General features: G+C 37.2%; 46 protein-coding genes and 3 pseudogenes (1 of these 49 running past the window's edge). 41 read left to right on the top strand and 8 right to left on the bottom strand.

Features of this window, described 5'->3' with window-relative positions; genetic code table 11:
• The 15 genes and pseudogenes from GXK58_RS21100 to GXK58_RS21035 form a co-directional block, all read left to right on the top strand.
• Positions 1-361 carry the end of a response regulator transcription factor gene (locus GXK58_RS21100; RefSeq protein ID WP_160725149.1) on the top strand. It extends 1,196 nt beyond the left edge of the window, so only the last 361 of its 1,557 coding nucleotides appear in the window; its start codon lies off the left edge, out of view; its stop codon occupies positions 359-361.
• A gap of 67 nt (positions 362-428) precedes the next feature.
• Positions 429-1,730 (top strand): ABC transporter substrate-binding protein, encoded by a 1,302-nt coding sequence (locus tag GXK58_RS21095; protein WP_160725148.1) that lies wholly within the window; start codon positions 429-431, stop codon positions 1,728-1,730.
• Between the two features lie 134 nt (positions 1,731-1,864).
• Entirely contained in the window at positions 1,865-2,512 is a 648-nt protein-coding gene (locus GXK58_RS21090) for a bifunctional 4-hydroxy-2-oxoglutarate aldolase/2-dehydro-3-deoxy-phosphogluconate aldolase (protein WP_202171422.1), read from the top strand.
• 3 nt (positions 2,513-2,515) lie between these two features.
• Positions 2,516-3,529, top strand: a complete 1,014-nt coding sequence (locus tag GXK58_RS21085) for a sugar kinase (protein WP_160725147.1) — start codon at positions 2,516-2,518, stop codon at positions 3,527-3,529.
• A 97-nt stretch (positions 3,530-3,626) separates the two neighbouring features.
• Entirely contained in the window at positions 3,627-4,457 is an 831-nt protein-coding gene (kduI, locus tag GXK58_RS21080; RefSeq protein WP_160725146.1) for a 5-dehydro-4-deoxy-D-glucuronate isomerase, read from the top strand.
• A gap of 66 nt (positions 4,458-4,523) precedes the next feature.
• Positions 4,524-5,306, top strand: a complete 783-nt coding sequence (gene kduD / locus GXK58_RS21075; protein WP_160725145.1) for a 2-dehydro-3-deoxy-D-gluconate 5-dehydrogenase KduD — start codon at positions 4,524-4,526, stop codon at positions 5,304-5,306.
• Positions 5,307-5,384: 78 nt separating this feature from the next.
• On the top strand, positions 5,385-6,227 hold the full coding sequence (locus GXK58_RS21070; RefSeq protein ID WP_160725204.1) for a sugar phosphate isomerase/epimerase family protein: 843 nt from the start codon (positions 5,385-5,387) through the stop codon (positions 6,225-6,227).
• A gap of 264 nt (positions 6,228-6,491) precedes the next feature.
• Positions 6,492-7,535 carry a beta-galactosidase BglB gene (gene bglB / locus GXK58_RS21065; protein WP_160725203.1) on the top strand — a complete coding sequence of 348 codons (1,044 nt, stop codon included), beginning with the start codon at positions 6,492-6,494 and terminating at the stop codon, positions 7,533-7,535.
• A gap of 65 nt (positions 7,536-7,600) precedes the next feature.
• The gene (locus tag GXK58_RS21060) at positions 7,601-9,142 is read left to right on the top strand and encodes an MFS transporter (RefSeq protein WP_160725144.1); all 1,542 of its coding nucleotides are present in this window, start codon (positions 7,601-7,603) and stop codon (positions 9,140-9,142) included.
• A gap of 492 nt (positions 9,143-9,634) precedes the next feature.
• On the top strand, positions 9,635-9,826 hold the full coding sequence (locus GXK58_RS21055) for a hypothetical protein (protein ID WP_160725143.1): 192 nt from the start codon (positions 9,635-9,637) through the stop codon (positions 9,824-9,826).
• 385 nt (positions 9,827-10,211) lie between these two features.
• Positions 10,212-10,352: a MerR family DNA-binding transcriptional regulator gene (locus tag GXK58_RS27110; protein ID WP_202171421.1), complete on the top strand. Its 141-nt coding sequence runs from the start codon at positions 10,212-10,214 to the stop codon at positions 10,350-10,352.
• Positions 10,353-10,366: 14 nt separating this feature from the next.
• Positions 10,367-10,818, top strand: a pseudogene (locus GXK58_RS27770) (IS607 family transposase).
• Positions 10,751-12,151, top strand: a complete 1,401-nt coding sequence (locus tag GXK58_RS21045) for an RNA-guided endonuclease InsQ/TnpB family protein (RefSeq protein ID WP_202171419.1) — start codon at positions 10,751-10,753, stop codon at positions 12,149-12,151. Before GXK58_RS27770 ends, GXK58_RS21045 begins: the two are co-directional and overlap by 68 nt.
• A gap of 186 nt (positions 12,152-12,337) precedes the next feature.
• Positions 12,338-12,661 (top strand): CD3324 family protein, encoded by a 324-nt coding sequence (locus tag GXK58_RS21040; RefSeq protein ID WP_337248206.1) that lies wholly within the window; start codon positions 12,338-12,340, stop codon positions 12,659-12,661.
• Between the two features lie 142 nt (positions 12,662-12,803).
• Entirely contained in the window at positions 12,804-13,454 is a 651-nt protein-coding gene (locus GXK58_RS21035; RefSeq protein ID WP_160725201.1) for a FusB/FusC family EF-G-binding protein, read from the top strand.
• A 169-nt stretch (positions 13,455-13,623) separates the two neighbouring features.
• On the opposite strand, the gene GXK58_RS21030 is transcribed toward GXK58_RS21035, so the two are convergent.
• Positions 13,624-14,091: a phage tail protein gene (locus GXK58_RS21030; RefSeq protein WP_160725141.1), complete on the bottom strand. Its 468-nt coding sequence runs from the start codon at positions 14,089-14,091 to the stop codon at positions 13,624-13,626.
• A gap of 339 nt (positions 14,092-14,430) precedes the next feature.
• Between GXK58_RS21030 and GXK58_RS21025 the strand changes: the two genes are divergently transcribed.
• The 9 genes and pseudogenes from GXK58_RS21025 (at position 14,431) to GXK58_RS20985 (ending at position 30,892) form a co-directional block, all read left to right on the top strand.
• Positions 14,431-15,903 carry an ATP-binding protein gene (locus tag GXK58_RS21025; RefSeq protein ID WP_160725140.1) on the top strand — a complete coding sequence of 491 codons (1,473 nt, stop codon included), beginning with the start codon at positions 14,431-14,433 and terminating at the stop codon, positions 15,901-15,903.
• Positions 15,896-18,532: a Z1 domain-containing protein gene (locus GXK58_RS21020; RefSeq protein WP_160725139.1), complete on the top strand. Its 2,637-nt coding sequence runs from the start codon at positions 15,896-15,898 to the stop codon at positions 18,530-18,532. The genes GXK58_RS21025 and GXK58_RS21020 overlap by 8 nt, the downstream gene beginning before the upstream one ends.
• Positions 18,533-18,553: 21 nt before the next feature.
• The gene (locus GXK58_RS21015) at positions 18,554-19,582 is read left to right on the top strand and encodes a PD-(D/E)XK motif protein (RefSeq protein ID WP_160725138.1); all 1,029 of its coding nucleotides are present in this window, start codon (positions 18,554-18,556) and stop codon (positions 19,580-19,582) included.
• Entirely contained in the window at positions 19,579-21,396 is a 1,818-nt protein-coding gene (locus GXK58_RS21010) for an AIPR family protein (RefSeq protein WP_160725137.1), read from the top strand. Before GXK58_RS21015 ends, GXK58_RS21010 begins: the two co-directional genes overlap by 4 nt.
• Before the next feature lie 296 nt (positions 21,397-21,692).
• Positions 21,693-23,426, top strand: a complete 1,734-nt coding sequence (locus tag GXK58_RS21005) for a DNA cytosine methyltransferase (protein WP_160725136.1) — start codon at positions 21,693-21,695, stop codon at positions 23,424-23,426.
• A 357-nt stretch (positions 23,427-23,783) separates the two neighbouring features.
• Positions 23,784-25,214: an ATP-binding protein gene (locus GXK58_RS21000; protein ID WP_160725135.1), complete on the top strand. Its 1,431-nt coding sequence runs from the start codon at positions 23,784-23,786 to the stop codon at positions 25,212-25,214.
• Positions 25,198-27,921 carry a Z1 domain-containing protein gene (locus GXK58_RS20995; protein WP_160725200.1) on the top strand — a complete coding sequence of 908 codons (2,724 nt, stop codon included), beginning with the start codon at positions 25,198-25,200 and terminating at the stop codon, positions 27,919-27,921. Before GXK58_RS21000 ends, GXK58_RS20995 begins: the two co-directional genes overlap by 17 nt.
• A pseudogene (locus GXK58_RS20990) lies at positions 27,875-28,836 on the top strand (PD-(D/E)XK motif protein). The gene GXK58_RS20995 and the pseudogene GXK58_RS20990 overlap by 47 nt, the downstream one beginning before the upstream one ends.
• 16 nt (positions 28,837-28,852) lie before the next feature.
• The gene (locus tag GXK58_RS20985) at positions 28,853-30,892 is read left to right on the top strand and encodes an AIPR family protein (protein ID WP_160725134.1); all 2,040 of its coding nucleotides are present in this window, start codon (positions 28,853-28,855) and stop codon (positions 30,890-30,892) included.
• Positions 30,893-30,983: 91 nt separating this feature from the next.
• On the opposite strand, the gene GXK58_RS20980 is transcribed toward GXK58_RS20985, so the two are convergent.
• Together GXK58_RS20980 and lspA are read right to left on the bottom strand one after the other, a co-directional pair.
• Complete coding sequence (locus tag GXK58_RS20980; RefSeq protein ID WP_160725133.1) at positions 30,984-31,415, bottom strand: very short patch repair endonuclease; 432 nt, start codon at positions 31,413-31,415, stop codon at positions 30,984-30,986.
• A gap of 346 nt (positions 31,416-31,761) precedes the next feature.
• On the bottom strand, positions 31,762-32,199 hold the full coding sequence (gene lspA / locus GXK58_RS20975) for a signal peptidase II (RefSeq protein WP_160725132.1): 438 nt from the start codon (positions 32,197-32,199) through the stop codon (positions 31,762-31,764).
• Between the two features lie 181 nt (positions 32,200-32,380).
• On the opposite strand from lspA, the gene GXK58_RS20970 reads away from it, so the two are divergent.
• The 8 genes from GXK58_RS20970 (at position 32,381) to GXK58_RS20935 (ending at position 41,650) form a co-directional block, all read left to right on the top strand.
• Positions 32,381-34,075, top strand: a complete 1,695-nt coding sequence (locus GXK58_RS20970) for a sigma-54-dependent Fis family transcriptional regulator (RefSeq protein ID WP_160725131.1) — start codon at positions 32,381-32,383, stop codon at positions 34,073-34,075.
• Positions 34,076-34,232: 157 nt separating this feature from the next.
• Complete coding sequence (locus GXK58_RS20965; RefSeq protein ID WP_160725130.1) at positions 34,233-35,195, top strand: 2-keto-3-deoxygluconate permease; 963 nt, start codon at positions 34,233-34,235, stop codon at positions 35,193-35,195.
• Between the two features lie 40 nt (positions 35,196-35,235).
• On the top strand, positions 35,236-36,531 hold the full coding sequence (locus tag GXK58_RS20960; RefSeq protein ID WP_237389735.1) for a four-carbon acid sugar kinase family protein: 1,296 nt from the start codon (positions 35,236-35,238) through the stop codon (positions 36,529-36,531).
• Between the two features lies 1 nt (position 36,532).
• The gene (pdxA, locus tag GXK58_RS20955) at positions 36,533-37,540 is read left to right on the top strand and encodes a 4-hydroxythreonine-4-phosphate dehydrogenase PdxA (protein ID WP_160725129.1); all 1,008 of its coding nucleotides are present in this window, start codon (positions 36,533-36,535) and stop codon (positions 37,538-37,540) included.
• 379 nt (positions 37,541-37,919) lie between these two features.
• The gene (locus GXK58_RS20950) at positions 37,920-38,309 is read left to right on the top strand and encodes a GntR family transcriptional regulator (protein WP_160725128.1); all 390 of its coding nucleotides are present in this window, start codon (positions 37,920-37,922) and stop codon (positions 38,307-38,309) included.
• Positions 38,302-39,204 carry an ABC transporter ATP-binding protein gene (locus tag GXK58_RS20945; RefSeq protein WP_160725127.1) on the top strand — a complete coding sequence of 301 codons (903 nt, stop codon included), beginning with the start codon at positions 38,302-38,304 and terminating at the stop codon, positions 39,202-39,204. The genes GXK58_RS20950 and GXK58_RS20945 overlap by 8 nt, the downstream gene beginning before the upstream one ends.
• Positions 39,179-41,131 (top strand): DUF6449 domain-containing protein, encoded by a 1,953-nt coding sequence (locus tag GXK58_RS20940; protein ID WP_160725126.1) that lies wholly within the window; start codon positions 39,179-39,181, stop codon positions 41,129-41,131. Before GXK58_RS20945 ends, GXK58_RS20940 begins: the two co-directional genes overlap by 26 nt.
• Positions 41,132-41,143: 12 nt before the next feature.
• A complete protein-coding gene (locus tag GXK58_RS20935; RefSeq protein WP_160725125.1) occupies positions 41,144-41,650 on the top strand; it encodes an RNA polymerase sigma factor in 507 nt (168 codons plus the stop codon).
• 157 nt (positions 41,651-41,807) lie between these two features.
• Here the strand turns inward: GXK58_RS20935 and GXK58_RS20930 are convergent, their stop codons facing one another.
• Positions 41,808-43,250, bottom strand: coding sequence for a L,D-transpeptidase family protein (locus tag GXK58_RS20930; protein WP_160725124.1), 1,443 nt, complete (start codon positions 43,248-43,250; stop codon positions 41,808-41,810).
• A 312-nt stretch (positions 43,251-43,562) separates the two neighbouring features.
• Between GXK58_RS20930 and GXK58_RS20925 the strand changes: the two genes are divergently transcribed.
• The 5 genes from GXK58_RS20925 (at position 43,563) to GXK58_RS20905 (ending at position 49,025) form a co-directional block, all read left to right on the top strand.
• Positions 43,563-45,155, top strand: coding sequence for a DUF7830 domain-containing protein (locus GXK58_RS20925; RefSeq protein ID WP_160725123.1), 1,593 nt, complete (start codon positions 43,563-43,565; stop codon positions 45,153-45,155).
• A gap of 334 nt (positions 45,156-45,489) precedes the next feature.
• Entirely contained in the window at positions 45,490-46,068 is a 579-nt protein-coding gene (locus GXK58_RS20920; RefSeq protein WP_160725122.1) for a biotin transporter BioY, read from the top strand.
• A 44-nt stretch (positions 46,069-46,112) separates the two neighbouring features.
• Complete coding sequence (locus GXK58_RS20915; protein ID WP_237389734.1) at positions 46,113-47,582, top strand: AMP-binding protein; 1,470 nt, start codon at positions 46,113-46,115, stop codon at positions 47,580-47,582.
• Positions 47,578-48,672, top strand: a complete 1,095-nt coding sequence (locus GXK58_RS20910) for an acetyl-CoA C-acyltransferase (protein ID WP_160725197.1) — start codon at positions 47,578-47,580, stop codon at positions 48,670-48,672. Before GXK58_RS20915 ends, GXK58_RS20910 begins: the two co-directional genes overlap by 5 nt.
• A complete protein-coding gene (locus tag GXK58_RS20905) occupies positions 48,669-49,025 on the top strand; it encodes a MaoC family dehydratase N-terminal domain-containing protein (RefSeq protein WP_160725121.1) in 357 nt (118 codons plus the stop codon). Before GXK58_RS20910 ends, GXK58_RS20905 begins: the two co-directional genes overlap by 4 nt.
• Before the next feature lie 471 nt (positions 49,026-49,496).
• Here the strand turns inward: GXK58_RS20905 and GXK58_RS20900 are convergent, their stop codons facing one another.
• The 3 genes from GXK58_RS20900 to GXK58_RS20890 form a co-directional block, all read right to left on the bottom strand.
• On the bottom strand, positions 49,497-50,123 hold the full coding sequence (locus GXK58_RS20900) for a hypothetical protein (protein ID WP_098932598.1): 627 nt from the start codon (positions 50,121-50,123) through the stop codon (positions 49,497-49,499).
• 512 nt (positions 50,124-50,635) lie between these two features.
• Positions 50,636-51,130 (bottom strand): MFS transporter, encoded by a 495-nt coding sequence (locus GXK58_RS27365; RefSeq protein WP_237389732.1) that lies wholly within the window; start codon positions 51,128-51,130, stop codon positions 50,636-50,638.
• An 81-nt stretch (positions 51,131-51,211) separates the two neighbouring features.
• Entirely contained in the window at positions 51,212-51,790 is a 579-nt protein-coding gene (locus tag GXK58_RS20890; protein ID WP_160725120.1) for a DUF2087 domain-containing protein, read from the bottom strand.
• Positions 51,791-52,075: 285 nt separating this feature from the next.
• On the opposite strand from GXK58_RS20890, the gene GXK58_RS20885 reads away from it, so the two are divergent.
• The 4 genes from GXK58_RS20885 to GXK58_RS20870 all read left to right on the top strand — a co-directional run bounded on the left by GXK58_RS20885 (position 52,076) and on the right by GXK58_RS20870 (position 56,744).
• Positions 52,076-52,849: a TerC family protein gene (locus GXK58_RS20885; RefSeq protein ID WP_160725119.1), complete on the top strand. Its 774-nt coding sequence runs from the start codon at positions 52,076-52,078 to the stop codon at positions 52,847-52,849.
• Positions 52,850-53,039: 190 nt separating this feature from the next.
• On the top strand, positions 53,040-53,774 hold the full coding sequence (locus GXK58_RS20880; RefSeq protein ID WP_160725118.1) for an urease accessory protein UreH domain-containing protein: 735 nt from the start codon (positions 53,040-53,042) through the stop codon (positions 53,772-53,774).
• Between the two features lie 265 nt (positions 53,775-54,039).
• Positions 54,040-54,246, top strand: a complete 207-nt coding sequence (gene copZ, locus GXK58_RS20875) for a copper chaperone CopZ (protein WP_160725117.1) — start codon at positions 54,040-54,042, stop codon at positions 54,244-54,246.
• A gap of 83 nt (positions 54,247-54,329) precedes the next feature.
• On the top strand, positions 54,330-56,744 hold the full coding sequence (locus tag GXK58_RS20870) for a heavy metal translocating P-type ATPase (RefSeq protein ID WP_160725116.1): 2,415 nt from the start codon (positions 54,330-54,332) through the stop codon (positions 56,742-56,744).
• 328 nt (positions 56,745-57,072) lie between these two features.
• Here the strand turns inward: GXK58_RS20870 and GXK58_RS20865 are convergent.
• Positions 57,073-57,671 (bottom strand): annotated as a pseudogene (locus GXK58_RS20865) (RNA-guided endonuclease TnpB family protein); the annotation flags it as partial.

Here is a 57,671-nt window from a genome sequence, read left to right as displayed (position 1 = left end):
GAATGAATACTATAACCATTTTAAGTCCAAACAATCTTCTGTTATTAGTAAAGTGATAGAGGTTGTAAAATCGAATCTTCGTAATCCCGATTTGTCTCTTAAAATGGTGGCCAATGAGTATCTATTTATGAATCCAGATTATCTGGGAAAGTTGTTTAAAGAGGAAACTGGCCAAAGATTCTCGGTTTATCTTACGAAAATTAGAATCGAGAAGGCCTTAGAGTACATCTTGACAATGGACGATATCAAAGTAGGAACTTTAGCAGATATGATCGGATTTGGCAACAACCCGCAATATTTTAGTCAAGTTTTTAAAAAGTATACAGGCTATAAACCATCCGAATACCGTAAAGTGACATGAAATCATATATTTTTTCGATAATAGAGAATGAATGGAGATAGGTTCATTCCCTAAAGGGGGATAAAAGTTGAGAAAGTTTGGCTTACCATTTTTATGTTTTATCTTGTTCCTTTTAGCCGCCGGCTGCGGATCAAGCAGTGAAGATCCTTCTTTAAGTAACGGACAAAATGGAAATAAAAAAGTGACCCTTCGTGTATCCTGGTGGGGAGAGCAGCAAAGGCATGATGATACGATGAAGGTTATTGAATTGTATGAAAAAAAACATCCAAATGTGAGAATTGAAGCTGAATTTGGCAATTGGGATGATTATTGGAAGAAGCTTGCCCCCATGGCTGCTGCCAGCAGACTTCCAGACGTGATACAAATGGATGCGTCATACTTATTTCAATATGGTGAAAAAGGCCAATTGGAGGATTTAACCCATTTTATGGATGACGGTACGATTGATACGCAGTCGATTGATAAAAATGCGGTTTCCGGCGGAATGATTGGTAATAAATTATATGGCTTCACTCTTGGCTCAAATGTTCTTTCTGTGATTACAAATGACAAAATGATCAAGGAAGCTGGGGTTGTTTTAAACGATGAAACTTGGACTTGGGATGATTTTGAAAAGATAGCCATTGATATTCATCAGGCAACCGGAAAATACGGCACAAATGGAATGTATCCTGCGGATGTATTTTTCCCCTACTATTTAAGGACAAAAGGCGAGCGGTTTTATAATAAAGATGGTACAGGTCTTGGCTATTCCGATGATCGGTTATTTATAGATTACTTTGATAGGGAGCTAAGATTAGTAGACAAAAACGCCTTTCCTGCTCCGGATGTCCAATCACAAATAAAAGGAAATGAAGCAGAATTTATTGGCAAAGGTAATGCGGCAATGACTTGGAACTGGTCCAATCAATATTTGGGGCTTGCTCAATCGGCAAAGAGTGCCCTATCCATCAAGCTTCCTCCTGAACACGAAAATGAAAAGGCTTTATTCCTAAGACCAAGTATGTTTTTTTCCATCTCTAAGAATTCAAAGCAAAAACTGGAAGCTGCCAAGTTCATCAACTTTTTTGTAAACAATGTGGAGGCTAATAAGCTGATAAAAGGGGATCGTGGTGTTCCGGTTTCTTCAAAGGTTCTTAAACAAATTAAACCTGAATTGACCGAGGAAGAAACCAAAATCTTTAATTACGTTGAAAAGGCATCTAATTACGTAAGTAAAGAGGATTCTCGTGTTCCATTGGGAAATGCAGAAATTATGGAGTTATTAAAAGATATCTCCGAACAGATTTTGTTTAAGAAAATTACACCGGAAGCTGGGGCTAAGATGTTTAGGGAAAAGGCACAAACGATTTTACAAAAGAATCAGTAATATATAAATAACTATGTTTTTTGAACGATAAACTCTGTTTTTTTCATTGTTCAAAATAGCTTGGGATTTTACAATTAACGTATAAGAATTGTAAGCGTTGGCAATTAAAAGTGTGCTTTTGTAAGGAGGACATAATGAAAAAGTTGAATGTGATAAATAAAGTCAGTGATTCCGGGGTTGTTGCTGTTGTCAGAGCAGATTCGATAGAAGAAGCAAAGAAAATTTCTGAAGCCTGTATTGAAGGAGGGATTACTGGAATTGAAGTAACCTTTACCATCCAGGACGCCGATCAGGTTATTAAAGAGTTAGTGTCCAATTATCAAAACCATAAGGATGTTGTGATTGGAGCTGGAACGGTTCTTGATGTAACAACGGCGAGAATAGCTATTTTAGCAGGAGCTGAATTTATTGTCAGTCCATGTTTTGACGAGGAAACGGCGAAATTATGTAATCTTTATCAAATTCCTTATATGCCGGGCTGCATAACCTTGACAGAAATGAAACGTGCACTGGAGTTTGGCGTTGATATTGTGAAACTCTTCCCAGGTAATGCGTTTGGCCCAGATTACGTGAAGGCAGTTAAAGGACCACTTCCACAAATCAATATCATGCCGACTGGCGGTGTAGATCTGGACAATGTTGATCAATGGATTCGGAATGGATGTGTGGCTGTAGGGATTGGAGGCAACTTAACCGCTCCGTCAAAAACAGGTGATTACGGAAAAATTACCGAGTATGCAAGAGAATATGTACAAAGAGTCAAAGCCGCAAGAGAGGTTTAAGCTATGAAAAAGGTTATTACTCTAGGAGAAATCTTGCTTCGATTTTCTACCAAAGCAGGGGAGAGACTTCTCCAATCAGATCAGATACATATGAACTATGGTGGTGCTGAGGCAAACGTTAGTGTGTCCTTATCTCATTTTGGCTATAACGTCTACTTTGTCAGCAAGGTTCCGCCAAATCCACTCGGAATAGCAGCTGAACGACACTTGAAAACTAATGGTGTCCATACTGAACTTTTACACCATGGGGGAGAACGGCTAGGAACCTATTATGTCGAGTCAGGCGTAGGGGGTAGAAGTCCCCAAGTAACCTATGACAGGAAAAATTCTAGTTTTTCTCAGATGAGGATTGATGAGATCGATTTCGATGAAGTTTTCCAAGATGCTGAACTTTTCCACGTCTCGGGGATTACACCGGCATTATCACCAAGTCTCAAAGAGGTTACCTTGACAGCCTTGCAAATAGCTAAGAAAAAAGGTGTCAAAACCAGCTTTGATTTTAACTATCGTACGAAGCTTTGGAGTCAGAGTGAGGCAGCTGAAACCTTTCAATTACTTCTGCCGTATGCTGACATCTGCTTCTGTGGAGAACTTGACGCCATTCATTTGCTTGGGATTGAGAAGGCAAAAGATGAATTGGATGAAACTACTAAACTTAAATATTATTACGAAAAAATCAACCAGAAATACCCGAATATCCAATACTTTAGTTCAACTTTTAGAAATGTGATTTCAGCATCAACTAACACGTTGCAAGGAAACTTTTATAAAGACGGAACACTTTATCAGTCCAAGGTTTATCGAGTGGACCATATTGTCGACCGTGTAGGCGGCGGTGATGCCTTCGCAGCAGGGATATTGTATGGAGTACTTGAAAGCTCAACACCTGAAGAAGCCATTTCTTTTGCCACCGCAGCGTCTGTACTAAAGCATACGGTAGCTGGGGATTGCAACCTTTTTTCAGCGGAAGAAGTCAAGCAGTTTGCTGATTCGACGCCAGGTAAAATTGTTCGTTGACCATTGATTCGGAAGCACTTGTCAAAACGATTTACCCCAGGGCCAGGAAAAAAAGTTTACTAACTAGATATAGACATGAAAGAGAGGAAGACTCACTATGGAAACTCGTTATGCCAATCATCCAGAAGAAATCAAACGATATAATACTGAAGAACTCAGAAAGCACTTTTTGGTAGAAACCCTTTTCGAACCAGGAAAGGTTCATCTTACATATACACATGTGGACCGCATGATTTTTGGAGGAGTTACTCCAGCGGATGAAGATTTAACAATCAAATTGGATAAAGAATTAGGTGTTAATTATTTCCTTGAACGCCGTGAACTAGGAATCATTAATATAGGCGGTTCAGGTGCTGTCGTCCTTGATGGCGTTGAATATGACATGGAGCGTCGTGATGGCTTATATGTAGGCAAGGGGACAGAGCAAGTATTGTTCCGTTCAAAGGACCCAAAAGATCCGGCTAAATTTTATATCAATTCAACTCCAGCCCATCATACATATCCAACGGTAAAAATTGATATTAACAAGATAAAACCGCTGGAAGCCGGAGAACCAGGTACTCTAAATGAGAGAAAAATCTATCAATATGTGCATCCGAATGTTTGCGAGTCCTGCCAGCTTCAAATGGGATTAACGATGTTATCCCCTGGCAGTGTGTGGAACACCATGCCATGCCATACTCATGAACGAAGAATGGAAGTTTATCTATACTTCGATATGGAACCAGATACCCGTGTGTTCCATTTTATGGGACAGCCGAATGAAACAAGACATTTAGTGATGAAAAATGAACAGGCTGCCATTTCTCCTAGCTGGTCGATTCATACGGGTACAGCCACAAGCAACTATACCTTTATTTGGGGAATGTGCGGCGAAAACATTACGTATGATGACATGGACCATGTCAAAATGGATGAATTAAGATAATAGAACTTTAGTATCGAAGTCAGCAAGATTATTTATTAATAGAACTGATGTATAGGAGGTTATCAAATGACAGCTCAATTAAGTGATTTCTCATTAGATGTATTTTCATTAGCAGGAAAGGTTGCCATCGTTACAGGGGGAAATACCGGATTAGGACAAGCTTATGCCGCAGCCTTTGCTAAAGCAGGGGCAGACCTTTTTATCGTAACGCATAATAACGATTGGGATGAGACTAGGGAATTAATTGAAAAAGAAGGACGCCGTGTAGAATTTTTTCAAGCAGATTTAACCAATCGTGAAGTGCTAAAAGATGTTGTGGCTGCCTGCCAAAATGCATACGGAAAAATTGATATTTTGGTGAACAATGCCGGAACCATCCGTCGTGCGCCACTTCTTGAGTATAAGCCAGAGGATTGGGATGCTGTTATGGATATTAACCTAAACTCTGTCTACTTCTTGAGCCAAGAGGTAGCAAAGGTCATGGTCGAACAAAAGAGTGGAAAGATTATTAATATTGCTTCCATGCTTTCTTTCCAAGGCGGCAAATTCGTACCGCCTTACACAGCGAGCAAACATGCTGTTGCCGGAGTAACAAAAGCATTTGCCAATGAATTAGCGCAATACGGAGTACAAATCAATGCGATTGCTCCAGGATATGTGGAAACAGCGAATACAGCACCAATCCGGGCGGATGAAGGGCGCAAAGAAGAAATTACAGCACGTATTCCTGCAGGCCGTTGGGCAACACCAGCCGATTTAATGGGCATCGTTGTTTTCTTAGCCAGCAGCGCATCTGACTATATGAATGGCCATATCCTAGCTGTTGACGGCGGATGGCTTGCACGGTAATTATAATTTAATAGCCGGATCACATAAAAAATGTGATTCGGCTTTTTTAACATGAAACTAGGAGGATTTGTCATGAGTATAAATATAAATTTAGGAATTCGCTTCCATGATATTGAACAGCTTCCATTGAGTGAGGCCGTGAATGTTGTATCCGAAAAAGGATTTACATCCGTTCAATTCGCCACAAGCCAATCGTTAAAAAATGTAAATGTGAAATTAGGCAATTTAAGCCCGGGGTTAGCGCACCATATTGGAAGTACTTTCCTTAAGAAGGAGCTGCAAATTGCAGTCCTAGGCTGTTATATAAATATGATTCATCCTGACCTGGACCAAAGGAGAAGAGAATTGGACCGGTTCAAGGAGCATATCCTGTTTGCCCGGGATTTTGGCTGCAGTATTGTTGGGACGGAAACAGGGAATGTCAACGCAGAGATTATCTATACGGAAGAGAACTTCGGAGAAGAACCGTTTCTTCAAGTGGTTGAAAGTGTGAAGGAGCTTGTCGAAGAGGCTGAAAAATTTGGTGTCATTGTAGGGATTGAAGGTGGAATCAATCATCCAATCAATACACCCAAACGAATGAAAAGGCTTCTCGATAGTATCCATTCAAACAACCTCCAAGTTATCTTTGATCCGGTAAATTATTTATCTATCGATAATTATAAAAAACAAGAAAGTGTAATACAGGAATCAATGGAGCTCTTTGGCGACAGAATCGTCATTATGCATGCAAAGGATTTTATTATTGAAGATAATTGGATAAAGTTTGTGCCTGTCGGGAAAGGGCTATTAAACTACGATGCTTTATTTAAATTAATAAAAGAAAAGAAACCATATTTAAATATCTTATTTGAAGACACAAGGGAACCGTATATTGACGAGAGCATCACTTATATAACAAGGAAATTCCAAGAGGCATAAACTATTATCCATAACTAAACCAGCCATAGTGCTGGTTTTTGTTTTGATTTAATGCCTTCTTCACCGACTGTTCAAAAACTTCAATGTTTTTTGAACCTAGACCTCTGTTTTTTGAATTGTCCCAAGAAACCGTATTCATTAAAATAAACCTATAAGATTTGATAGCGCTGACAAATATAAAAACAAAGATTATTCGGAGGGATACCTGTGATAAAGGATCATGTTATCGAGAAAAAAGAAATCACTCATTTTATTAATTTATTAATGAATAACCTCACAGAAATCAAAGATCAATCTGGTGAATTTCTACTCAATTTTGATGGGTTAATCGTTGACGATAAGAGCTGGCATGTTTGGAACTGGCCTCAAGGTGTCGGGCTATATGGAATCTATAAATATTGGAAATTGACCAATGACCAAAAAGCAATGGATATAATCACTCAATGGTTCGATGCAAGATTTGAAGAAGGCGTGCCGCCTAAAAATGTCAATACGATGGCACCAATGTTAACGTTGGCTTTTCTTTACGAGGAAACCAAAAACCAGACTTACCTTCCTTATTTAGAGGATTGGGCTGAATGGGTTATGTATGACATGCCTCGCACAAAAGAAGATGGCCTGCAGCATATGACCTATGGGCCAGAAAACAAAAACCAGCTATGGGATGACACCTTAATGATGACCGTGCTGCCGTTAGCGAAAATTGGGAAACTATTAAATAAGCCAGAATACTTGGAAGAAGCCAAAAAGCAGTTTCTCATCCACATAAAATATTTAACTGACAAAAAGACTGGCTTGTGGTTCCATGGCTGGACATTCGAAGAGAATCACAATTATGCCGAAGCACTTTGGGCAAGAGGAAATTGCTGGATTACCATTGCGATTCCTGAAATTATCGAGATATTAGATCTGAAAAAAGGAGATTTTCTTCGGGAATTTCTTATTGATGCATTAAACAGGCAAATCGAAGCGCTTGCCAAATACCAAGATGAAAGCGGATTATGGCATACCTTAATTAACGACCCGTCCTCTTATTTAGAAGCATCAGCTACAGCTGGATTCGCTTATGGAATTTTAAAATCAGTTCATAAGAGATATGTCAGCCAGGACTATAAAGAAACAGCCCACAAGGCCATCCGCGGGCTTATCGAAGAAATAGATGAAACTGGAGCCCTGCAAAAGGTATCCGTAGGAACAGGAATGGGAGATACACATGATTTCTATAAGGAAATTAGAATCACAACCATGCCGTATGGGCAATCGCTTGCTGTCCTTTGCTTGTCCGAATTTCTTCATTCTTATATCTAAAAAAATTTAAGTTAGATAGTTTCGAATAGCAGATGCTGACGATTATTAAATTGGAGGAAAATAAAATGGGCAGACAACCAAAGTTTATTAATTATTTGTCATACGGTCTAGGCGACTTTGTAGGAGCGGGTGCTTTTGCTCTTACAGCCGCATGGTTACTCTATTTCTTGACCACCTTTTGCGGCCTAACGGCTGTAGAAGCAGGATCCATTTTTGCCATCGCACGTGTTGTTGATGCCATTGCTGCACCAACAATGGGCTATATCACAGATAATTTCCATAAGACAAAATTAGGACGCCGGTTTGGCAGGAGAAAATTCTTTATCTTAGCTGCCATTCCTCTTGTATTAGTTTATACGGCGATTTGGGTTAATGGATTTGGTTATTGGTATTATTTATTAACCTATATCCTATTTGAATTAGTTTACTCAATGATTTTAATCCCTTATGATACATTAGCTGCTGAAATGAGTAACGATTATAAAATCCGCTCGAAATTTACAGGGGCAAGGATGTTTGTAGCCCAAACATCAGCAGTCTTTGCAGCATTTATTCCTGGCCGGCTTGTCGAAGCGTTGGGTAAGGATAATCCCCTATCATTCTTGTATTCAGGTATGATTTTTACAGCAATATTTATGATTGTGCTAGCGTTAATCTATAAAAATACTTGGGAACGGCCACTTGAAGAAATACCTGTTGAAGAAGTAATCAATAAGAGAACCTTTTTACAAAACGTTCATAAAATTTATGCTGATTTGTTTTCAACACTTAGAGTTAAAACCTTCCGCCATCATCTTGGTATGTATTTAGGCGGCTATTTAAGCCAGGATGTTTTCAATGCAGTCTTTACTTACTTTGTCGTCTTTGCTCTAATGAAAAGTGCGGTATTTGCTTCAAACATGTTAGCCTTTATGTATGTCATGCAGATTATTGGTGTTTGGATTGCTATGACCATAACAATCAAATTGAATCCTGCACCAGCCTTCCGAACAGCTATTTCGTTCTTTATTGCTGGAATTGTTGGATTCATCTTACTCCAATATACAGGTTCAACGGGCAGCACATTATTGTTATTCGTGATGATCGGTATTTGTGGTTTAGGAAGAGGCGGATTGAACTACATCCCTTGGAACAACTATGCATTCATTCCAGATGTTGATGAAGCTTTGACAAGCCAAAGACGTGAAGGTGTCTTTGCTGGGGTTATGAGTTTAATCCGAAAAGGAACACAAGCTCTTGCCGTATTTTTAGTTGGTGTAGCATTACAGGAAGCCGGCTTTGTTTCCGGAAGTACAGAGCAGCCGGAATCAGCACTTACAGCCATTATTTCCATTCTCTTGTTTGGAACACTGATCTTCTTAATCGGCGGCTTAATTGTTTCCTACCGTTATAAGTTAACGAAGGAAAACCACGTTGTATTAATAAATGAAATCCAACGTTTGAAAAACGGCGGCTCAAAAATGAATGCCTCAAAAGAAGCACGCCAGGTCTTTGAACAATTAACTGGATGGGAATATGAAAAATCTTGGGGTAATAACAATGTGGGGTATACAAATCTTATAAAAAGTAAAGCGAAGAAGGAAAATAAAAGTTATAAAGCAGTTTAGGATCTTCTGCTAGAGAAAAGGATAAAAATGACTATTATGATATAGGTAGCATTTAGAGAAGTAAACGGCATCTATATAAAATTGTGATATTAAACTCAATTTTGAAATGATCAAATAGACCTTCCTTTCGTGGAGGTCTATTTTCTTTTAATGTGATTTTTTTAATACGGTGAACCCTACCATAAGTAAATGTTACTGTTCATTGTTATTTTCGTGTAGGTATGAGAAATTATAGGCGGAGAATTTCCGGCTAATGTATAGAGAGGAAGCATAAGAAGCAGATATAAGCGGAGATATTCCGTTTAACTACTCTAAAAAAGATAAAATCCAAAGATTTGGTTCATATAAACGGAAAATCCTTTATTGTTAAGGAAATACGGTTATTTCCCAATTTAAACGGAATTTTGCCGTTTATTTTTTCAAACAAAATGAAATCAGCTTTCAGTCTTTGTATAATGAAAGTATCAAATTTAGCTAAAATGGGAGAACCGTATGAATCTAGATGAGATAATTATCAATATAGATTTTGAGGATAGAGCGGGATTAGGATATGAGATATTCGAAGTTTGTGAGAAAAATGGGATTGATAAGATCAGCATGGAGGTCACTCCCGATCAGGGAATGGCTATCAAAATACCGGGCCATTTTCACCTACAGCAACGCCCCCCTCACTTATACCATTAAGTATCGTCCGTATATCCCTTTACCTTGCTCCAGTTTGGTTAGGTATTCTAATTTTGGCCTATAAAATCAAGAACCGTGGCAAAGGAAAGAACAAAAGCGAATATCTTAAGGAAGCTAAGTAGTCATCCTTGGAACCAACGGGTTCTTACGTTCGCAAGCATATCGCTGGTTTTTATAGGACAAGTATAACAATAGCGACTGTCACTACCTGCATTTTGTCGAACCCTACAAGAAAAGGCAAAAGCGATTCAAACAAACAGAATTTCCATTATAATAAAATTATATAAAGGGGCAATTTAACAGTTTAATTAAGTTTATTCAAAACTATTTAAATGCAACTACTAAAACTATCTATTATGGTATAATATGTAATAGGAGGGTTTATATGTATACTATAAAAGAAGCTTCTGAAATACTGGGTGTCGCACAATCTACCTTACGGAGATGGGAAAAGGAAGAAAGAATCAAATCTTATAAAACAAAAGGCGGACATAGAAGAACCGAATCGAGGATTTATACCAAGTAAAACCTGATTTATCAATGGATCAAAAAATGACTATTGGCTATTGTCGTGTTTCAGCTTCCGATCAAAAGGAAGATTTGAAACGACAAGTGGGAAATGTGAGCCAGTATTGTATCGCAAAGGGATATTCCTTTCGAATCATTGAAGATCTAGGCAGCGGTCTTAACTATAAGAAAAAAGGGTATGTGAACTCATTCAGTTAATTCAAACCAATCAAGTTGAACGTATAGTCATCAACTACAAAGATCGCCTCCTTCGTTTTGGATATGAGTTATTAGAACAAATATGTCATTTCCATAATGTAAAGATTGAAATTATTAATTATACGGAAGACAAAACCTATGAACAAGAGTTAGTGGAGGATATTTTATCAATTATAACAGCATTCAGCAGTCGGCTTTATGGAAGTCGATGTCATCGACCAAAGAATATTGAAAAGGAAATCAAAGGGCTGCTTACAGAGAAATGATACAAGAATCCTATTTTCAAAGAAGGTGAACCGAATGATTTACAATCGCAAAATCACTCTTCATCTGACAGAGGAACAAAAATGGGCGTTCGATGGTCAAAGCAAAAAATGCAATTGGTTATACAATCATCTCCTTGATCTATGTCAAAAAGACTACCAGTCTGGTAATCAAAAACAATTGATAAAGGGCAGGAATCTGCGAGATCAAGTTCCCATTATCAAAGAGGATCATCCCTTCTTAAAGACTGTTCATTCATCCCCCTTAAAAAATACAGCTCTTCGATTAAAAGACGCCTATAATGGTTTTTTTAACCACCATCGAGGTTTTCCGAAATTTCGTTCCTGGAAAAAGAAGTGGTTTTCTCTTTATTATGACGAACCGAATAAAGGGTTTAAACTGATTGATTCCATTACCCTTCGAGTGTCGTTCGGTAAAAATGAAGATAATAGACAGATCAAGCACGAAGTTAAAATGAAGGAGCCATTTCAGTTAAACAATGAAAAAGTGAAAACATTACGGATTACCAAAGACCATCAACAGTATTACGCAGTTTTCACATTGGAACGACTATTTGTAGCTCCTAAGAAACAACAAAAGACATGGATTGCCTTTGATCCTAATCATAAAAACTTAATGATGGGTATTGACCAAGATGGGCGAACCTTTGAATTTAGGAATCTGTCTCAATTAAGGTTTTGGGATCTAGTCATTGATCATCTAAAATCGAAACGGGATCGTTGTGAAAAGAAATCACGATACATGAAAACAGACCATTCAGCGTATTGGAAGCCTAGCCGAAAATGGGACCGCTATAATAAGGCACTGGAAAGGGCATATCACAAAAGGCGAGAACAGATTAAGCAAGTGTTATATGCCATCGCCCATTGGACTGCGAAGCGGTATGATGAAGTGATCATTGGCGATTATGTGCCGACTCCAGATTTGTCTATCTATCAAACGATGCACCGTTCCATGTTGAATCAGACACCGGTGGGAAAGTTAAGGCACACCTTAGAGGTACAACAGAAATCAGGGAAGTACTATCAAGAAGTAGAGGAAATAAATACAACAAAGGCTTGTTGTATTTGCGGCCATTTAGAAAAGAAAAAACCAGATATCCGAATTTTTACATGCAAGCAATGTGGAAACACGATAAACCGCGATATCAACAGTTCTGTTAATATAGCGAAAAAAGGAAATAAATCGTTGCCTGGCTCGGGCTATATGGATTTGAAAGAACCCATGTATACTGTGTTGTGGCGGTTTCGACAATCAAAGCTAATTCAACAATCTACCACACAGATGAATGAAAACAAGGTCGTGAAGATCTAACCCTGAATATAGTTAAAACTGCAACTTTGAGCAGATTTAAGTAAAAAAGGGAGAGCGGGTGCTTACAGATGGAGAATCACAATCGATTGTCTGGTACTTCTTCAACTCATGCAAAGCCTATTATTGGAAAGGCGATACTTTGCATGGGGCGAAACCTATAATTTTGTCGCTGAATAAGCTTTTCTAATATTTTGGCTTTGCACCTTATTTTTTTCAAAATTAAATAAGGAGCTGGCAAAGTTGAAGTATATTAATGCAAATGAAATTTTACCTGAAAACCTGATCGTGGAAATCCAAAAGTATATCCAGGGAGAAACCTTATATATTCCTAAGCCGGAAAAAGAGCGTCGGAAATGGGGAACTTCAAGTGGAGGAAGACAGCTGCTTGACCGCCGTAATGCCGCCATTAGAAATTCCTTTATCAGTGGGAGCAGTATCCATCAACTGGCTGAAGAATATTACCTTTCAACTGAAACGATTAAGAAGATAGTCTATTCACATAAAAAGTAGGGGAAAAGCACTGGTGAAATCCATCATCAGTGCTTTTTTATGTAAAAAACGTTTCTAACTCATTTTATCCATTTTAGAAGCTTGCCGTCTTTATTAAAATAAGTGTAAAGAGCAGGCAGCAACATGATTGGAGATAGAGATGATGACTGAAAAATTCATAAAAAATGAACAGCTTAATTTTATAAAAAAACAAATAGCTTTAATTAAGGACAGCCAAAAAAAGAATGTGCCCCCACATGTTTTAACAGCAGTGATTGACTTAGCCCAGGCCAAAATCTTGGACCTCTTTCCAAATGCAGCATTGGAACAACAAGAAATGCTGGATCTTTCCATACTTAAAACAGATAAGGAATATGATCAATATATCCGGCGTCTTTCGGACTTTTTGCTGCCTTTTCCCCAAATCACTGAGCAGCAACTCAAAAAGATGTTTCCTAAACAAAAAAAACTAAAGCTGCCTGATTTAGCAAATATAGATTGCAGCCAGTTAACCTATTTAAGCTGGAACGACCTAAGATCGAATAAAAAATTTATCGTTTATGAGCTTGAAGGAAAACTGGTCGGTATTGAATGTGAATTTACACCGACTAGTAAAAAAAATCTTTGTTCCTTCTGTAATTGTTTTGGAGAGGTTTCCTATTTCTCCACCGTAACAAAAGCGAAAAAGCCCAAAAATCCGGATTATTACAAAGCCATCGGCAATCTTATTTGCGCCGACAGCAGCGAATGTAATAAAAAAATAACCAATGTCGAATATTTAACAACTTTTCTAGAAGACTCGCTAGGGGTATGAAAGCTCAAATAGTGAACTGTATCCATAAATAGAGGCAGTTTTTAATGAAAAAAAGAATGTGTTACCAATAATTCATGGTACACATTCTCTTCTTTCATATGGGACATATAAATATTCGTTAGCGAGGTAAATCGTCATTCTGCTCAAATAGGTAGAAGTACCGTATTACCTAATACTCTCCTTTAATAACAAAAAACGAGCCCCGGATAGTTCCAGCTAGTTTGGACTTTTGCCTAGCAAACTTAAACTTCCCTTCTAGCTCCTTTGGTACCTCCATCCCCTCAGAAAGCTTAAAGCCAACAGCTCGCTTCGGCTTAGGGCCATCAACCGTATACAGGACGTTGACCTCAAGTCCATCCTCATAAAAGACGTAGGTCCAATTGATATTTTCCACTCGAAAACGCGACGTTTCTAAAGGTTTGGCAGCAAACTCAATATCACGTTCTTCTTTCAAAATTTGTTTCACATAATCTAGGGTCTCCTGGCTTTCACTAGCTGGTACGACCGTAAATTCATGTTTGTACTTGTTCATAAAGTATCGGGCTTCATTAGCACGTAAACCAGCAAGCGCTTCGGCTACAGGTGAAGACTCTAAACCAACCGTGGATACATTCTTAAAATCAACGGTATAAGCCATTTTCACCCCTCCTTAAATTAATTCTCTCATCTATCAAATATTATACCAAAAATAATATAGGATAAAATATTGTTACATCTCAATTTACATCTCCACATAAGATTTCATGTACAAGTATGCACAATAGGGTGAATAGGCATTCGTTTAATAGAATCTAGAAACTTTAGTAAAATCCATATTGGTGGCTAAGAAACAACGGAAAGTGATTCTCAAATAATTATTTACTCCTTTAACCCATATCAATCTAAAAAAGTTTGGTAATAGATATCCATTTCTTCCTCATATTTCGTAATTTGTTATAATTAATATAGGACGATTGTAAGGAATGGAGTATTAATAATGGATGTAATAAAAACAGAACCATCAGCGGCACCAGTAATATATGCACTAAGATCTATCGGCTACAACCCAAGCACTGCCGTAGCAGACCTAGTTGATAACAGTCTGGATGCAAAGGCATCTGTGATCAATATAAACTTTGACTACAATGAATCAGACGGCATGATAACCATTACCGACAACGGAACCGGCATGAACGATGAGATGCTGCAAACAGCCATGAACATTGGGTCAAAGGATCCCCGTGCTAAAAGAGGGGCTAATGAGTTAGGAAGATTCGGAATGGGATTAAAAACAGCGTCCTTCTCGCTGGGTAAAAGGTTGAGCGTTCTAACAAAATTTGAAGGAGTTTATCATGGACGATGCTGGGATTTAGATCATGTTTCGGAATGTAACGAATGGCAGCTATTTACTTCTATTCCCGAAGAGGTTAAGCAGAAAATGGGAACAATTGAGGGGAATAGCGGCACGATTGTCTGCATTGACAAATTGGATCGTTTTATGGGATTCGGAGGAAAGCGTACACTAAAGGAAACAAGCTTTTTTAATAAGGTTTCACGGATAAATAAGCATTTAGAATTTGTTTTTCATTCCATTTTAGAAAAAAGCAATGTTCAAATGTTTATTAATGGAAAAGAAATAATCCCATGGGACCCTTTTATGAGGTACCATGAGCATACAATTGAGGGCGAAATGCAGGTTCTGAGAATTAACGAAAACAGAATAAAAGTTCAATATTTTATTCTGCCCCATGCTTCCCATTTAGCTGAACCTGAGTATAAAAAGGCAGGCGGTTATAAGGGCTGGAGAGATCATCAAGGATTTTACATCTACCGGGAGAACCGCCTATTGTATTTTGGTGATTGGATGGGACTATTCCCTAAGGATGCCTCTGCACAGCTTGCAAGGGTACGAATTGATTTGCCGAATGCAGCTGATTCTGATTGGCAGGTAGATATAAAAAAGTCAGGGATTAACCTTCCTGAAGAGGCGAAAAGACGACTTGAGGCTATCTCAGCAATTGCTCGGAAGGTATCAAAGGAGATATTCTATTTCCGTACGCAAAGCACAAGGCCAGGACAAACATTTAAAGGCAGTTTGAACACGTGGGAACAGTCTGGAAGAGAGGATGGACCGCAATTTATCTTAAATCGAAATCATCCAATACTTGCTGAGCTATTTAAAAAAGTGGATGATGAAACGGCAAAGCTCCTTAATTTATATCTTAAGTTTGTCCAATTAGGTTCACCGAGCAACATTATAGATTCACCAAAAGTACCTGAAGAGATTATTCAAGAGGTATCTGACGCTCAAAAAGAGCTTGTCATCCAGTTTGCCTCGACTTTATTAAAAATAAATGTTGCCGGTGATGAGGAACAGCTTTTGAATATGTTGATTACACAGCCTGCATTTGACGGCATTAATAGAGCAACCCTTAAGAATATTGTAATGGAGGCGGGTTTACTTGATTGAACTTGATAAGAAAATCCTTTTCGAGCAAACATTTTCTACTAATTACTACTCGTTTAAATCATTTTTTAGTTCTCAAGAAGCAGCTGACAAAGCTTTTAATATGGCAAAGATGACTGTTCAAAGTATCAGTGACATCGACGAAGAAACATTGGCAATTTGGTCTTTACAAATGTACAAAAAATATAAAATAGGTGTGGATATTCCTAAGCCCCCTATTATGGTAGAAAATAAAGGTAAAAGTTGGTTTACCCCTCAAATGATATCTAACGGCTTTTATTGGACAAGATACCGCCAATTTTTAACCCAAATTAAGGGATGGCCAATGGAATCAGTTGAAACTATTGATTATACAACAAATGAAATCATGAAATCCCTTGGCAATCCTAAGTCTATGGAGCCATTTGACAAGCGCGGATTAGTCCTGGGGTTTGTTCAGTCCGGTAAAACCGCCAACTTTACAGGATTAATTAATAAAGCATACGATGTCGGGTATAAATTAGTGATTGTACTATCTGGCATTCACAATGACTTAAGAGCCCAGACACAGATCAGATTAAATCAAGAGGTTATTGGAAACATGTTGGATAAGGAAGGCAAGCCGCTAGGGGTTGCCCGTGTTTATCCAAATACTCCAGATCATATTATCTCTTCTTGGACTACAGTAGAAAATGATATTAGTTCGCAGCATGGGGGTACCAGTAATTTAAATTCCCCTACTTTAATGGTGGTAAAGAAAAATAAAACTGTTTTAGAATCTTTACGCGATCAGCTGATATACCATCGTGATTTATATAATTTGGATATCCCTGTTTTAATCGTGGATGATGAAGCTGACCAAGCCTCAGTTGACACTTCAGACCCAGTCAAGAATGAGGATCCTAAAACAATCAACAGTCTTATAAGACAAATACTAGAGGTTTTCAAGCGAAAAGCTTATGCGGGTTATACTGCAACCCCGTTCGCCAATCTCCTAATAAATACTGAAGCTAGAACAGCTGAAGAGGGACTGGACCTTTATCCGAAAGACTTCTTGGTGGGGCTCCCAAAACCAAAGGATTATTGTGGTCCAGAGGAGTTTTTTAACGTCTATGAAGACCCGGAAGATAAGAGGCCAAGTTTAATCCGCCATCTAAGACAAGAAGATATTGATATATTTACTACAATTAAGAAAAAAACAGATGCGGATAAATTTGAAGAGGTTCCTCCTCAAATGCGTGAGGCCATATTAGCATTTTTGCTTACCATAGCCATTAGGAATCTTAGGGGCCAGAGAAAAAACCATAATTCTATGCTCATACACACTTCACGATTTAAAGATGTACAGTCCAATGTAAAGGATGAAGTAACAAGGACTTTTGAGGCAATCTCGCATCAAATTCAATATAATCCAAAGAGTAACGTTCTTGAAGAAATAAAAGCTCTTTACGAACAAGATTTCATGCCTACGACTAATAATTGGCCGGAAGATATTAAAATATACAGCTGGGAAGAGGTTTATGAGGAACTTAAAGTAGCAGCTGGCATTATACAGGTTTTTGAAATTAACGGGAACAGCAAGGATGCCTTGGATTACCATCAATATAAAGAGGATGGCCTGAATGTCATTGCGGTCGGCGGTGATAAATTATCCCGCGGGCTGACACTTGAAGGGTTGAGTATCACTTATTACTTCAGAAATACTCTCATGTATGACACTCTTATGCAGATGGGCCGCTGGTTTGGATATAGAAAAGGCTATATGGATTTATGCAGAATTTATACTTCAGAAGAAATAGCTTCGAACTTTGAGCATTTGGCTATTGCTATGGTCGAGCTGAGAGAGGAATTCGACCGGCTTGCACAAATGGGCAAAACGCCTATGGAGTACGCAGTTAAAATGTTAAGTCATCCAACCATGACATTAACAAGCCCGCTAAAAATGAAGAATGCAATTTCATCAACTATTATTTATGAAGGGACCTTGCAGCAGACTAGGATATTCGGACACAGCGAGCAGTTTTATAAAACTAATATGGAAGCTACAGAAAAGCTGGTTAACAATCTTGATTTTGTAAAAACCAACATCGGCAAAGGAAAAACCGGTTATTATGTAGCTTCGAATGTTAAGGCTGACATTGTTAAAGAGTATCTAGGCAATTATGTGACTAGAGGGAATAAGGCCGATTCAGGTTTGATGAAAAATTATATTCAATTTGCCAATGATAAAGGGGAATTAACAAATTGGACTGTTGCTGTTGTTGAAGGGGATCCGAAAGGTGCGGGTCCATACCCAGTAAATTTGGGAGGCTTATTATTAGAATCCGCAGTCGGACGGGGAATTGAGATGGACCCCCCAGGTCATAAGGAACAGGATGTCGATATAAAGGCCATCGTAGCTCCCAACCAGGAGTTTATTGATATTGACCCAGACAAAATTAAGTATAAAAAGGATAAGAAAGATAAACGTAAATTGCGGCCAAAAGAAAATGGCATGCTGCTAATCTATCCATTGAATCCAAATGTCCCTGTTTTTAAGAACTTGAATGTCCTATTTTCAGAAAGACTTGTACCAATCGGTATAGCCATTTCTTTCCCTTATTCCGATTTAGACGAAACTGATGTTTACCAAGTAAATAAGACTGTCGAATAACTTATTAAAAGGAGAATGGCTATGGTAGACGTTAAAACGGAATTTAATCAGATGATTGGGGAACTTAGCGACCAATCAAATGATGAATATTATAAATTAAATGTACTAACCGATGAAGCTCCATTTGTTTTTGCAGGGATTGATGCAGGTACTCTAAACAGAATGCTGTATATTGATTTAGGACAATCCCCCTGGGAGGATGAACAACTAAATGCCCTTCCAAAATGGCGCGGTTTATCGATAAAAATGGAGTATTTTGAGAAGATCTTTTCTTTGAAAAATCGGCATGTACTAATCATACGGCAGGAAGATGAACAGAACACTGAGATTTTTGATTCGGTTCTTCAAAACTTAGTGGATTATTTAATGAACAATAAAGAGGATTCTCTTTTTTCCAATATATATACTGTCTTGGATAGATGGAGAACATTTTTTCAAAGAGGCGGCTTTAGAAAGCTTTCAGATGAGCAGCAAAGAGGTTTATTCGGGGAACTATGGTTTATTAATGAATGGCTGGATAAGTTCCCCGGGCAGCCACCTCTTATCATTGAGCAGTGGTATGGGCCGACAAAAGGAAGAATCGATTTTAAAAGTAATAAATTCGGATTGGAAATAAAGACTGTCTCAGAGAAATTATCAAAATCAATTAAAATCTCGAATGAGGACCAATTAAAACTGAGTGAAGCCTTCCCTGTAATCTATCTGTATGTATGTTTCTTAGAGCAAAGCAAAACTCACGGAATGTCTCTTCAGGATTTAGCAGTCCAAGTCAAAAAGAAAATTGCGGAGCGTTCAGAAAGAATTGCCCTTATCTATAACGACTTCTTAATGGATTTGGGATTTAGGGAAGAGGAATATGCCGAACCCCTTTACTTTGTCGAAGATATTGAGGTTTACGAGGCGGAGGAAGGGTTTCCAAGGCTGCTTAAAAAGGATCTTCCAAGAGGAATTTCTCATGTAACATATAATATAGACTTAACTCATTGTTCGGAATTTGAAAGGGATAAGGAGACAATATTTCAATACTTTAGAGTGGATGGGGAAAAATGATTGAATTAAGACAGAGAAAAGAATTTCTTATAGATTTTATGGAGGAATTGGAAGAAAAGGCAATAAAGGCAGGAAGTTATCAAATTCCATTTCTTGATAAGATGCTGACCTTTATGGACCGCCCGGATGAACCCGAAATTTTGTTTCCTCCGTATTTAGATACATCGAAAAATATTGCAGTTAATGCTTATGCATATGATGATGAGAACAATACGTTAGATTTATATGTTGTTGATTATAATTTTGAGCAAAACGAGGATGATTTGCTCAAAATCAGTATGACGACAATATCGGAAATTGCAAACAAGACAAAAAGGTTTATTACAAATGCACAATCCCTGATGGAGACCATTGATCAATCATTGCAGTCTTATGATCTAGCTAAGTTAATATCGGATAATTTTGATACTATTAATGAAATAAATATCTTTGTGGTCACAAATTTATACTATACCTCAAATAAACCTGTTGAAATTTCCATTCCGGGGATTGAGACTGTAAATGTCCAAGTCTGGGATATTGACCGGGTTCAGCAGCTGATCACCGCAGAGCAGGGCATCGAAACAGATTATATTGATTTTGAGCGGGATTATGGGGAACCATTAACAATGGTACTTGTACCAGACCCAGTCAGCGGTGTGAAAAACTTTGATTGTTATGTTGGCTACATTTCAGCTGAGCTTTTGGCAAAAGCTTATGACGAATGGGGCCAGAAACTAGTGGAAAGAAACGTAAGATCCTTCCTTCAAGCAAGAGGAGGAACCAATAAAGGAATTCGCGATACTTTAAAGGACCCTTTTCAGCGAAAAATGTTCGTTGCTTATAATAACGGTATTTCAACCGTAGCTCGTTCTGCCGAAATTGAGAAAATTGATACTGGAGAAAATTTATTTAAAATCAAAGGATTAAGAGGCTGGCAGATTGTAAATGGAGGGCAAACAACTGCCTCAATTCATCAGGCTTACAAAGATGGCATTAATCTGAAGGATGTCTTTGTCCAAGCAAAGTTAACGATTCTACTAGTGAATGAGTTTACTACGCAGGACCGGCATTTGCTAGAAGATGAAATGGTCTCACGGATTTCTCAGTATGCGAATACTCAAAATAAAATTAATAAATCTGACCTTCTTGCGAATACAAGGTTTATGTCCGACTTGGAGAAGTTTTCCCGAAATATTTGGATTCCTGTATTTGATGGACGTAAGCCTGAGAGCAAATGGTATTTTGAGCGGGCAAGAGGCCAGTACATGGTAGATATTAATCGCAGGAAACGTGGAAAGGAACAAACAGAATTTAAAAAGCAGTATCCTAAAGATAAAGTGCTGACCAAGGTAGATATAGCCAAGTACTTTATGTCATGGGAAGGCTATCCTCATACTTCAAGTAAGGGCGGGGAGGAAGCATTTAATAAGTTTATGGATTTAAACAAGAGTTTCTGGAAAACTGAAGGAAGCTCCCAATCCAAAATGACATTATCTGTTTACCAAAAGTTAATAGGCAGAGGCATTATTAATAAACGTGTTCAAGAAATTGTGGAAGAGATGAAGCTGCGGGGTTATAAGGCTAATGTCCTTTATTATACTGTCGCAATGCTTAACCATTTGTACTGTGACAAGATAGACCTGGTAGAGGTTTGGAATGCACAGTCTCTATCCGATAAATGGGATGATGTAATCCGGATAATGGCGGACAAGGCTCTAGCTTTCCTCAAAGATTCAGCCGGGGATCGGAACGTTACTCAGTGGGCAAAACAAGAGGCTTGCTGGGTACAGTTTAAGGAAAGTTGTTCGAAGGAATTGAGTAATCTTATCTAAAAACCTTTCACCCTTTGTCTTGTTCATTAAGACGAAGGGTGTTTTGCTTTTACCAAATTATTAATAATTTTTCGGAGCTTAAGATTACTAGAGGGTAAAGGAGATTGTTACCAATTTTAAGCTGGAAATCTATTATTACGTCTATGAATTTTTGATGATATAATTGATAAGTTATTATCTTAACAATTGATTAGAACATATGTTTGTATTAAAATAGGAATTGAAGAATCCTTTCTGATTCCTGAAAGGTATTTATAAAAATATCAAGAAGAATTCTTCTTGTAGGAGTGAGGCTAATGGAAGATAAAAAACTACAAGTAATGGATCTTTTTGCAGGTGCCGGTGGTCTCAGCAATGGATTTGAGCAGACGGGGAAATTTGAAGTAAAAGTTGCTGTTGAAATTAATGAAAATGCTAGGAAAACTTATTTAGAAAACCATCCTTTTATTGAAGAGAAAAACTTCCATAGAGACATTACAAAATTAAGGTATAAAGATGAAAAGGGTAACATAAAAGAGGAATTTAAAGAAATTAAAGTTATTATTGGCGGGCCGCCATGCCAGGGATTTTCAAATGCAAATAGACAGAAGAACACTCTTATTTCTTCAAATAACCAGCTTGTGAAAGAATATTTAAGGGCTATAGAGGAAATTAAGCCAATAGCGTTTGTTATGGAAAATGTTAAGACATTAGAATCAGAGAAACATAAATTTTTTATTCGTAAAGATGACGAAGAGAAGATAGCTAAATTAAAATTAGAAGAACAAGATGAAATTATTAAAATAGGGACTCTCACAGTTAATCCCGATAGTCTAAAATCATTTTTAATTAATGCTTATAATAACGAAATTGATTTATCCCCTTATATAATAAATAAGGATATATTTTCAAAATTAAATCTATTGTTGAGGTATGCACAGAAACAGTCAGAGAATAGCTTTATTGATTTTGTTAATAAGGAAAATAATTACAAATATTTTTTGAGGATTGTAAATGATAAATGGAATGAAGTTCATGAAGAATACTGGGATATTAAGTATAAAGAAGCTTGGAGTACTTTGGGGGGAAACTTTAATAGAATCCTAGAAAATGATACTTTTTCTATTATTGAATTTTCTAATTTACTTGAACAAATTATTGAAGCTCAAAGATTAATAAATAAATTTTCTGAAATAATTCACCATAATATAAAACTTTATGGAAATGAGCTTATCAGTGACAACTCTGAAATTCATATTAAATCATACAATGTATTTGAGTATATAAAGGCAAGGCTTTTGGATTTAAAGTATGTTATTAATGCCGGCAATCATATCTTTAATGCAGCGCAATTTGGGGTTCCGCAGGAGAGAAAGAGGCTCATATTATTTGGAGTTCATGAGAATGCTTTAAACGGAATCCAACTTAAACTACCAGAACCGATATTTCATAATAAAAGAAACTTTTATAAAATAAAGGATGCTATTAAGGATCTTGAAAAATTTCCTCCCAAAATAAATGTTAAAGATGATGAAATTAATAGAGGAGAAGCAGGTGTAATAAACGATAATCTCCTAAATAAGTATCTGAATGATCAACCGGAAGAACCTCTATTTAATCATGTAAGGACAGACTCAAGAGAAGTCGCTTTAAAACGTTTCGAATCATTAAAGGCAGGTCAAAATTTCCACGATTTAGATGATAAATTAAAGTCGACTTATAGCGATCACAGTAGGACACAAAATACAATTTATAAGAGGTTGGACTATAATCAAGCTTCTGATACGGTTGTTAATGTAAGAAAGTCAATGTGGATTCATCCTAAAATAGATAGAGCAATTAGTATTAGAGAGGCAGCAAGATTACAATCATTCCCGGATTCATATAGATTTTTTGGATCAAAAGATTCCCAGTATCAGCAAGTTGGGAATGCAGTACCTCCGTTAATGGCCAGGTTTGTTGCTGAAAGCTTACTAGAATCACTTGGAATAGAATTAAATGAAAAAATTAAAGATATTATCAAGCCCAAGAATGTAATTAATGTAAATTGAAGGGAGCCATTTATTGGCTCCCTTTTAATGTATAATTCACTTAAATATTCTTACATTTTACTACAAAAATTGTTAGGGGAAATCTGGGAGTAATTAAAACTATTATCCTATAAATATGTTAAAATTATGGAGAATATAGAATAGATGAGGTTATATTTCATCTGAAACTGTAAGGTTTTTTTATAGTAAAAGTGATTTTGTTCAAGGTCACATGTTATAAGCAACTTTAATAAGTTAAAGTTATATGAAAATTATATAGTAATTATTAGTCCATTGGTATAAAGCGCTTTCAGGATAAGTTGTTACTAGCAAATTAGTAAGAGGATATATTTCATATGTAGGTAGGATGGTGAAGAATTGATTACAGAAGTAGTTCAACCTATTGTTTCAAATTTTATTAAGTCTTTGAGAGATATAGGGTATACCTTTGAAGTAGCTGTTGCGGATGTGCTGGATAATTGTATTACAGCAAAAGCGAATAATGTACAAATTGCATGTATTCCAAGTCCTAAAACAGTGTTTACCTTATTAGATGATGGAACCGGGATGACAAATAACGAGCTTGTTGATGCAATGCGTTTATCTACTAATGATCCGGACGCTGAAAGAGAAGCTATTGATTTGGGAAGGTTTGGTTTAGGATTGAAAACCGCATCCTTTTCCCAATGCACAGACTTAACGGTTTTATCAAAGAAAAATGGTGTAGTTTCCATTAAACAATGGGACCTTGAATATATTTCGAAAGAAAATGAATGGTTGTTAATTACGCCCGACATAGACGATTACGAAAATATACCATTATTTGACGAGTTTATGAATCAAGAAAGCGGGACATTAGTTGTATGGCGCGGAATCGATACGTTTGTTGAAACCGACATTCCTAATAAGGTCGATATTTTAAGAAACCATTTATCTTTAGTGTTTCATTGTTTTTTAGAAGGAATCGTTCCTGGAAAAAAAGCCTTGAAAATTTTAGTAAACGGCCTGCATTTAGAACCATTTAATCCGTTTAACCCGAAACATCTCGCAACACAGCAGTTGGCGCCTGAAAAAATAAAGTACTTAGATTCAGAAATAATTGTGCAGCCGTATATATTGCCACACCATTCAAAATTGTCCCAGCAGGAATTTGAAAAATTCGCCACCAAAGATGGATATACGAAATCACAGGGGTTTTATTTATATCGGGCAAATCGCCTGCTTATTCACGGCACATGGTGGGGCATGCATAGAGCAAATGATGCGCATAAGCTTGTCCGAATTAAAGTAGATATTCCGAATAACCAAGATTCCGCTTGGGGCATTGATATAAAGAAATCGACTGCAAATCCGGTAAGTGAAATCAAGCAAGACTTGAAACGCATCATCTCGCAAGTGACAGTAAAAGGATCAAGACCGTATACAGGCAGGGGGAAAAAGATTGAAGATAAGACCACAACACGGTTCTGGGAATTGGTTGCGGATAATAATCAAATTCACTTTGCTATCAATCGAGAACACCCCATCATCAAAAGTTTAGAGGAAACACTAAGGGAAGACCAACATCATTTATTAAATGTCATTCTAATGGGGTTAGAAAGCTATCTACCACTAGATGCGATTGTAGCCCAACTGAATACGGATCCGTTAAAAGTAAACCAAGAAACACTTATTAATGAAGATGAGATAAAAATGCTAGTGGAAAATTGGCGTTCAAAGGGTATAAGTGAAGCATTTATAAAGGAATTACTGAAGACGGAAGTATACAAAAATAAGGAGGGGTATTTTGAAAATGCAAACCAACACTGAGACTAACCATCATGCAATGTATAAACATGTAAAAGAAAAGATTTCTGGAACACTGCAGGAACAAAGCGGTTTGCAAGAAGACACCATAATGACATTCATTAATGAATGGAAAGCACTAATCGAGAATACGCCGCCGCAGTTCCTAAAGACCGTCTTAGGGATAGCAGATACCAATAATATACGCTCATTAACTGAAGAGGAATGGAAATATCTCCAAAATGAATTGGAACAATCATTTAATGTCCGCATCACCACAGGGATTCTAGTTACAGGAGAAGAACAGAAGGAAAGAGACTTAACTTGGTGGACAGGTAAAAAAAAGCTCCAATCTGATAATTATTATTTGACTAATTATATGACGTACATGAAACGTGATTTACCGCAAAAAGTACTCGAAACTATTAATGATGATACGGATGCTATTATGAATAACTTAGCAGACCCTGATTTAGAGTCCTTTTCAAGATATGGCATGGTTGTGGGCCATGTCCAATCAGGAAAAACTTCCAACTATGCTTCGTTAATTTGTAAGGCTGCTGATGCCGGTTATCGTTTTATCGTTGTTATTGCCGGTGGACAAAATAACTTACGTGACCAGACACAAGCGCGGCTAGATGAAGTGTTTGTCGGAGCAAATTACAGCGGAGTCGGGCAATTATCTGGATTTAAAAGAGAAAAAATGCCTGCAAGTTTAACCAATGCGAAAAATGATTTCAAAATTGAAACTGCAAGAGCACAGGGAACGACAAACTTTGATAATATGCAGCAACCAATTCTAGTCGTGATAAAAAAACATACGAAAACTTTAGATCATCTTTTAAAATGGTTAGATATCCATTATAAGAATCAGGTGGATAAACCAATGCTAGTGATCGACGATGAATCCGATTATGCATCGATAAATACAAAAAAAGAAGAAGATCCAACCGTAATCAATGCAAAGATACGGCTTCTCTTACAGAAATTCAAAAAGAGTGCCTATGTAGCCTATACAGCAACACCATATGCTAACATTTTCATCGATCATAATGCAAAAAATGAAGGTGCAGGCAGAGATTTATTCCCAAGCGATTTTATTTACGCGTTAGAAGCACCTTCAAATTATTTCGGCGCAGAAAAGATTTTTAATAAAGACAATGAGAAGTATGTAGTCGAAATACCTAATGATGAAGTTGTTTATGAGCTAGATGATAACATTCTCTATCCTCCAAATGAAATCCCTTTTGTCATTAAGCACAAGAAGGACTATGATGGTGAATTAAAAAAGATGCCTGAAAGCTTAAAGGATGCAGTTCGTTTATTTGTTATCAATATTGCAATCCGTAATTTACGGAATCAAAAGAAGCATAATAGTATGTTAATTCATATTTCTAGATTCACCGGCGTTCATGTTAAGGTGAAAAAACTAGTAGCAAGTTACTTTGAAGATCTTAAATCCGAAATTAAAGCGTATGGAAACCTGGCGAATCATTCCAATTTTACACATTTGAAAGCGATGAAAGATACATTTTCTGCTAGATTGAAAAATATCGAATTCGATTTTAGTACGATTTTAAAAGAAGTCTGCTTATTAATAGATTCTATTCAAGTTGTAGACGTACATCAAAAAGCCAAAATTCCTTTAGAGTATCGAAAGGATATTCAATCAAATGTTATCGTAATTGGCGGGTTAAGTTTATCCCGCGGTTTTACACTAGAGGGATTAAGCGTTAGTTATTTCCTAAGAACAACTATCTACTATGATACATTAATGCAAATGGGCCGATGGTTTGGTTATCGAATCGGTTATGAAGATATTTGCAGAGTGTATTTAACAGATGACATGAATAAGAAATTTGGATTTATTATTGATGCTACAAATGAATTAGTTAGCCGTTTAAATGTTATGCGAGAAGAAAATTTAACACCGGAAGACTTTGGATTGGCCGTACAATTGCATCCAGATAGCCTGCTTCAGGTTACAGCCCGCAATAAGTCAAAATATACAGAAGATATGTATTTAGAGATGAACTTGGATGGTCAGATTAAAGAAACTAGATGGATCAGTAATATACCAGCAGATCTTGATGCAAATGAAACACTTTTAAAAGAAACGATCCAAGCCTTACAAAAGGGCGATTACGAGCATTTAGCAACCGATAGTCATGTTTGGAAAGATGTTGATAAAACTAATGTTCAAAGATTCGTGGAGAATTACCGATTGTATAAAAATGACCCTTTGGGATTAAAATCGAGAATGCCGATTGAATTTATTAAAGATTATATTGAAAGAGTTAATATAGACTGGGATGTTGTCTTATACAATGGTAATAGCGATACTTTATTCAATGCTGATTCCATACAAGTTCAGCGACAATACCGTTCTGTAAAAGAAAAACACGGTTATTACGAAGTTGCCAATAGACAGCTATCGCGAGCAAACCCAGAAAGTATTATCATGCCGACTGAATTCAAAAAATTAAAATCACCTGATATGCGCGAAAAATTGGTGAAACCCGTATTATTCGTCCATGCTTTGGAACTTGGGGATAGTAATAATAATAAAATAGACGCTGTTGGGTTTAGTATCAGCTTCCCAATTTCAAAAGATCTTTTTGTTAACAATGTAAAAGTTCGAATAAATAGTGTGTATAAAAAGCAGCTTGAAGAGGCGTATAAAGATGAAGTTGGTGAAGACGGTGAAGACGGTGTCTACGAAGATGAATAATCCCTGGATACAATTAGATCGTCTCAATCGCATAAGAGTGAAAGAATCGATCGAATATAATGCGTTTTGGATAGTGGATGCACTAAATCAATATGGTCTGATGATCCAATGTGATGAAGATTTTAAGCAACCAATCCGCGAGATCAAGCTGAATGGTATTCAGATTCAGCTTGATCAATCCTCAACGCCTAACAAGCTTATATTACTATTAAAGAAACAAAAGATTGGGAGATTTTCTTAATCCTTTGTAATGATTTAATTAATGTAATGAGGGAATATGATGAAGAAATCATAGTAAATGTCATGAAACGGTTAGAACGGTGGCAGAAGTTACTCCGAAAATCAACCTTTAAAATAATGTCAAAAGAAGAGCAAATGGGTTTATTCAGTGAATTGAAATTATTGCGAGATTACATTATTCCTGCATATGGAAATAGTGCCAGTATACACGGCTGGGTTGGTGCACTTGGAGATAAACAAGATTTCCTTTTGGAGAAATTTGCTATTGAGGTGAAATCCTTTCGATTGACTTCTGGAAATAGAGTTTGGATTTCTTCTAAAGAACAAATGAATTCAGAAAAAAATCCATTGTACCTATTTGCATGTGCACTAAATGAAGCAGGCAGCGGGGAAACCATTGCTGACTTGGTTAAATCGATTAAGGGGAAAATTGAAGATGAAATTCTATTTAGTGAATTTATTGAGAAGGTTGAAGAGTATGGTTACTTTCCAGAAATACCGCAGGAATCTCTGTCAAAGTTTGTTTTGGAGCAGGTTTCCGGTTATGAAGTGAAAGATGGATTTCCTAAAATTAGTTTGGAACATGTTTCACCATTGATAACAAGCATAAAATACAGCATTGAGTTATCGGGCTGTTCACAGTTTAAGGTGAATATAAATAGAATTTTAAAATAAAATGGGGATGTAAGTAATGATAACTTTAGAAGAGTTCCATCAAGACTTCATACAATCTATCCTTTCTGATTCAGAAAGCCGTGGATTAATGAAATCTCAATCCTTTTTCGAATTATTCTGTGAAGATCTCATGCAAGTGGGGGACTTAACAAATAATTACGAAATGGCAGAATTTATTAAAACTGGCTGTGAAGTTTATGGATGTGATTTTGATGAAGATCGAAAAATATTCACATTAATTAATTTTCAATTCTTTCAGGATAACGCTATTGAAACATTAACCAAACAAATGGTAACAACTAAATTTAACCGCTTAAAAAAATTTGCTGAATTAAGCATTAATGGTCTTCATTATGATTTAGAAGAGACTTCAGATGCTTATACTCTAGCATTTAATATTAACCGGCATGTGCATAACAACCTAATTGATAAATTTCGTTTAGTTGTCTTAACTGATGGCAAAATGTCAAAAAACATATCGCATATACAAAACGAATTTATTGAAGGTATCGTATGCGAGCATAAAATTATTGATATAGACTATTTATACAGTATCTATAAGTCTGAAAACAGCTCTGGTTCATATGATATTGAATTGAAAATTCCTTTTCTAGAGGTGCATAATACATCGGATGAATATCAGTCCTATTTGGGGATTATGGACGGGGATCAATTATTTGAAATTTACGATGAATATGGGCAAAAGCTTCTCGAGCAAAACGTCCGTACCTTTTTGCAGTTTAGAGGTGGAGTAAATAAAGGGATAAAAAATACCATTCAGTTTAAACCAGATATGTTTTTTGCCTATAATAACGGCATAACGGCAACAGCAACTAATGTGGAAACAAGTAATGGATATATCACCAAAATTACTGATTTCCAAATCGTAAACGGCGGCCAAACTACTTCTGCCATATATGCAGCGAAAAAGAACTCAAAGCTCGATATCTCAAATGTTTCGGTGCAAATGAAATTATCTGTTGTAAATAATATTGAGAAAAAAAGCGAGTTTGTATCGAGTGTATCGCAGTATGCCAATACTCAAAACAAAGTGAACAAATCGGACTTCTTCTCAAATAGTCCATTCCACAAAGAAATGAAGGACTACTCTAAACGTATTTGGGTGGCAACTAGTGGGGGTTCTCAGAAACGCACTCATTGGTTTTATGAAAGAGTGCGAGGGGAATATTTAAATGAGCAGGCATATTTAACGCAGGCTAAGAAAAAACAGTTCCAAATTGAAAATCCAAAGGATAAACTGATAGATAAGACGTTCTTGGCTAAAAGCGAAAATTCTTGGGACCAAAAACCTTATATTGTTTCTAAGGGTGCCCAATACAGCTTTGAAGAATTTGCTAATTCAGTAACAAATATATTAGAGAAAAATGCGATGGCGATCACAGAAAATTATTTTAAGGATGCTGTGTCAAGAGTCATTCTATTCCGTGCAACAGAAAAAATTGTTTCTAAGGCTTCTTGGTATGAAAATGCATTCAGAGCGCAAACCGTGGCTTATTCAATTGCGTTACTTTCTCAATCTCTTCAAAAAAGAAAACTATTCTTAGATTTTGGTAGAGTATGGGATGAACAGAAATTGCCAATTGAATTGGTAGAACTAATGAAAGTCTTAACAAAGAAAGTTTACGATAGAATAACCAATCCGCCTCCAGGCTCTGCTAATATCGCCCAATGGTGTAAAAAAGAGCAATGCTGGAACGATATTCGCGGTATGGAAATTGATTTATCACCGCTTAAGAAATTGGTAATTACTACCGAAGAAGCGAAATATGAACAAAAGTCTGGAAAAAAACAAAAAGAATTAGACAATGGTATTGAAATTCAAGCGTTTGTAATTCAATCTAGTTTTGAGCTTTGGGTTCAGCTTTTCGGATATTATACAAGCAATAATATCTATAAAACGCTAACCATAACTCAGAGGGACATTTTAAAAAGATATATTGATGGCAAACTTTCCTTACCATCAGAAAAACAGGCAAAGGTGCTATATTCTTTATATCAAAAAGCGCTTAAAGAAGGATGGGAAGTTTTAATTTAAAGAAATAAAATTAATTCACATATAAACGGAAGATAAAGTATCCCCTAATCTATTAGTAGAAATGGGGATTTTTAGGTTGTAGTTAAAAGTATTATATCGGTTTAGAAAACTTGTCCTTTTGGTGTTCACGAATAAAATTTGCAATCAGGTTCGTTGATTGTATAAAGTTATCTTTTAACTCGTGTTCCCATACTCTTAGGATATTCCATCCTTTTTCTTTATAAAATTTATTTACTTCCAAATCTCTGATTTTATTTCTTTCAAGTTTTTTCTCCCAATATTCCTTATTCGACTTTGGCATATTACCGTGAATAGGGCAGCAATGCCAAAAACACGAGTCGATAAAGATGACAATTTTATACTTCTTTAAAGCTATATCAGGCTTCCCAAGTAAGTTGACATTCTTTCGAAATCGAAAGCCCATCTTCCAAAGGGCTTTTGTAACTCGATTCTCAAGTGCTGATTGTGATTTTATTGCTTTCATATTTTTGGTTCTTTGCTCTTTTGTTAAGTTATCAGCCATTAAAAGTCACTTCCTGAAATTATTAAATATATTTATTTCTACCCACAAGTAAGAAAAATAAACGCTGTAACAATCTCAAATTAAAAAGTGTATGTTTTGGAATATCAAATCATTGCAAGGACTTACATGGTCAAAGAGTTTAATGATGTAATCCTTATTTTTCCCCTAGTAATAGTTTTACCACTGGAACATCCGCTTGTACCCATTTAAGGGAATCTAAATTCTCTCTTTTCAACCATATTAATATTGAATGCTCACTAGAGATAGGAGTACCTTTAACAACTCTAAATTTTAGAGAAGAGAATATGGAGTTTATTCAATAGAGGTCAGTGTCTACCGAACGGATCTAGTGCTTATTTTTCAACCATCTAACGACCCCATAAATAATAAGCAGGAACACCCCTATCTCGATAGCATGGTCAGCCAAGTTAAGAATTCCGCCAGATCGAATGATAAAATCTGTCACCTGCCCAAACAAAAGTCTATCGATACCATTTCCAATTGCTCCTCCGACTAGGAGTCCAAAACTACAATCGATGAGAGCACCCTTCATTTCTCCGGTTCTACGAAAATATAAAACACCTATCACGAACGACACAGCCACAACTCCGAAAAGCTTTGCATTGCCTTGAAATAAACCTCCTGCCATCCCGCTATTTTCGATATGTGTGAGTTGTATTCCCCACAATGTAAATGTTTCATTGATATCAATGTAGGCGCGAATTAGATATTTAGAAAGCTGGTCCATCACAATAACGAGGAGTGCAATTACATAAAATAGCATAAAATAGTCCTTCTTCCTTGCAGAATAACTTGCATCCTAATAATAAACTACTGCATGAAAAACAAACCAAAATATGCATCAATATCATTATTTATGGAATGAAAAATACCTTGTACATTGCAATCCCCTTCGACTTATGCTATGACTAGACTAGAATTTAAAGGATATAGGTGTGGTACGAATGAAGATTAAAGCGTTGTTTGTGGCTCCGTATGCCGCTATGGAGAATTTAATAGAAGAGTGTCGACGTGAAGAGACCGAAATAGATATCCATATTAAAGTTGGGAATCTTCAGGAAGGCGTTGTTTTAGCAAAAAAGGCGGAAGCACAAGGATTTGATGTCATAATCAGTCGTGGTGGAACTGCCAAGTTGATTGGTGAAGCCGTCGGCATTCCGGTTATCGATGTCCATGTATCTGGTTACGATATGCTTCGAGTCTTCACACTTGCAAATGATCTTCCAAGGAAGAAGGCGATCGTTGGATTCCCAACTATTACTCTCGGAGCAAAGGCGATTATAGACCTTTTGGATATTCCGATAGATATTTTTACGATTGATGATGAAAATGAAACAGAGCCATTACTATCAAGGTTAAAACTCGAGGGGTATCAACTCATCATAGGGGATGTCGTAACGTTTGAAACAGCTTCAAGATTGGGGCTTTTAGGAATATTGCTTCAATCGGGAAGGGAAGCCATTTTTGATTCATTTAAGGAAGCGAAAATGGTGGCCCGATGGATGTTGAATAATAAGCTGGAAATCGAACGATTAAAGGCTGTATTACATGTGACTGCAAAAGACTTTATGCTTCTTTCCCCCAATGGGGATATTGTCTATGAACAATGGACTACTTTTCCTTCAAGACCGATAAAAGAAATTCAATTGATATTGAATGCAAATCAGAATGATGCTAGCGGGAAGGAAACCGTCTATATCAAAGATAATAATGGAGAAACATTAAAACTAATCAAATCGAAATTATCGACAACAGAATCCTCCTATTATATTTGTCAATTTTCTCAGTTGAAAATTAATCCTTCATCAGAAGAAAATATGAAGGTCAATGTGTTATCTCCCCCACTAATTATTCATCAAAGTGAAGCAATGAATGCATGTCTAACCATGATCGATCGATGTCTTTCACACACTGGTTTTATCTTAAATGGAAAAAGGGGTACTGAAAAGGAATTGATTGCTCAGTATATTCATTACCATAAAACACATGGGAACGGCTTATATGCTTCGATAAAAGCATTGGATTTACTAGATATCAGTCTTGAAAAGATAGATAAGGATATCAAAACCATTTATATTCATTCTATTGACTTTTTAGATGAAGGATTAAGTGATGAGCTTTGGAGAAAAATTGTGTCTATAAAAGGTATCGGAATAACAACTATTATGGGCATGATTGAACCACAGCCCTCATGGGAAGTATATAGTGATGATATCAGTCGGATTTATATCCCTTCTTTGGCCGAACGGAAAGAGGATTTAAGGGAACTTGTGACATCGTTTATTCTTCATTTTAACCAAACGTTAGGGACATCTGCCATTAAGATAAAAGAAGAAGGGTTAGCTTTATTGGCGAAATATGATTGGCCAGGCAATGTAGAGGAATTAAAAGCATTATTAAAAGATGCGGTCCTCACGGAAAAGGGTTATGTAATTGAAAAAGAATTAATAGAAAGTCTGTTGAATCAGAAAAGACCAGTTGATGTAGGAATTTCTTCTGATTTTTTGATGGGGACATTAGAAGATATTGAGAAGAAAATTATTGAAAAAGTATTAGAAGAAGAGGAATATAACCAAACCAAAGCAGCAAAACGTTTAAATATTAATCGCTCAACACTTTGGCGTAAGTTAAAAGGATAATTTAATAGCTGTTTAAAAATGCAACGACTTTATTTTATATCATTTTTTTTAAAATAAAATCGTTGCATTTTTTGTCGATTGGGATTAGAATAAAAAATGTAATCGATTCCAAAAGTTTTAACTGTTTAAAAATACAACACAAGGGGATGAAGTTGAGATGAGAATTAAAGCAGCAATTGATAAAGTTCCAGGCGGTATGATGTTAATACCCTTACTTATTGGAGCGTTAATTCGTACATTTTTACCGGGGATCTTTGAATTACCTGAATTTAAAAGTTCTTTTACAGGGGGACTATTAACAGGAACTTCAGCTCTACTAGCAGCATTTTATATTTGTTTAGGTTCAACTATACGATTCCAGGCAACCGGTTACATCTTGAAAAAAGGGGTAAGCTTATGGGCTGGTAAAATTGGTACTACATTTCTTATCGCCTTACTTATTAAAGCCATTTTTCCAGATCAAAACCACTTATTCTTAGGGTTATCTGCTTTAGCAATCATAGCTGCATTTTCAGATACAAACGGTGGACTTTATATGGCACTTATGGGGCAGTTAGGAAAGAAAGCAGAAGATGTTGCTGCCTATTCCATTATGTCTCTTGAATCTGGTCCATTCTTTACAATGTTAATTCTTGGTGTTGCTGGATTAGCAAGTTTCCCACTCTTAGCGTTCGTGTTTGCAATCCTTCCTTTATTACTAGGAATGATTCTCGGAAACCTTGATGAAAAAATGAGGGAATTCTTAAGCAAGGGACAAGACGTTATTATTCCACTGTTTTCTTTAGCCATAGGTGCTGGAATTAACTTAACCAATGTTGTGAAAGCTGGAATTTCTGGTGTTATCTTAGGTGTAGCAGTTGTTGTAGTTACAGGTTTAGTCTTATTTATCATTGATCGCATCACAGGTGGAAACGGTGTAGCAGGTATTGCCGCTTCATCAACTGCTGGTAATGCTGCAGCTGTACCAATGGCCGTTGCGGCCGTTTATACTGGCTATAGTGAGATTGCTGCTACAGCAACACTTCAAGTTACAGCAGCAGTTATTGTCACTGCCATTTTCACTCCGTTGATTACGACCTGGTATGCCAAGAGGGTGGAGCAACGAAAAGCAACAGTTTAACTTATGTAAAAAGAATGTAGTAGTAAAGGAGTCGTAAATTATGCAACGTTTTTACATTATTGCGGATGATCTAACAGGGGCAAATGATGCAGGTGTGCAGTTATCGAAGATTGGGATCTCCTCTACCGTGTTCCTGGATTATAAAGATTCCTCTTTACAATCAACAGAGGATGTTGCAATAATTGATACCGATAGTCGTGCGATGAGTGAAGAAGTTGCTTATGAAACGATTTATAACGCAAGCTCTATTTTTCGAAAACAAGGATATGAACAAGTATATAAAAAAATAGACTCAACATTACGAGGAAATGTGGCCGCTGAATTGGCGGCTCTTGTTTCTGTTTATCAACCTGAAATTATTGTTCTTGCTCCAGCTTTTCCAAAAATGAATCGTCAAACAATTAATGGCTATCAATATGTGAACGGTGAACGTGTCTCAGAAACAGAATTTGGCCGGGATCCCAAAACACCGGTGAAAGAAAGCTTTATTCCGAACTTATTAAAAAAATATGTAGACGATCGAATTTGTCTAATCGATCAATCATTATTAAACTCCTCAAATGAGAATTTAACAAATAAAATTGTAGAAAATACAGGGCAGGGCACTACTTGGTTTATTTGTGATGCATCAACGGATGAAGACTTAAAGATAATTGCAGAGACATTTGGACAGTTTAATAAAAAAACCGTTTGGGCTGGATCTGCAGGGTTAATTGAATATTTGCCGAGTGCATTACAATTAAAAAAAGCGGAAGTAAATCAGCAAGAGGCACTAGGAATCGAAAAAACGTTAACGGTATCTGCTAGTCTATCATTGGTTACAAAACAGCAGCTTGAGATGGTAAAGAAGATGCCCGATACTCATTTTGTAGAACTAGATCCTGTTCATTTAATTAAAAAAACCTATAGATTATCTGATATCATCGATGAGTTTACGAAGGAATCCCACAAGAAGCATTTTGTGCTATTCGTGGATTCGTCAGTTGATAATAGAGAAGCAACCAAACAGCTTGGAACGGAACTTTCTCTAGGCAATACACAAATTAGCGAAGCTATTTCCATGGAACTCGGCGTTATTGCTAAAGCCATTGTTCATTCATTGCCCACCATTAATGGATTAATCCTAACAGGCGGGGACACAGCCAAAGCGGTCTGTAACCACCTAAATATGAATCAAATGCAATTGTATACAGAAATAGAAGCGGGATTACCTTTAGGGAAATTAGGTAGTGCAACAAACGCTCGACGATACTGGACGGTTACAAAGGCCGGCGGTTTTGGAAATGAACACTCATTACTAAATACGTTAAAATTTATGACAAGAGAGGATGTTTGAAATGATTGAAATCAAACCGATTATTGGAATTACCATGGGGGACGGTGCAGGTGTAGGTCCTGAAATCATTTTGAAAAGCCTTCAAAATCAAGAAATATATGATATATGTAATCCAATTGTCATTGGCGATACCAAAATACTGAATCGCGCAAAGGGATTTGTTAATAGTGATTTAACAGTTGAATCAATCACGGATGATCAAATTAATGATCTTACGTTTAAACGAGGAATCGTCTATTGTTTAGATCTTAATTTACTTAGCGAAGACTTACCTGTTGGACAAGTGTCCGCTGAAGCAGGGCATGCAGCATTTGAATATTTAGCAAAAGCGATTGATTTAGCTAACAATCAGAAAATCGATGCCATTTGTACGGCTCCTTTAAACAAAGAAGCTTTGCACAAAGGAGGACATCGATATCCTGGACATACAGAAATTCTCGCTGATTTAACCAATACAAGTGAATTTTCGATGATGCTTTCTGCACCGAACTTAAAGGTTATTCATGTGACAACACACGTTGGTATTATTGATGCTGTTAAAATGATTAATCCAGAACGTGTCTACCGTGTAATCAAGTTAGCTCATGAAACACTTACTAAATCCGGAACTGAAAACCCAAGAATTGCCGTTTGTGGAATCAACCCGCATGCAGGTGAAAATGGCTTATTTGGTTACGGTGAGGAAGAAGAGAAGGTCATTCCTGGTGTCAATAAGGCAAAAGAAGAAGGAATTAACGTGGTTGGTCCATTACCAGCAGATACCTTATTTTTCCGAACCGTTCGCGGCGATTTTGACATTGTTGTTGCTATGTACCATGATCAAGGACACGGTCCAGTCAAAGTATTAGGCTTAGATGCCGGTGTAAACATTACAGTCGGCTTACCGATTATTCGAACAAGTGTTGACCACGGAACCGCATTTGACATTGCCGGTAAGGGAATTGTTGAAGAAAAAAGCTTAATGGAGGCAATCCGCCAGGGTGTAGAACTTGCTCCGAAAAGAAAATAGAATACTAAGGAGGGATGCTGAGTTAATAAGTTTGGTTTCTTATTAACTCAGCATCCTTTTTTTTATAAGCATCAAACGCGGCACCAAAATAGCAGAAACGCAAATACCACTAAATGGTTTTTGCTTAATAATAACCCAATCCCCAACGCTCCATAAAAAAGACCCACACCGATATCTCCCAAATGATACTCACTAACGTATTCACTTTTATAGGATTTATGTGAATGGCTGAACAAGAAGGTTAAAAATCTAAAAAATACCTGCAAAAAATTGTTTTATAAAATGTAAAAAAAACACTTCCCTTTTGGTAGGTATTGGAATATAATACAAACTGTATTATGAATAATAGTACACTTAATACAGATTGGAGGCACCCGTTATGTTTGAGTTAGACATAAGGAGCCGAAAGCCGATATATGAACAGTTGGTGGATAAAATGAAGGAACTTATCATGAATGAATTATTAGGACCGGATGAGCAGCTTCCATCAGTAAGAACATTAGCTACAGAACTCACCGTCAATCCAAATACAATTCAAAAGGCTTATCGTGAATTGGAAATCCAAGGCTTTATCTATTCCATTAAAGGGAAAGGCAGCTTCGTCAATCCGAACAATCAAATAAAGGATGTAGAGAAAATAGTGGCTGTACGAAAGGAACTTGAAAAACTAGTCTTGGAAGCTTTGTATCTGGGAATCCCGGCGAGTGACATCATCGAGTTAATTCAGGACCTAGACAAGGCAAAAGGGGGAGGCGAAAGCAATGATTGAAATAAAAGGTGTCAGCAAAAAATTTGACCGTTTTACTGCACTGGAAAAAGTCAACTTATCCATTAACAAAGGCTCCATTTACGGTCTGATTGGATCAAATGGTGCAGGGAAAACCACTTTAATTAAACTGTTGGCTGGAATCTACCGCCAGGATCAGGGAGAAGTAACAATTAATGAGGAAAGTGTATTTGAAAATATCAGTCTAAAGCAAAAAGTTTTTTACATACCAGACCAACCCTACTTTTTCTCGCAATATACTGCAAAGCAAATGGCCCGTTTTTATAAAAGCTGTTACCCAACTTGGGAGGAGGAACGGTTCCGAAGCTTGGCCGAGCTATTTGAGTTGAATGTGAATAAAAAAATCCAAACCTTTTCAAAGGGATGGCAAAGACAGATTGCTTTCATTCTCGCTCTTTCCTCCAATCCGGAGATCCTCATTTTAGATGAGCCATTGGATGGCCTTGATCCAGTTGTCAGGAAAAAGGTGAAAAACCTGTTGATTCATGATGTGGCCGAAAGAGAAATGACCATTCTGATCTCCTCACATAATCTTCGTGAGATTGAAGATATTTGTGATCATATCGGGATTATCCATAAAGGCACACTCTTAATCGAAAAAGAATTGGATGATCTGAAAGCTGATATCCATAAGATACAGGTTGCTTATAAAAATGGTACTCCTCCAGAAAAGCTGCTATTAAATCTTAATCCGCTTCATACAGAAAAGCGGGGAAGCGTGTACCTTTTCATTGTCAGAGGAGATGAAGATGAACTAGAGAGACGAATCCTGCAAACAAGCCCTGTCATTTTCGATTTGCTGCCTCTTACGCTTGAGGAAATCTTTATATATGAAATGGGGGATATCGGCTATGCCATCAAGAATGTCTTTGTTTAATAAAGAATTACTGCTTCAAATTGGACGGAGTACGGGCTGGGTATCGATTGTTTACTTTCTAGCCATGCTATTTATTCTGCCGATTCAATTATTAATGATAGTCTCTGACGAAACCAAAAGTTATTATCCTCAACCTAATAATCTGTTTCTTGTTAATTTTACCTTTCAAATTGGGCTAATGGTTATTGTCCCTGTCATCTTGGCGGTATTCTTGTTTCGTTTTCTTCATGTGAAACAAGCAGCCGACCTGATGCATAGTATTCCTCTTAAAAGGGATCGGATTTTTCATCAATATGCGCTTACCGGGATGATATTTTTAATCCTGCCTATTGCCGTCATTACACTCATTATCCTTTTTATGCATAACAATCTAGCCATCAGTGATTTGTATAGTATAAAGGATATTTTCTACTGGGCGGGGTCGACTGCGGTAATCACGTTGCTGTTATACTCAGCCGCTTTGTTTATTGCCATGATGACAGGAATGTCAATTGTTCAGGCGGTTCTAGCTTATGTTTTTCTCTTCTTCCCAATCGGGATCACGATGTTGGTATTTTTTAATTTAAAAATAGTACTCTATGGTTTTCCAGGGGATTATTTTCTAAATCGACAGCTTGAAAAATTGTCACCTATCACCTTTGCAGCTGTTCTCGATGGCAGGAAATTTCAATGGAATGATGGGATTGTCTACATGATCTTAACGATTGTACTCTACGGGCTTTCACTATTTTTCTATAAAAAAAGAAACCTCGAAGCAGCTTCAGAGGCGATTGCCTTTCCCAAAATACGTTCTGTTTTTAAATATGGGGTTACATTCTGTGTGATGCTGCTTGGTGGATCGTATTTCCAAGAGGTTTCCTATCAAAGCTTTAGCTGGACCATCTTCGGTTATGTAATCGGCGCTTTGATTGGCTATTTAGGAGCTGAAATGATTCTAAGAAAAACGTGGCGGGTTTTCGGACAAATAAAAGGCTTAATTGTTTATTTAGCTATCATCGCTATCCTTGGGATAGGCGTTCAAATTCTAGGAATCTATGAAAATAAAGTTCCTGAGCAAGCACAAATTAAAACCGTTCTGTTCTCTGATCAATTGGGTTTTTATTCAAATGATGATACTTATAGAGAATACTATACGCCATTGCCGATGAAGGAAAAGGCAAATATTGAGGCCGTTCGCAAGATTCACCAGCAGCTCCTTTCTGATAAAAAAATCAATCAGAAAAAGGAAGACAACCAATCTGTGAATTTCTATATCCAATATGAATTGAAAAATGGAAGCAAAGTGACAAGGGAATATAGTGTAAATGAACGTTTGTATGAGGACTTATTCAAACCCGTCTATGAATCAAAGGAATATAAGCAATCCACAGATGGGATTTTTAAATTAACAGAAAATAAAATTGAATCCATGACCATTGGAGCTGGACCGGTTTCCAACGGAGTGACCCTGTCTAATTCCAATGATATAAAAGAGGCGATTGCAGCATTAAGGAAAGATGTACTTGCAGAATCATATGAGGAAAGCCGTTACCTCAAGGGTTCATCGATTGAAGTCTATTTAGGGAACGACCGCTTTATTGGATTTGAGTTTAAGCAAAACTATCAAAATTTCACCCAATGGCTTAAGCAAAAGGAAATGCTGAAAGATGCAATGCCAAGCTCAGATGATATTACACATGTACTTGTAGCCAAAGGCGGCACAGAAAATCCTGTAGATATAGAAAAAATTAAAGGTGTCATAGAAGAAAACAGAGAGGCCTTGGATGTAACCAATAAGGATCAGATTGATCAAATGTTAAATAACGCGAGCGCGAACTCGGACAACGAATACGCGGCTGTCTTTTATTTCCGTTCAGGCCATTATTTTGAAGTCATGTTTTTTGATGAAAAGCATGCCCCGGATTTCATTAAGGATCATTTCAAATAGGATGGTGGAGAATTGAGTACGATTGATTTTAACCAAGTCTATTCTGAGTACGCAAACCGTCTGCTCTATATTGCCCTCAGGTACACACATGACAGGCGTTGGGCAGAGGACATTGTTCAGGAAACTTTCATAAAGGCATTTAAAAAAATAGATACAATCGAAGATACGAAAAAAGTGGGTGCCTGGCTGTCTATCATCACAGCTAGGACTGCGATTGACTTTTTGCGATCAGAAAAAAGAAATAGATGGATGACGGTTGACTCTGTCCAAATGGAACCTATGATGAGTCATAAGAAAAACGGGATGGACACCGAGGAAGTGGCAGGCATACGTTTTTTTCAAGAGGACGTAGACAGGTCAATGAAAAGCTTATCAAAGGAATTCCAAGAGGTGCTGACCCTTAAAGTGAAATATGGTCTAAAGGAAAATGAAATCGCACGCCTGCTCGGTTTGAAGTCAGCAACGGTCAAGACGCGGCTATATCGGGCTAGAAAACAACTAAAACAGGCCTTTGTATAAAAGGAAATAGCATTAAAAATATTTTAATCCCCAATCGATAAATTTCGTGATTGGCAGATAAAAGGCGAAAAGTGACTAGCACTTTTCGCCTTTTAAGTTGAAAACTATAAATTATAAAATTAGTTTGATTATCTAACAATTTCTATTAGTTTATCCTTTAATAAACAACAACCGGCTCATGGGTGCTGAGATTGTTATACACAGTTCTCATAATGCTTGGCGGTGTGTTTACGCAGCCATGCGATCCGGATGTAAGATAAGCTTTACTTCCCCAATTGCCTCGCCAGCTGGCATCGTGGAACCCTTGGCCATCATTTGTAAAAGGAGCCCAATAATCAACATCGACCTGATAAGTGATTTTTCCATTTTCTCTGCCCGTTAGGACGGCAGGTGTTTGCTTATAGAGAATATACCAGACTCCAGGTGATGTATCATGATTGGTACTATGTGTCCCAGTAACAACATTCGTTGTGACTATTAATTTCCCGTTTTTGTAAATCCAAATTCGCTGCTCTGCTATGGATACCTCAGCATACGTATCTCCAATCCCATTGTTTGAAATCGCTTCATATCCGTAGCCTTCACCATTCCAGCCATTTCCGTAAATATTGGAGGCGGAAACCGATTTTTCTCCCTTTTCAAAAGCTTCCTTAATACGAGGTACTTCTTTATCGACATCTATGGCCCAGCCATAGCCTTTACCTTTAATAGTTATCACGGAACCAGAATGGGTCTTGAATGTGAAATTCTTATTTAATGTGGATTGGGAATTGTTAACTTCAGCTATTCTTTTCTTAATATCACCCGAATCATCCATCTTAATCTGCAAATCTTTTGAGATAGATGCATTCTTAATTACATCGCTCCCTTTTAACGAAAAAACTTTATCCTGCACCTTATAATCGACGGTCTGAGCAAGAAACTCTTCCAGCTTTTTCTGTTGGTTTTTTACAAACTCGCTGTCTTCTTTTATTGGCTGTATGTATACAGGATTTAGCCGGATGTCACTAATATATTCGTGCTTTTCGTAGTCCTTCAATAAAGTGGCGACATCATACTGCTCTCCACTAACGCTGGGGGAAACAACGATTTTGCCTTGTTCCAAACGAACCACCGCATCTTGAGGGGCTTTTAAACTCTTATTCAACGCTAAGAGCTTATCCTCCACCTGTTTTTTCAACGTCTGGTTTCGATATAAATCTTGATTGCTGGGCAATAATGAATAATCTTTAGCTTTTGAAGTAGGTAAAAAAGTCCACTGACTTTTTAATAATTTTTTGATAGCGGGCAGATCCTTTTCCGTAAATCCCATCTTTGTATCTGTTCCATCTAAAATCTGTTGATCTCCGACATAGACAACATTTGTAAATTCGGTTGATTTTAATTTTTTAAGTGCCTGATCAGCTGTCATTCCACCGACTTTGGTATCATTAATCCTAATTTCTGAATTGAAGTGGTTTGCTTGGTAGTAGCTGCCAACTGCAATGATGAGTGCGATAATAAGAAGAATACCTGCTGTAATAAACATCCAGTTTGCATACCACTTAGCTGGTTTTACGCGTTGTTTTTCAATTTCTTGAACATTTACTGTGCTTTCCAATAAAAACTCCCCCCATACCTGATCATCCAGCTGTGAACATCTTAAGCCCCATAACTATTTGATTTTTTGTCATGAGCTTCCTATATTTTCAAATAGTAGTAAATTATACTACTATTCTACATAATGTCTTAAACGAACATTGTCGTATTTTGTGCATGATTAAATTTTTAATTTATTTATATTCAATGTGCCTTTAATCTATGCCGATCTTAGAGTAACTTGCCTCTTCAATAGGAAAAATGACCCAATTATAAGATTGATATATTATAATAAAAGTATTGTCTGGAATTTTCTTGATAAGGTGTGAGGATTTTGGAAGAGGCACTATTACATGGGGATATCATAAATATAGAAGAAAAGAGACTAGAGCTTGAATCGGAAAATATTAGTAGAGACGACATTAGAAGACAGCTTAATGATAAATATCGGGTACTCTCAAAGAAAAGAGCGTTTTCCTGCCGATGTTGTGATGAACCTGTCAATATGAATTTAACAAAGGAAGAGGGCAGACCCTTTTATTTTAAACACTTTGACGGAAAAGAATGTTCTTACTCTGAAAATACTAAAATATATGAAAAACAGGTAGCTTTACACCAAGATAAAAAGAGGAAAGACATTGGATTAACAGTTTTTAAGGAGATACTGGAAGGGCAGCTAAAGCCCTTTGGGGCAGTAATTGAACGGGGATATTTTTATAAAAAGAAGCTTTCATTTATTCCGGACTTTATTGTACGTTTCCCAAATTCAAAGGAACAATGGGCTCTTGATTATTACACCTCCATTGCAGAAGGCAGTTATGCCCAAAACATTGAAAAGCGGATAAAAGCCTATGATAGAGAAGGTTTTAAAGCTTTTTCTTTTATAGATGCTTTCTGGATAGCAATTGACCATGAAACGAACAAAGGGACACTGCTTTCGCCCGAGATGCTAGTAACAAGAAAGAGTCAAGAAGATAAAGCTTGGGATCAGTTTTTAAATGATGATCTGCCTTCAGAGTTTCAGGATATTGTATCTGAGGTAATTGACCTTCCATTTCCTGCAGATACAAGAAGTATTGCCTACGTCAATATTGACAGTCGTTTTTGTAAAATAATTAGATTTGTCGTAACACAAAGACATAACCGCAATGTAACCTTTCTTAGACTATCAGAACCGATAATCGCATTGGAAAGAGCCTTAACCATTAATAAGAGGCAGGACGACTTTCTCCTGCATTATGATAATGAAGAAGAACTACGAATGGCATTTATCCATATTGCTCTAGACAAGAAGGAACAAGCAGAACTTGAGGAAAGGGCTCAACTAGAGGCCTTAGAAAAAATAGAGCAGGAAGAAGAGGAAAGAATCGCTGTCTTAAACATATTAAGATTAGAAGCACAGGAACGTGTTAAATTCGGTAATGAAATAAAATCAAAAGATGACAAACAAATAGAGCAGGAAATGGCTCAACGAGCAGAAGAAGCAAAAAGCCGGCCGATTGATATGTCTCCCGAACAATGGGAATGGTATAAAAAAACGGGAAGAAATTACGTATCAAGAGAAAAAGGTGTGGTTCAGCGTCAGTCGAATTCAACACTTACTCAAATTGAAGACAAGTACGTAAAACATCAAAGAGAGAAATTTAAAGAGAAGTTATTAACACATCCTATCAAGGGAGATCAATTTATTGATGGCCCGCCATCAAATTGGCGTGGATTTATATTGAAATGGATTAATACCCACCAAAAGGATGGAAGTTTAATTGTTTCTATGAAGGAGCTATTAAGTGTTATGAAGGCTAGTGGGATTACCTTTAACCAAAATGATTCTCATATTCAGCATCCGGTGGAGGAGTTTTTGTTATTTTATCAAGTGGGATTGAGGAGGGATTTGAAGAGGAAAGTAAATGTTATTTTTGTGGATTGAAATGGCATCAATAATTATAGTTTTGGATTAATTGCAATTGTAATGTAACTATTTATGATACGGTGAACCGTATCATAAGTAAATAAGGTTTTTTCTGAAAACAGATACAGCTCCATTCCATCATAGTGTAGAAGGTGCTGATTTGCTTATATGAACAAAAGGGTTTGGCCTGCCAAGCCCTTTTTGTATTCTTTGACAAATGAGCAAAATTTAATTTATTTTTCAAAACAAACGCAATTGTCAACCATAGTTAATATTTGGTTGACAATTAATATGAAATTGAATATTATCATAATTAAATTAATTACATATTTATTTTGAGGAGAATGTAAAAATGAAACTTAAAGAAATTACCTTTGTAGCGGTGTTTGCTGCGGTCATGGGTGCTCTAGGTATCGCTCCGCCTATTACTCTTTCGTTTACACCCGTACCTATTACATTGCAAACACTAGGTGTTCTTCTTGCAGGGGGAGTATTAGGGGCAAGATTAGGAGCAATGAGCCAAACTGTCTTTTTACTACTAGTTGCTGTTGGAGTACCTCTTTTATCGGGAGGTCGAGGCGGATTAAGTGTATTTGTTGGACCGAGTGTTGGTTATTTAATTTCTTGGCCCATTACAGCATTCGTTATTGGATATCTATTATCACGTATAGAAAATTTAAAACTACACCATGTTTTATTTATTAATCTGACAGTTGGAATCCTGCTTATCTATTTAATTGGTATCCCTGTTCAAGCATTGATCATGCACATTTCGGTATTAAGTGCTGTAAAAGTAAGTTTAGTATACCTTCCTGGGGATGTGTTAAAAGCTGTACTAGCTTCGATTTTAGTTTACAGACTAAGAAAGCACCCCGTTTTTTCAAGATCACTAGCAGCTAGCTACTCTAATAATGTAACTAAAAATATTTAAATCTAAAGAGACACCTTGATGTGTCTTTTTTTATAGAGGTGATAATGATGGGCAATATAACTGAATCATATGAAACTTCCGCTAAAATTTTCCCCAACAAATTAGCCATCCATACTAATCATCAACAAATCAATTATCAAAAATGGAGTGAATTGGTCAATCAAACGGCAAATTGGCTTTACTCACTACATTCAGAAAACAAAACAATAGGAATCCTTCTGCCTAATGGACTCCCTTTCTTGCAACTCTTTGCAGGTGCATCCAAGGCTGGTTGGATTGCGGTTCCCTATGATTTGAAATGGAAAACAACTGAATTAGAAAAGAGAATAAAACTTTTCAATCCTTCGATCATTGTCACAACAAGAGAAATTCACTATCAGATTAAACATATTATTCCAAATGTAATGAGTTTGGATGACAGTTTACGGGAAATTTCCCGGTTTGAAGTGAACATAATTAGGTACTCTCAAGAAAATTTGCCTTTTTATATTGGCTTCACTTCTGGCACAACCGGAAATCCAAAAGCATTTGTTCGTTCCCAGGATTCATGGATGGCGAGCTTTGATTGTAACCGTTTCGATTTCGAAATAAATGAATATGATCATGTTTTAATTCCTGGAGCCTTAATACATTCTCACTTTCTATATGGAGCTATTAGCACTTTGTATTTAGGGGGAACCGTTTATCTATTAGACAAATTTTCTCCTATTGAAGGGCATTCATGGATACAATCTTATCCCATTACAACGATGTATGTCGTTCCAACAATGGTAGAAGCATTTCTGAAACAAGGAATTCAAATCAGTAGGTCTATAAAACTCCTTTCATCGGGTGCAAAGTGGTCTGAAAGAACGAAATTAAAAATCTATCATATATTTTCAAATATAACCATGTATGAGTTTTATGGGGCCAGTGAATTGAGTTTCATTTCTGTACTTTCTGATCGAGATGGTATGCAAAAGGCAGCAACCGTCGGGAAGCCTTGTTACGGCGTAGAGGTACAAATACGGCTGCAAGATCAGGTCTTAGCAAAGCCTAATGAGATTGGAAAGATATATGTAAGAAGTGGACTGATAATAAATGGATACATGGATCACGATGGAAGCACCGTTCAATCGATTCAGGATGAAGAGGGATGGGCTACGGTCCATGATATGGGCTATTTTGACGAAGAGGGCTATTTATATATTACAGGCCGTGAGCAAAATATGATTTTATATGGAGGAATCAATATTTTTCCTGAAGAAATAGAGAAAGTGATTTCCTTGCATCCGGATGTCGAGGAAGTTGCTGTAATTGGTCTGCCAGATTCGTATTGGGGTCAGGTTGTGGCTGCGGCAGTGAAAGGAAAGGGCAGCCCAGTAGAGTTAAAAAGACTTTGTAAGAAGTATTTGTCTTCTTATAAAATTCCTCGCAAATGGTTTTTTCTATCTGAAATGCCATATACAACGAGCGGAAAGATTGCTCGTGCTGAGCTAATAAAACAAATGGAAAGCAAGGTGACCAGTGATTAAAAGAGCAGTAATTGTCCATGCAAAACGTACACCAATTGGAAAAATGAGTGGGATTTTACGGGATATTCAGCCACATGAGCTTGCAGTTCCTCTTCTCCAGCATTTAGCGAATGGATTAGAAGAAAAGATTGATGATATCATTTTGGGGAATGTTGTTGGACCAGGTGGAAACGTAGCCCGGTTTGCTGCATTAGAAGCAGGATTACCTCTCTCTGTAACGGGACTTACAATTGACCGTCAATGCAGTGCAGGGTTAGAAGCGATTCGAATGGCATGTTACTATATTCAAGGTGGAGCTGGTCGTTGTTACATAGCTGGTGGTGTAGAAAGCACGAGCACCTCTCCGTTTCCATCAAGAGCGAAATTTTCTCCTGAAAAAATTGGCGACCCCGATATGGGCGTTGCCGCAGAATATGTGGCAGAAAAATATGCTATTTCAAAAGAAATGCAGGATGAATATGCACTATTAAGTTACAAGCGTAGCTGGGAGGCGTATGAAAAAGGGTATTTTACTCAGGAGATTATTCCGATTGGGGATTACCATCAGGATGAAGAACTACTTAGGAAAAGAAAGCTGGAAGTACTATTAAAAAGAGCGAAGCCCATATTTAAAAGGAACGGTACGGTTACAGCAGCGAACAGTTGCGGTATTCATGACGGAGCTTCAGCTGTTCTTGTCATGGAAGAAAGTATAGCATTAAATAATGGTTTCCGGCCTATCCTGCGATTTTTGGATAGTGAAATCTCAGGTGTCCATCCCAATTATCCCGGGGCAGCCCCTATTCCGGCTATTCAAGCCTTATTAAAAAGAAACCGGTTAACTATTGCGGATATTGACTTAATTGAAATAAACGAAGCTTTCTCTTCGAAGATAGTCGCCTGTATGAAGGAACTTTCTATTCCTTGTGACAAAATAAATGTTCGCGGAGGAGCTTTAACGTTAGGACATCCTTATGGAGCTTCGGGAAGTATCTTGATCACGAGGCTTTTCTACGAAGTTCAAAGACGAGAGAATGTCAAATATGTACTAGCAGCAATAGGCAGCGGTGGAGGGATCGGCTCAGCAGTCCTATTCGAGGTGGCAATATGAAAACGAAGGAGTATGAAATTATTTTTACTCAAGAAGATGTACAACCATTTGTCCAATTAATTGGTGAGCAAATTTCTATCTATCAGAGTCCTGGTGGGGAAAAAGACGATGGTTCCGAAACGATTCCTCTTCCTCCAACCATGCCAATGATGGCTTATAAATGGCTTGAAACTCCTTTGGAGCTTCAACAGCCTATTATTCACCGAAAACAGAAATGTATCCAACATCAAAGAATGTATATGGATAAGAACTATAGAGCGATAGTTGAAGTCACAAATCCATTTCAACGTCAAAATCTTACTTTTATTAAACAAACTCTCTATTTATACCAGTTTATTTGGGAGATCAAATAACTCTGACTATCAAACAAATGGAGCCTAAAATCAGAATAGAAGGAAAATACGGGGAAAAAGTAGTCATAAAAGGATGGTTGATCGTAACCAGATGAAATCCTCAATGATCATAAAAAACAAATGACAAATCGTGCGAACATATAGCATCGCACGATTTGTTTCGTAATGGAAAAATAAAAGTTACATAGACTTGTTCTTAATAAGATGAATCTCATTTTGATGCGTTATGGTGAACCGTATCATAAGTAAGCACAAATTTACTTTAAGTAAAAGTTTTAAAGAACTATTCACTGTTCTTGACACTTCTTTCAACCTGGTGAATAGCTTTCATTAAAGGCTGTTTTTTAATGAAGTAAATCTTTTTATTTTTGTAACCAAATGGAAATATTTGATTTTATGTAAATAAGTCGAAAATATATAAGGTGAACAAAGCTTTGTATATTTTCGACCTGATGCTAAAATACCAGTTTATCATTCACATCTGTACTTGAACTTAGGCTCTGTCTGAATATAAAAAGCATTTCTTACTTGTGCACTCCAATTTTCAAAGGCTGATCTCCATTCAGCAGTGCTAAAGAATTGATCAACAGTTTGAGTTTCAGAATGCCAAACTATAAAGAGGTTGAGTGGGGCAATTCCGCCTGCCCAAATTCCATTATTTGCGTCAGTATCTTCTTCCCTTACTAATAATAAGGGTAGACCAAATTGAAAAGCCATAGAAGGTTCTACTTGCGAATAAACTGATCCAACCCAGACTGGAGTGGACGGTGGAAGGGGTCCTGCATTGACATCAACTGTTTCAATTTTAAAACGACGAAGGTTTACAGCCAACATTCCATAGCTTGATGAAACTAACCGACGGATATCAGTTAAAATGGATTCGGGATAACTTTCGCTTAAAGGTAATGTACGCGGAAAAAGCAAAGCATTTTCAATCTCTAAAATTAGACGGTTTAGAAACCGTTGTTGGTTGTCATTTAAATGAGTTGTCGTACTTAAAAATATGGGAATACGATAAGCACGGTCAATACACTCTTGGTGTGCCGATTCTATTTTTGCTATATCTTTACGTAAAGAGCTTTGCTCATTATTACTCACTTTCTCTTTATCCTTGCGTGAAGAGCTTTCCTTTTTTTTGCTCACTTTCTCACCTCCTTTTTTTATTACTATATGGAAAAGGAATAAGTGAGCTTGGACATAACACCTAGATTCCATAATATAGGAGCTTAATAGAACGAAAATTAATAATTTTGTCTAAATTTTAATAATTTTACAATAAATTTATTTTATTTTACTGAAGCAGGAGATATGTAATTATCATTAGCTATCCAAAATAAGCTTTTTGAATGAAGTCAATTTTGAGGAAAAAAATAATCCACAACAAGATTGTGGGAAAATGCTATATAGATATGAATACTTTGTGTTTAAAATTATCCATGTTATTTTGTTTTGTTCGGTGAACCGTATCATAAGTAAGTGAGGTTTAATAAATATAAATAATGACTCTTCTTCAGGTTTTCTTTCCGAATTGAACGGTTCCTTTTCTGGGAACTTGATGGTTGAGATTATGGCTGCTGCTCCTAAAAACGAAGCGGCATTAAACCAAAATGTTACATGGGCCCAAAAATATAGGCCACAATCCCTCCAGAAAAAGCACCGCCTATTAATACAATTCCTATCAATACTTGTTCCAAGCTATTTACTTTTATGAGGTTCTCTTTCTTGACGAGACGTGGGATGGCCGACTTTCTTGCTGGGCTATATACCGCTTCGCCAGCGGCCATTAGAAATGTATTAAGATAAATAATCCAAAGATCTTCTTTACTGTGAACAAGTAAAAAGGATAAGGCAAATACGACCCGAATTAAATCTGTTGTGACTAATATTGTCTTTCTTGAGAATCGATCTGCCAACCAGCCCCCTAAGGGTCCAAAAAACACAAATGGGATTAACCGGATAGCTAGAGTCATTCCCACTGCTTGGCCTGATCCTGTTAGCCGCAGCAGCATAGTTAATACAGCAACAGAACTAAAACGGTCCCCGATTCCATTGACAACACCGGCTAGAAATAATTTTCGATATTGCGTTTCTTTCCTTATTACCAAGACTAACACCTTCTTTTTTACGAAACTAGTTTTATTTCTATCTAATTAGCAAGCTGTAAAAAAAGGCGCCGGGTGACGCCATCAACTTAACCACCATAACTCAACTGGATTAAGCTCATATTGATTATTTTCTCGATACATATACTGACACATAATCAGCTCGCGGCGTAAGGTGGCATAATCTTCATGGAATTGCTTTAGATACTCATTGATTTCTTTTTCTTGATACACTCTGCCAAACTTTAGTCCCTTGGCCATATGCTCAAGCACCACAAGTTTTTTCTTCCGCTGGGCAGGAAAATTCTTCAGCCTTCCATCCTTTGTAAAGAAGTTATTGATAATTGCAGACCGTTCTTCGGCTGTTACTGACATTTCCATACTAGCTGCTCCTCCCGTGCCAACCGTCATAATGGCTTTTGCGCTGAATTCTAATACTTTGTTGTTAAGTGAAAAATAAATCGTGTTTTTATCCCGCTTTTCTTTAATAAGCCCGACCTCACGCAGCTTTGCCATATGATGGGTAATCGTTGGGGGTTTCAAGCCGAGTTTTTCGGCAATCGCTTGACCGTGTAATGGACCTTGTTGGAGAAGGGCAATAATGCGAATCCGAGTAAGATCTCCTAATGCTTTATGAAATTCAACAATTTTGTTTAATTGCATGTTAATCACACCTACTTTCACGATTATCTAATTAGATGTTAATTGAAGTACAATTTGAAATCAATAGGCAATTTACCAAGGGAAATTCCAAAACCTCTTGCAGCATAATACAATAATTCCTTTTATTTATTTAGAATTTTTTTCCGAAGACCTTTGTAAAATAAAAAACGGATTTATGGAAAAGAGTGGGAATAAACTAGTAATGGTAAGAAAGCTTTTCGATTAACTAATAATTAATAACAAATTCTTTCGTTAGTGCCATTTTCAAACAAAGGAGTGAAGTGGATGGATGCACTATGGTTGGAGTATGCATGGGCCTTATTAATACTAATCGGATTAGAAGGATTATTATCGGCCGACAACGCGCTTGTACTGGCCGTTATAGCTAAGCATTTGCCTGAAGATCAGAAAAAAAGAGCCATAAATTACGGGATCATTATGGCTTTCATCTTTCGATTTGCTGCCCTTTTTGTCATTTCTTTTATTGCGAATGTCTGGCAGATACAGGCGGTAGGAGCGGCTTATCTTCTTTACCTTGGCTTAAAGCATGTCATCCAGGCGAGGATTGGAAAAGAAAAGGAAAGAATTCATAAGGAAGATGAAAAGGAATCTGCCGGAAAAGGATTCTGGCCTACTGTAGGGAAGATCGCCTTAGCGGACCTGGCTTTTGCCGTCGATTCCATTCTAGCTGCAGTTGCTCTTGCCCTTGGTCTTAAAGATTCACCGCTTGGCGATTTCGGAGGGATGGATGGCGGGCAATTCATTGTTGTACTATTAGGAGGTATTGCAGGTCTTGTCTTGATTAAGTTTGCAGCCACTTGGTTTGTCCAGCTTCTTAAAAAACGTCCGGCTTTGGAGACGACAGCCTATGCTATTGTTGCCTGGGTCGGTGTCAAGCTTGCGGTCATTACTTTCGCCCATGAGGATATCGGTGTCATAGAAAATCATTTTCCCCATAGTACCACTTGGACTCTGATTTTCTATGGAATATTAGTTAGTATTGCTCTGATCGGATGGTTTGCACCTGGAAACAAATCACTAAAAAACTTTAACTCTTAAGAGACCAATTGGAAACTGAACTATCTAATCGTAAATACCTCGATTAATCAAGAAATGACTTGTGTCACACGTCATTTCTTTTTCTTTTTAAAAAATGTATCCAGAGACTATGGACAAGTACTTATCTCCATACTTTCTGCATTTTTTGTGGTACTCTAATTCTATTAAAATAAGATGCTGCGGTGATCATATGTACAGTTTATTAAGTCAAATAAGTTCGATATTAAGCAGGCCGTTTTTTATTATCGCCAATAGCTTAGAATCCTGGCCGATTGTCTTTGCCTTAATTTTGGGGCTGGTAGGAGCACTTGCACCTTGTCAGCTTACAGGAAATATTAGTGCCGTGACACTATATGGAAATCGTTCCATCCAAAAGAAAATAGCATGGAAGGATGTAACGTATTTCATCCTTGGTAAAATAGCAGCTTTTTCTTTATTAGGAATCTTGGTTTGGCTGCTTGGAAAAGGGTTTGAACAAAATCTGCCGTTGTTTTTTCCATGGCTTAGAAAGATGATGGGGCCTTTATTAATCTTCGTTGGTTTATTTATGATGGGGTTCATTAAATTAAAAGGAACCTTTAATTTATTAAACCTATCAAAAGAGTACAAGCATGAAAATCCATTTGCTTCGTTTATGTTAGGTCTTAGTTTTTCGCTCGCATTCTGTCCTACTATGTTTATCTTATTTTTCGTAACATTGATGCCTGTCGTGTTATCTAGCTCTTACGGGTTTATTCTTCCGCCCATATTCGCAATTGGAACAGCAATCCCATTACTAATAATTATTTTTATCATTTGGTTTCTTGGTGGAAGCGGTGTGGTAATAAAAAGAGGGAGAAAGTTTGGTATGTTTGTGCAAAGGGTTGCAGGTGCACTAATGCTGATTTTAGGTATTTTTGATACAATCACCTATTGGTCTTTATAAAAAAATCAAAAGAAACAAGGGCTGAATCCTTGTTTTTCTTTTAAACATCACAAGAAGTTGTGGACAAATTGTGAAAGTTAAATGGAAAGATAAAAAAATTTCAATCATGCCTATTTACATAGGGTAGGGGGGTATTGTAAATTTAAATCAAGGAGGGATGGTAATGAATCATCACGACCCTGTGACTCTGAACCATTCTGTGAACATTGTGATCCCTTATCAAATACTAATAATAAAATAATGGATAAAAGAGAGGCGTTTTAAAATGGAAAAGGTAACTTTAAATGTTCAAGGAATGTCTTGCGGTCATTGTGTAAAAGCGGTAGAAGGAAGTGTTGGCGCATTAAACGGCGTTAACTCCGTAAAAGTCGATTTGAAATCAGCTAAGGTCGATGTTGAGTTTAATAGCCAAGAGGTTTCATTAGATGAGATTAAAGAAACCATTGATGACCAAGGATACGACGTGAAATAAATAGTGAAAACGACGTGCTAGCAGCTAGCACGTTCTTTTCACAGAAAAATATACCTCTATGGGGTATAAGGAGCTGGCTTTTCATGAGTCAAAATGTAAAAGATACCAATTTGCAAATTTCAGGTATGACCTGTGCAGCCTGTGCGATAAGAATCGAAAAGGGTCTTAACAAGTTAGAAGGCGTGGAAACAGCCCATGTTAACCTAGCTTTAGAAAGATCACATGTGAAATATGATGCGGAAAAAATAAATGTGGAAGACATTGAAAGAAAGATTAAAGATTTAGGTTACGATGTCGTCAATGAAAAAAACGAATTTGACATAACCGGTATGACCTGTGCAGCCTGTGCCACCCGAATCGAAAAAGGGTTAAATAAGTTAACTGGTGTCGTAAAAGCCAACGTTAATTTGGCACTTGAAAAAGCGACCGTGGAGTACAACGGTGCGGTCCTGACGTCTGGGGAAATTATCAAAAAAGTGGAAAGCCTCGGCTATGGGGCGCAGCTAAGGGATGAGGCAACAGACACCACTGACCATCGACAAAAAGAAATTGAAAAACAAAAAGGAAAGTTTATCTTTGCGGCCATCCTTTCCTTCCCGCTTTTATGGGCCATGGTGGGGCATTTTTCGTTCACTTCTTTTATTTGGGTTCCGGAAATATTTATGAATCCCTGGGTGCAATTAGCTTTAGCTACACCAGTACAATTTTTTATTGGCAGACAGTTCTATGTTGGAGCCTATAAAGCATTAAAAAATAAAAGCGCAAATATGGATGTCCTCGTTGCTTTAGGTACATCAGCTGCTTATTTTTACAGTTTATATTTATCACTGATGTCAATCGGAAGCATGGCTCATTCTGTAGAACTTTACTATGAGACTAGTTCCATTCTTATTACGTTAATTATCCTCGGAAAACTTTTTGAAGCTAAGGCAAAGGGACGCTCATCAGAAGCGATTAAAAAGTTGATGGGTCTTCAAGCGAAGACAGCTATTGTTGAAAGAGATGGAGCAGAACAAGAAATCCCAATTGAAGAGGTTATGGTTGGGGATATTGTTCATATTAAACCTGGTGATAAGATACCAGTTGACGGAATGATCTTGGAGGGCCGTTCTGCGATTGATGAATCGATGCTGACAGGTGAAAGTGTTCCGGTTGATAAGACTGTTGGTGATGAGGTCATCGGAGCGACGATTAATAAAAATGGGTTTCTATTGATACAGGCAACAAAAGTGGGCCGGGATACGGCGTTGGCCCAAATTATAAAAGTAGTGGAAGCAGCACAGGGTTCTAAAGCACCCATTCAGCGTCTAGCTGATAAGATTTCCGGAGTGTTCGTACCTATCGTGGTTGCTCTGGCAGTAGTAGCCTTTATCGTTTGGTATGTTTGGGCGGCACCTGGCGATTTTGCAGAAGCGCTTGAAAAATTGATTGCCGTATTAGTAATTGCCTGCCCTTGCGCCTTAGGGCTCGCAACACCAACATCCATCATGGCCGGCTCTGGCCGTGCGGCGGAATATGGCATCCTGTTTAAGGGCGGCGAACATTTGGAAATGACCCATAAAATTTCTACGGTTGTATTAGATAAAACAGGAACCGTAACAAACGGAACACCAGTGTTAACAGATGTAATTTCAGTCCAGCCTCAATTAGAAGATGAATTTTTATCTTTAGTGGGCTCTGCTGAAAAACAATCAGAACATCCACTGGCACAAGCGATTGTTCAAGGGATTAAGGATAAAGGAATTCCTTTAAAGGATGTATCGGAGTTCGAAGCAATCCCTGGTTACGGTATTAAAGCAACAGTCGATGGCAAAGAGCTATTAGTGGGAACTCGGAAATTAATGAATAAGTACAAGGTAGCTGCCGAAGAGGCTTATGGTCAAATGGATGAGTTAGAAAAGGTTGGTAAAACAGCTATGCTCGTCGCTATCGACTCCCAATACGCCGGGATGACAGCTGTAGCAGATACGATTAAAGAGACGTCCAAATCAGCGATAAGCCGCCTTGAAAGTATGGGAATAGAAGTAATTATGATCACTGGTGATAATAAGCAGACTGCACGAGCTATAGCCGCACAAGCTGGTATTGAAAAGGTTATTGCTGAAGTTCTTCCTGAAGGAAAGGCCGATGAAATAAAGAAATTGCAGGCAGCAGGGAAGAAGGTTGCCATGGTTGGTGATGGAATCAATGATGCTCCAGCCCTTGCTATTGCAGATATCGGAATGGCGATTGGAACTGGCACAGATGTGGCCATGGAAGCAGCCGATATCACACTGATCCGCGGGGATTTAAATAGTATTGCAGATGCCATCTTTATGAGTAAGAAGACGATTCGTAATATTAAGCAGAATTTGTTCTGGGCACTTGCCTATAATACTCTGGGTATTCCTGTAGCTGCTATCGGACTCCTTGCACCTTGGCTGGCAGGGGCAGCAATGGCCTTTAGTTCAGTATCCGTTGTTCTTAATGCTTTGCGGTTACAGAAAGTCAAATTCTGAATCCTCTCCCTATTGAAATAGGGAGGTTCTAAATAGATTAGACCTTCTTTAAATGAAGGGTGCATGTACTTTCCCTTTCCTTACTAGACAAGAAGATGGTTCTTGTCGTTCAGACTCATGAGTTTTCCATGCAACATTCGCGAACGAACAGCTTTTCCATGCAAAAGAAATACAGTCTTAGACATGGCGGAAACCAGGGGGTTTCCAGTCGCCGTTTAGTATTCGCATCCGACTTTAACCTGCCAAACAAGAAAGGTCTAAAACTCACGTCGTAGATTTCCTGTTCTTCCGTGGGATTCAACACGGCAAAGGTTTGCATGATACAATATTAAAAACCGATACTAGATATAAACTTTTTATTTAATGACCGAAGAGTTTCTTCGGTTTTTTTATAGTTTTCTAGAAACGATAAATAATCAGTTAAACATTTCTCACTGTTTACTTGATCCTTTGCTTTATTTACGTTTTTAATTAACCAAGCAGAATAACAATCTCTCTGTATTTTTGTCCCGTCTGGGAAGACATGAAACCGTTGGGATAACTTCTTCTTTTGATAATCATTTAAGACATGGCAATATTGACTGGCTTTTACCGTCCAGGTATTGATATATTCAATTTCTTTTCCTTGATAAGATAATTTCGTATTAACGACCCTTAAGAACATACTCGGAGCTTTATATCCAATCCTCTTGCCGAATTTCATTTTCTGAAATCCCTTGTAATTCATCTTTTCGCAAAAGATTTTGTTCCCCATTTTAAGGATGGTATTCGCTAGTTTGTTATGCATGATTTTGCGAACAGCAGCGATCTTTCGGCAGATTTCCTTTAAGTCAAATAATAGTTTCCAATAACGCTTAGAACGTATCCATTGATCTTTGTTTCCCTTTTTTATCGTCCCATTTTCATTGAATTTATTAGGGTTGGCCG

Origin of the sequence: Bacillus sp. USDA818B3_A, assembly GCF_009928415.1 — a bacterium.
Taxonomy (GTDB): Bacteria; Bacillota; Bacilli; order Bacillales; family Cytobacillaceae; genus Neobacillus.
This window is presented reverse-complemented; position numbering and strand designations above follow the sequence as displayed.

Coding starts and splice junctions, on each gene's coding strand:
- GXK58_RS20870 (WP_160725116.1), top strand. CDS start 54,330: ATGAGTCAAAATGTAAAAGATACCAATTTGCAAATTTCAGGTATGACC.
- GXK58_RS20985 (WP_160725134.1), top strand. CDS start 28,853: ATGATAACTTTAGAAGAGTTCCATCAAGACTTCATACAATCTATCCTT.
- kduI (WP_160725146.1), top strand. CDS start 3,627: ATGGAAACTCGTTATGCCAATCATCCAGAAGAAATCAAACGATATAAT.
- pdxA (WP_160725129.1), top strand. CDS start 36,533: ATGATTGAAATCAAACCGATTATTGGAATTACCATGGGGGACGGTGCA.
- GXK58_RS20970 (WP_160725131.1), top strand. CDS start 32,381: ATGAAGATTAAAGCGTTGTTTGTGGCTCCGTATGCCGCTATGGAGAAT.
- GXK58_RS21085 (WP_160725147.1), top strand. CDS start 2,516: ATGAAAAAGGTTATTACTCTAGGAGAAATCTTGCTTCGATTTTCTACC.
- GXK58_RS21010 (WP_160725137.1), top strand. CDS start 19,579: ATGATTGAATTAAGACAGAGAAAAGAATTTCTTATAGATTTTATGGAG.
- GXK58_RS20920 (WP_160725122.1), top strand. CDS start 45,490: ATGAAACTTAAAGAAATTACCTTTGTAGCGGTGTTTGCTGCGGTCATG.
- GXK58_RS21015 (WP_160725138.1), top strand. CDS start 18,554: ATGGTAGACGTTAAAACGGAATTTAATCAGATGATTGGGGAACTTAGC.
- GXK58_RS21005 (WP_160725136.1), top strand. CDS start 21,693: ATGGAAGATAAAAAACTACAAGTAATGGATCTTTTTGCAGGTGCCGGT.
- GXK58_RS20950 (WP_160725128.1), top strand. CDS start 37,920: ATGTTTGAGTTAGACATAAGGAGCCGAAAGCCGATATATGAACAGTTG.
- GXK58_RS20980 (WP_160725133.1), bottom strand. CDS start 31,415: ATGGCTGATAACTTAACAAAAGAGCAAAGAACCAAAAATATGAAAGCA.
- lspA (WP_160725132.1), bottom strand. CDS start 32,199: ATGCTATTTTATGTAATTGCACTCCTCGTTATTGTGATGGACCAGCTT.
- GXK58_RS20915 (WP_237389734.1), top strand. CDS start 46,113: ATGATGGGCAATATAACTGAATCATATGAAACTTCCGCTAAAATTTTC.
- GXK58_RS27110 (WP_202171421.1), top strand. CDS start 10,212: ATGTATACTATAAAAGAAGCTTCTGAAATACTGGGTGTCGCACAATCT.
- GXK58_RS20880 (WP_160725118.1), top strand. CDS start 53,040: ATGTACAGTTTATTAAGTCAAATAAGTTCGATATTAAGCAGGCCGTTT.
- GXK58_RS21025 (WP_160725140.1), top strand. CDS start 14,431: ATGGATGTAATAAAAACAGAACCATCAGCGGCACCAGTAATATATGCA.
- GXK58_RS21090 (WP_202171422.1), top strand. CDS start 1,865: ATGAAAAAGTTGAATGTGATAAATAAAGTCAGTGATTCCGGGGTTGTT.
- GXK58_RS21045 (WP_202171419.1), top strand. CDS start 10,751: ATGGAAGTCGATGTCATCGACCAAAGAATATTGAAAAGGAAATCAAAG.
- copZ (WP_160725117.1), top strand. CDS start 54,040: ATGGAAAAGGTAACTTTAAATGTTCAAGGAATGTCTTGCGGTCATTGT.
- GXK58_RS20885 (WP_160725119.1), top strand. CDS start 52,076: ATGGATGCACTATGGTTGGAGTATGCATGGGCCTTATTAATACTAATC.
- GXK58_RS21060 (WP_160725144.1), top strand. CDS start 7,601: ATGGGCAGACAACCAAAGTTTATTAATTATTTGTCATACGGTCTAGGC.
- GXK58_RS20995 (WP_160725200.1), top strand. CDS start 25,198: ATGCAAACCAACACTGAGACTAACCATCATGCAATGTATAAACATGTA.
- GXK58_RS21030 (WP_160725141.1), bottom strand. CDS start 14,091: ATGGCTTATACCGTTGATTTTAAGAATGTATCCACGGTTGGTTTAGAG.
- GXK58_RS21035 (WP_160725201.1), top strand. CDS start 12,804: ATGACTGAAAAATTCATAAAAAATGAACAGCTTAATTTTATAAAAAAA.
- GXK58_RS21055 (WP_160725143.1), top strand. CDS start 9,635: ATGAATCTAGATGAGATAATTATCAATATAGATTTTGAGGATAGAGCG.
- GXK58_RS20890 (WP_160725120.1), bottom strand. CDS start 51,790: ATGCAATTAAACAAAATTGTTGAATTTCATAAAGCATTAGGAGATCTT.
- GXK58_RS20960 (WP_237389735.1), top strand. CDS start 35,236: ATGCAACGTTTTTACATTATTGCGGATGATCTAACAGGGGCAAATGAT.
- GXK58_RS20905 (WP_160725121.1), top strand. CDS start 48,669: ATGAAAACGAAGGAGTATGAAATTATTTTTACTCAAGAAGATGTACAA.
- GXK58_RS20945 (WP_160725127.1), top strand. CDS start 38,302: ATGATTGAAATAAAAGGTGTCAGCAAAAAATTTGACCGTTTTACTGCA.
- GXK58_RS20965 (WP_160725130.1), top strand. CDS start 34,233: ATGAGAATTAAAGCAGCAATTGATAAAGTTCCAGGCGGTATGATGTTA.
- kduD (WP_160725145.1), top strand. CDS start 4,524: ATGACAGCTCAATTAAGTGATTTCTCATTAGATGTATTTTCATTAGCA.
- GXK58_RS20940 (WP_160725126.1), top strand. CDS start 39,179: ATGCCATCAAGAATGTCTTTGTTTAATAAAGAATTACTGCTTCAAATT.
- bglB (WP_160725203.1), top strand. CDS start 6,492: ATGAATAACCTCACAGAAATCAAAGATCAATCTGGTGAATTTCTACTC.